Source organism: Bombella sp. ESL0385 (assembly GCF_009725755.1).
GTDB classification, from domain to species: domain Bacteria; phylum Pseudomonadota; class Alphaproteobacteria; order Acetobacterales; family Acetobacteraceae; genus Bombella; species Bombella pollinis.
The window spans coordinates 1-55730 of the sequence record NZ_WNIJ01000002.1 but is presented as its reverse complement, the minus strand read 5'-3'; the positions used below and the strand labels follow the sequence as shown (position 1 = coordinate 55730).

56 protein-coding genes, 1 other RNA gene and 1 pseudogene (1 of these 58 running past the window's edge) are annotated in these 55730 nt (G+C 53.8%); 24 read left to right on the top strand and 34 right to left on the bottom strand.

Going from position 1 to position 55730, the window contains the following annotated elements:
* The 6 genes in view from GM557_RS06555 to GM557_RS06530 are tightly spaced (at most 11 nt apart) and all read left to right on the top strand, a layout consistent with a single transcriptional unit that may run on beyond the window.
* A protein-coding gene (locus tag GM557_RS06555; protein WP_230880634.1) for a DNA polymerase III subunit chi crosses the window boundary here: on the top strand, positions 1 to 8 show its final stretch. The gene continues 484 nt to the left of window position 1, outside the view; only the last 8 of its 492 coding nucleotides appear in the window; its start codon lies off the left edge, out of view; its stop codon occupies positions 6 to 8.
* A gap of 8 nt (positions 9 to 16) precedes the next feature.
* Positions 17 to 1315, top strand: a complete 1299-nt coding sequence (locus GM557_RS06550; RefSeq protein ID WP_155573595.1) for a hypothetical protein — start codon at positions 17 to 19, stop codon at positions 1313 to 1315.
* An 11-nt stretch (positions 1316 to 1326) separates the two neighbouring features.
* Positions 1327 to 2190 (top strand): hypothetical protein, encoded by an 864-nt coding sequence (locus GM557_RS06545; RefSeq protein ID WP_155573594.1) that lies wholly within the window; start codon positions 1327 to 1329, stop codon positions 2188 to 2190.
* Positions 2187 to 2720 carry a hypothetical protein gene (locus tag GM557_RS06540; protein WP_155573593.1) on the top strand — a complete coding sequence of 178 codons (534 nt, stop codon included), beginning with the start codon at positions 2187 to 2189 and terminating at the stop codon, positions 2718 to 2720. The genes GM557_RS06545 and GM557_RS06540 overlap by 4 nt, the downstream gene beginning before the upstream one ends.
* Entirely contained in the window at positions 2720 to 3976 is a 1257-nt protein-coding gene (locus tag GM557_RS06535) for a hypothetical protein (RefSeq protein WP_155573592.1), read from the top strand. Before GM557_RS06540 ends, GM557_RS06535 begins: the two co-directional genes overlap by 1 nt.
* Positions 3973 to 5409, top strand: coding sequence for a hypothetical protein (locus GM557_RS06530; RefSeq protein WP_155573591.1), 1437 nt, complete (start codon positions 3973 to 3975; stop codon positions 5407 to 5409). Before GM557_RS06535 ends, GM557_RS06530 begins: the two co-directional genes overlap by 4 nt.
* Here the strand turns inward: GM557_RS06530 and GM557_RS06525 are convergent.
* Positions 5383 to 6345 carry a diacylglycerol kinase family protein gene (locus GM557_RS06525; protein WP_155573590.1) on the bottom strand — a complete coding sequence of 321 codons (963 nt, stop codon included), beginning with the start codon at positions 6343 to 6345 and terminating at the stop codon, positions 5383 to 5385. The genes GM557_RS06530 and GM557_RS06525 overlap by 27 nt on opposite strands.
* Positions 6346 to 6432: 87 nt before the next feature.
* On the opposite strand from GM557_RS06525, the gene GM557_RS06520 reads away from it, so the two are divergent.
* Positions 6433 to 6951, top strand: coding sequence for an NADH-quinone oxidoreductase subunit B family protein (locus tag GM557_RS06520; RefSeq protein WP_155573589.1), 519 nt, complete (start codon positions 6433 to 6435; stop codon positions 6949 to 6951).
* Here GM557_RS06520 and GM557_RS06515 read toward each other — a convergent pair.
* Both GM557_RS06515 and GM557_RS06510 read right to left on the bottom strand, forming a co-directional pair.
* Positions 6867 to 7733, bottom strand: a complete 867-nt coding sequence (locus GM557_RS06515) for a phosphatidylcholine/phosphatidylserine synthase (RefSeq protein ID WP_099026770.1) — start codon at positions 7731 to 7733, stop codon at positions 6867 to 6869. The genes GM557_RS06520 and GM557_RS06515 overlap by 85 nt on opposite strands.
* A 10-nt stretch (positions 7734 to 7743) precedes the next feature.
* Positions 7744 to 8421 (bottom strand): phosphatidylserine decarboxylase, encoded by a 678-nt coding sequence (locus tag GM557_RS06510; protein WP_155573588.1) that lies wholly within the window; start codon positions 8419 to 8421, stop codon positions 7744 to 7746.
* Positions 8422 to 8563: 142 nt separating this feature from the next.
* On the opposite strand from GM557_RS06510, the gene gloB reads away from it, so the two are divergent.
* A complete protein-coding gene (gloB, locus tag GM557_RS06505; RefSeq protein WP_155573587.1) occupies positions 8564 to 9274 on the top strand; it encodes a hydroxyacylglutathione hydrolase in 711 nt (236 codons plus the stop codon).
* A 9-nt stretch (positions 9275 to 9283) separates the two neighbouring features.
* Here gloB and nadC read toward each other — a convergent pair whose 3' ends face one another.
* From nadC to GM557_RS06455, 10 genes are all read right to left on the bottom strand, one after another.
* Entirely contained in the window at positions 9284 to 10153 is an 870-nt protein-coding gene (gene nadC, locus GM557_RS06500) for a carboxylating nicotinate-nucleotide diphosphorylase (RefSeq protein ID WP_155573586.1), read from the bottom strand.
* A gap of 13 nt (positions 10154 to 10166) precedes the next feature.
* The gene (locus GM557_RS06495) at positions 10167 to 11630 is read right to left on the bottom strand and encodes an L-aspartate oxidase (protein WP_155573585.1); all 1464 of its coding nucleotides are present in this window, start codon (positions 11628 to 11630) and stop codon (positions 10167 to 10169) included.
* Between the two features lie 11 nt (positions 11631 to 11641).
* Positions 11642 to 12628 carry a quinolinate synthase NadA gene (gene nadA, locus GM557_RS06490; protein WP_155573730.1) on the bottom strand — a complete coding sequence of 329 codons (987 nt, stop codon included), beginning with the start codon at positions 12626 to 12628 and terminating at the stop codon, positions 11642 to 11644.
* Positions 12629 to 12723: 95 nt separating this feature from the next.
* Entirely contained in the window at positions 12724 to 13581 is an 858-nt protein-coding gene (locus GM557_RS06485) for an NrtR DNA-binding winged helix domain-containing protein (protein WP_155573584.1), read from the bottom strand.
* Entirely contained in the window at positions 13581 to 14801 is a 1221-nt protein-coding gene (locus GM557_RS06480; RefSeq protein ID WP_155573583.1) for a hypothetical protein, read from the bottom strand. Before GM557_RS06480 ends, GM557_RS06485 begins: the two co-directional genes overlap by 1 nt.
* Positions 14802 to 14971: 170 nt before the next feature.
* Complete coding sequence (locus GM557_RS06475) at positions 14972 to 15727, bottom strand: 1-acyl-sn-glycerol-3-phosphate acyltransferase (RefSeq protein WP_155573729.1); 756 nt, start codon at positions 15725 to 15727, stop codon at positions 14972 to 14974.
* 76 nt (positions 15728 to 15803) lie between these two features.
* Entirely contained in the window at positions 15804 to 16451 is a 648-nt protein-coding gene (locus tag GM557_RS06470; protein ID WP_155573582.1) for a YdcF family protein, read from the bottom strand.
* On the bottom strand, positions 16448 to 17308 hold the full coding sequence (locus GM557_RS06465) for a hypothetical protein (RefSeq protein WP_155573581.1): 861 nt from the start codon (positions 17306 to 17308) through the stop codon (positions 16448 to 16450). The genes GM557_RS06470 and GM557_RS06465 overlap by 4 nt, the downstream gene beginning before the upstream one ends.
* On the bottom strand, positions 17305 to 18048 hold the full coding sequence (locus GM557_RS06460; RefSeq protein WP_155573580.1) for an ATP-binding cassette domain-containing protein: 744 nt from the start codon (positions 18046 to 18048) through the stop codon (positions 17305 to 17307). The genes GM557_RS06465 and GM557_RS06460 overlap by 4 nt, the downstream gene beginning before the upstream one ends.
* A 58-nt stretch (positions 18049 to 18106) precedes the next feature.
* On the bottom strand, positions 18107 to 18535 hold the full coding sequence (locus GM557_RS06455; RefSeq protein ID WP_155573579.1) for a hypothetical protein: 429 nt from the start codon (positions 18533 to 18535) through the stop codon (positions 18107 to 18109).
* 128 nt (positions 18536 to 18663) lie between these two features.
* Here GM557_RS06455 and GM557_RS06450 point away from each other — a divergent pair, with 128 nt between their 5' ends.
* From GM557_RS06450 to GM557_RS06440, 3 genes are all read left to right on the top strand, one after another.
* Positions 18664 to 20553, top strand: a complete 1890-nt coding sequence (locus tag GM557_RS06450) for a hybrid sensor histidine kinase/response regulator (RefSeq protein WP_155573578.1) — start codon at positions 18664 to 18666, stop codon at positions 20551 to 20553.
* Between the two features lie 9 nt (positions 20554 to 20562).
* Positions 20563 to 22062, top strand: a complete 1500-nt coding sequence (locus GM557_RS06445; RefSeq protein WP_155573577.1) for an ATP-binding protein — start codon at positions 20563 to 20565, stop codon at positions 22060 to 22062.
* Between the two features lie 66 nt (positions 22063 to 22128).
* Positions 22129 to 22572, top strand: coding sequence for a SufE family protein (locus GM557_RS06440; protein WP_155573576.1), 444 nt, complete (start codon positions 22129 to 22131; stop codon positions 22570 to 22572).
* A gap of 91 nt (positions 22573 to 22663) precedes the next feature.
* On the opposite strand, the gene GM557_RS06435 is transcribed toward GM557_RS06440, so the two are convergent.
* Entirely contained in the window at positions 22664 to 22972 is a 309-nt protein-coding gene (locus GM557_RS06435; RefSeq protein ID WP_155573575.1) for a hypothetical protein, read from the bottom strand.
* A gap of 220 nt (positions 22973 to 23192) precedes the next feature.
* Complete coding sequence (locus GM557_RS06430) at positions 23193 to 25643, bottom strand: membrane-bound PQQ-dependent dehydrogenase, glucose/quinate/shikimate family (protein ID WP_155573574.1); 2451 nt, start codon at positions 25641 to 25643, stop codon at positions 23193 to 23195.
* Positions 25644 to 26004: 361 nt separating this feature from the next.
* Between GM557_RS06430 and rpmI the strand changes: the two genes are divergently transcribed.
* The 5 genes from rpmI (at position 26005) to lpxB (ending at position 31556) form a co-directional block, all read left to right on the top strand.
* On the top strand, positions 26005 to 26208 hold the full coding sequence (gene rpmI, locus GM557_RS06425) for a 50S ribosomal protein L35 (protein ID WP_099026756.1): 204 nt from the start codon (positions 26005 to 26007) through the stop codon (positions 26206 to 26208).
* A gap of 14 nt (positions 26209 to 26222) precedes the next feature.
* Complete coding sequence (gene rplT, locus GM557_RS06420) at positions 26223 to 26576, top strand: 50S ribosomal protein L20 (RefSeq protein ID WP_099026755.1); 354 nt, start codon at positions 26223 to 26225, stop codon at positions 26574 to 26576.
* A gap of 179 nt (positions 26577 to 26755) precedes the next feature.
* Positions 26756 to 27826 carry a phenylalanine--tRNA ligase subunit alpha gene (gene pheS / locus GM557_RS06415; protein WP_155573573.1) on the top strand — a complete coding sequence of 357 codons (1071 nt, stop codon included), beginning with the start codon at positions 26756 to 26758 and terminating at the stop codon, positions 27824 to 27826.
* 1 nt (position 27827) lies between these two features.
* The gene (pheT, locus tag GM557_RS06410) at positions 27828 to 30296 is read left to right on the top strand and encodes a phenylalanine--tRNA ligase subunit beta (RefSeq protein WP_155573572.1); all 2469 of its coding nucleotides are present in this window, start codon (positions 27828 to 27830) and stop codon (positions 30294 to 30296) included.
* Positions 30297 to 30332: 36 nt separating this feature from the next.
* Entirely contained in the window at positions 30333 to 31556 is a 1224-nt protein-coding gene (lpxB, locus tag GM557_RS06405) for a lipid-A-disaccharide synthase (protein WP_155573571.1), read from the top strand.
* A gap of 9 nt (positions 31557 to 31565) precedes the next feature.
* Here lpxB and trpS read toward each other — a convergent pair whose 3' ends face one another.
* The 17 genes and pseudogenes from trpS to GM557_RS06320 all read right to left on the bottom strand — a co-directional run bounded on the left by trpS (position 31566) and on the right by GM557_RS06320 (position 50079).
* Positions 31566 to 32555 carry a tryptophan--tRNA ligase gene (gene trpS, locus GM557_RS06400; protein ID WP_099027028.1) on the bottom strand — a complete coding sequence of 330 codons (990 nt, stop codon included), beginning with the start codon at positions 32553 to 32555 and terminating at the stop codon, positions 31566 to 31568.
* A gap of 111 nt (positions 32556 to 32666) precedes the next feature.
* Entirely contained in the window at positions 32667 to 33158 is a 492-nt protein-coding gene (locus tag GM557_RS06395; protein WP_370513453.1) for an FKBP-type peptidyl-prolyl cis-trans isomerase, read from the bottom strand.
* A gap of 51 nt (positions 33159 to 33209) precedes the next feature.
* Positions 33210 to 34442: an argininosuccinate synthase gene (locus tag GM557_RS06390; RefSeq protein ID WP_155573570.1), complete on the bottom strand. Its 1233-nt coding sequence runs from the start codon at positions 34440 to 34442 to the stop codon at positions 33210 to 33212.
* A gap of 100 nt (positions 34443 to 34542) precedes the next feature.
* Complete coding sequence (rlmN, locus tag GM557_RS06385) at positions 34543 to 35754, bottom strand: 23S rRNA (adenine(2503)-C(2))-methyltransferase RlmN (RefSeq protein ID WP_155573569.1); 1212 nt, start codon at positions 35752 to 35754, stop codon at positions 34543 to 34545.
* 63 nt (positions 35755 to 35817) lie between these two features.
* The gene (locus tag GM557_RS06380; protein WP_155573568.1) at positions 35818 to 36570 is read right to left on the bottom strand and encodes a TlyA family RNA methyltransferase; all 753 of its coding nucleotides are present in this window, start codon (positions 36568 to 36570) and stop codon (positions 35818 to 35820) included.
* The gene (gene dxs, locus GM557_RS06375; protein ID WP_155573567.1) at positions 36570 to 38528 is read right to left on the bottom strand and encodes a 1-deoxy-D-xylulose-5-phosphate synthase; all 1959 of its coding nucleotides are present in this window, start codon (positions 38526 to 38528) and stop codon (positions 36570 to 36572) included. The genes GM557_RS06380 and dxs overlap by 1 nt, the downstream gene beginning before the upstream one ends.
* Before the next feature lie 6 nt (positions 38529 to 38534).
* The gene (locus GM557_RS06370) at positions 38535 to 39443 is read right to left on the bottom strand and encodes a polyprenyl synthetase family protein (RefSeq protein WP_155573566.1); all 909 of its coding nucleotides are present in this window, start codon (positions 39441 to 39443) and stop codon (positions 38535 to 38537) included.
* Positions 39444 to 39609: 166 nt separating this feature from the next.
* Positions 39610 to 39855, bottom strand: a pseudogene (locus GM557_RS08970) (exodeoxyribonuclease VII small subunit); the annotation flags it as partial.
* Between the two features lie 191 nt (positions 39856 to 40046).
* On the bottom strand, positions 40047 to 41384 hold the full coding sequence (locus tag GM557_RS06360) for an NCS2 family permease (protein WP_155573564.1): 1338 nt from the start codon (positions 41382 to 41384) through the stop codon (positions 40047 to 40049).
* A 23-nt stretch (positions 41385 to 41407) separates the two neighbouring features.
* Positions 41408 to 42793 carry a glycosyltransferase family 2 protein gene (locus GM557_RS06355; RefSeq protein ID WP_155573563.1) on the bottom strand — a complete coding sequence of 462 codons (1386 nt, stop codon included), beginning with the start codon at positions 42791 to 42793 and terminating at the stop codon, positions 41408 to 41410.
* A gap of 3 nt (positions 42794 to 42796) precedes the next feature.
* Positions 42797 to 44599, bottom strand: coding sequence for a translation elongation factor 4 (gene lepA, locus GM557_RS06350; RefSeq protein ID WP_099026745.1), 1803 nt, complete (start codon positions 44597 to 44599; stop codon positions 42797 to 42799).
* A 51-nt stretch (positions 44600 to 44650) separates the two neighbouring features.
* Entirely contained in the window at positions 44651 to 45619 is a 969-nt protein-coding gene (locus GM557_RS06345) for a peptidoglycan -binding protein (protein ID WP_155573562.1), read from the bottom strand.
* 3 nt (positions 45620 to 45622) lie between these two features.
* On the bottom strand, positions 45623 to 46693 hold the full coding sequence (locus tag GM557_RS06340) for a MotA/TolQ/ExbB proton channel family protein (RefSeq protein WP_155573561.1): 1071 nt from the start codon (positions 46691 to 46693) through the stop codon (positions 45623 to 45625).
* Positions 46690 to 47391 carry an OmpA family protein gene (locus tag GM557_RS06335; RefSeq protein WP_196424614.1) on the bottom strand — a complete coding sequence of 234 codons (702 nt, stop codon included), beginning with the start codon at positions 47389 to 47391 and terminating at the stop codon, positions 46690 to 46692. The genes GM557_RS06340 and GM557_RS06335 overlap by 4 nt, the downstream gene beginning before the upstream one ends.
* Positions 47392 to 47552: 161 nt before the next feature.
* Complete coding sequence (locus GM557_RS06330; RefSeq protein WP_155573559.1) at positions 47553 to 48380, bottom strand: inositol monophosphatase family protein; 828 nt, start codon at positions 48378 to 48380, stop codon at positions 47553 to 47555.
* A 2-nt stretch (positions 48381 to 48382) separates the two neighbouring features.
* Complete coding sequence (gene efp / locus GM557_RS06325) at positions 48383 to 48949, bottom strand: elongation factor P (RefSeq protein WP_099026740.1); 567 nt, start codon at positions 48947 to 48949, stop codon at positions 48383 to 48385.
* A gap of 80 nt (positions 48950 to 49029) precedes the next feature.
* Positions 49030 to 50079, bottom strand: coding sequence for a lysine-2,3-aminomutase-like protein (locus GM557_RS06320; RefSeq protein WP_155573558.1), 1050 nt, complete (start codon positions 50077 to 50079; stop codon positions 49030 to 49032).
* A 77-nt stretch (positions 50080 to 50156) separates the two neighbouring features.
* Here GM557_RS06320 and epmA point away from each other — a divergent pair, with 77 nt between their 5' ends.
* Genes epmA through GM557_RS06305 form a run of 3 tightly spaced genes read left to right on the top strand, consistent with a single transcriptional unit; the run spans position 50157 to position 52275 of the window.
* A complete protein-coding gene (gene epmA, locus GM557_RS06315; protein WP_099026738.1) occupies positions 50157 to 51146 on the top strand; it encodes an EF-P lysine aminoacylase EpmA in 990 nt (329 codons plus the stop codon).
* A gap of 47 nt (positions 51147 to 51193) precedes the next feature.
* A complete protein-coding gene (locus tag GM557_RS06310) occupies positions 51194 to 51577 on the top strand; it encodes a hypothetical protein (protein ID WP_099026737.1) in 384 nt (127 codons plus the stop codon).
* Between the two features lie 2 nt (positions 51578 to 51579).
* Entirely contained in the window at positions 51580 to 52275 is a 696-nt protein-coding gene (locus tag GM557_RS06305; protein ID WP_155573557.1) for a hypothetical protein, read from the top strand.
* Between the two features lie 19 nt (positions 52276 to 52294).
* On the opposite strand, the gene GM557_RS06300 is transcribed toward GM557_RS06305, so the two are convergent.
* On the bottom strand, positions 52295 to 52873 hold the full coding sequence (locus tag GM557_RS06300) for a thiamine phosphate synthase (protein ID WP_155573556.1): 579 nt from the start codon (positions 52871 to 52873) through the stop codon (positions 52295 to 52297).
* Positions 52874 to 52893: 20 nt separating this feature from the next.
* On the bottom strand, positions 52894 to 53259 hold the full coding sequence (locus tag GM557_RS06295; protein WP_155573555.1) for a hypothetical protein: 366 nt from the start codon (positions 53257 to 53259) through the stop codon (positions 52894 to 52896).
* Positions 53260 to 53322: 63 nt separating this feature from the next.
* On the opposite strand from GM557_RS06295, the gene GM557_RS06290 reads away from it, so the two are divergent.
* The 5 genes from GM557_RS06290 to GM557_RS06270 all read left to right on the top strand — a co-directional run bounded on the left by GM557_RS06290 (position 53323) and on the right by GM557_RS06270 (position 55577).
* Positions 53323 to 53568 (top strand): hypothetical protein, encoded by a 246-nt coding sequence (locus GM557_RS06290; protein ID WP_155573554.1) that lies wholly within the window; start codon positions 53323 to 53325, stop codon positions 53566 to 53568.
* Between the two features lie 4 nt (positions 53569 to 53572).
* Complete coding sequence (locus GM557_RS06285; RefSeq protein WP_155573553.1) at positions 53573 to 53974, top strand: cell division protein ZapA; 402 nt, start codon at positions 53573 to 53575, stop codon at positions 53972 to 53974.
* Between the two features lie 42 nt (positions 53975 to 54016).
* A non-coding RNA gene (ssrS, locus tag GM557_RS06280) (6S RNA) lies at positions 54017 to 54176 on the top strand.
* A gap of 10 nt (positions 54177 to 54186) precedes the next feature.
* On the top strand, positions 54187 to 54765 hold the full coding sequence (locus GM557_RS06275; protein WP_155573552.1) for a 5-formyltetrahydrofolate cyclo-ligase: 579 nt from the start codon (positions 54187 to 54189) through the stop codon (positions 54763 to 54765).
* Complete coding sequence (locus GM557_RS06270; RefSeq protein ID WP_155573551.1) at positions 54762 to 55577, top strand: TIGR00282 family metallophosphoesterase; 816 nt, start codon at positions 54762 to 54764, stop codon at positions 55575 to 55577. The genes GM557_RS06275 and GM557_RS06270 overlap by 4 nt, the downstream gene beginning before the upstream one ends.
* Positions 55578 to 55730: the final 153 nt, after the last annotated feature.

The following is a 55730-nucleotide window of genomic DNA, read 5'->3' as shown; positions in this document are numbered from 1 at the left end:
AGGGGTAGAATAGTCTATGCCGTTTCATGATCCCTTTTTGCTCTGCTTGCTGGCATTATTAGCCCTATTGCTTTGTGGTGATGGGGCTGTGCGCGTGTTTGTCCGTGGGTTATGGCGGTCTGTTCCTGTTGTTACATGGCGGCAAGGGGGCTGCCATATGGCGGGGTTCCTCATGGCCTTTGCCGCTTTGGGGGTGGTTGGGCATGCGGGGGCTGCGGCGTGTTTGGTGGCTCTAGCCCTGCTCTTTTTTGGCGGCGGGGCGGCTTTTCGCCCTATATGGGGGGTACCTGCGTTATTAGGGTATGGTCTCTCTCCAACCGGGCTAGGCGGACTGGGGTTGATGGCCTTGTGCCTTTGGGCGGCAGGCCAAGCGCAGATGAGCCGGGTAGGGCAGGTTGTAGCGATAGTGCTGCTTATAGGGTTGGGTCACGGGGGCGCATTAGCCCATCCATTATTATGGCTGGGTGGGAGCGTTGCCCTCGTAGCGATAGGCCTTTTAGTAGAATTAGGGCGCGATTGGGAGGTTTTGTTACGCTCTTGTCGTTTGCTGCGGCCGTTAATGCTTTTAGGTCTTATGGAAATCTCCCGCCAGCAAGGCCTATCAATAGGGGTAGAAACAGCATTTTGCGCCTTGCTGTTGGATGTAACTTGCCAAACTATCGCGGCTATTTGGCCATTTGCTGTGTGTTTGAGCATCCCCGCCCCACCCTTGCCGGGCTTTGTTGTTGGGTGGATGGGGTTGCATACCGCATTGGGTTTGAGCGGAGGAACCGAAGGCTGGGCAGTGATAGGGTGTATTCTAGCCATTATGGTGATGGGCTTATCATTAGGGGATGGTATGGTTAGCCTCCGTGAGGCTGCCTCTATTCAACCATGTAAGCGGGTGGAATGGGGGATAGGCCTTATCATAGCGGCTCTTTTACCATCCCTATGTGGGTTTGTGACGCAATGGATGCCCGGTGCAGCAGGTCATAGAGGGGCGTGGTTTTATCGCCTCCCCGGTGGAGATGGGAGCATGATAGCCCTCCCTCTTTTCTGGCTGGTAGTATTTGTGGTGTGGTGGGGCCTCTCACGCGGGCATGTTAAGACGTGGCAGTCGCGTATTAGGATGGACGTATTAGCGGTAGGTATGCAGGCTCCCCCGCTGCGTTTATGGCCTATAAAACGCTTGGTCGTGCGAGGGCAGCAGCATATAGGCGTGGTGCAATCATCTGGCCGCGCACTTTTATCATCTCTCCCGCTGCGGGATTCTAGTGCTGTCTTTTGGCTGGTCTTTTTGGGTGGCGTTTTGGTTATGTTGGGGCTTGCCCAGTGAAGAACGCTATTATGCCATACTTTATAGATGGCGTGCGCCTAGGGTTAGAGCTTGTGTGCCAAAGTGTGGCATTGCTTGCAGTAGTGCCACTTATGGTTTGGGTGATGGAGGATGTTCCAGCCTTTTTGGTAGGGCGCGCAGTAGCCCCATTGGGTAGTCGTTATCGGCGTTTCGGGCATTTTGGGCGGGAGATTTTACGGTACGGTATTGATGTAGAAAGCGGGTTGATGCTGACGCTTGCCCTGTTAGCCCTTCTTATTTTGGCGGGGATGTCTTTTATAATGCCCTCCTGCTTAGGGCTGGTAGGGGCATGGCTTGCAGACCCGCTTTTGGTGGGGAGCCTTATTTTAACGGGGGCTTTATGGGCTGCGCCTTCTTATTTTGGGCAAGTGGTGCGGTGTTGGTTTGTTCTGTGCTTGATGGAATCTTTCCTCGTCCTTGCTGCACCGGGCGTGACGGGTTTTTTGGGGGTGCATCATCTCCTTATTGCCGCCCCCGGCTCTAGTTTGGCAGGGACAGCTTTATGCTGTGCTGTGGCATTGGCGTTCCTCACCCCTGTGCCGCGCCGTGAGGTTCTGGCTGCTGAGATGATAGAGCAGGCTTGGCCGCCTAGCCGTGCAGAGCGTGACCAAAAACAGAGGATTTTAGAGCTTTATCGTCTAGGGTGGGTGCTGCTTGTGGGGGATAGTCTTTTACCGGTGCTATTCGGGCTAGAAGGGCTGGGAAGTGTGGCCGGTTTCATTGGGCGGTTTATGGGCGGGGCAGCCCTTATCATCATAGGGCGGGCTACGGGGCTGAGCCGATACCGTCATTTTGTTGCGTTATTACTTGGCCTAGCCGGCTTAATGGCTTTGGCGGGACGATTTGCCGTATGATGGCGGGATTTGCATGCGCTTTGGTCTTGTTATTGATGTCGCTAGGGCGGGATGGTCGCTGGTTGCCGCTTTATGGCGTTGTATGTGCGGCGATTGCTGGAACATCAGGGACGGGATGGATCGCTGGGTTAGCTGTTATAGTTTTACCTGTCGCGAACCTATTGCTATGGGGCGTGATATGGCATTTTACTGTTGGGCAGCGGCGTGTTTCTAACGGTGGGCGTGAGATTTTGCCTGTGGTGCTGACGCTATTATTGCAATTTGTATTGGCCTTTTTTGGAGCAGGATTGGGTTTGGTCCCCACATTTGGCATCGGGCTGGTCCTAGCGGGGTTATGTGCAGCGGTATGTGGAGAAGCTCTGTCCCAATTTTGCGGGCTTGCTATGGCGGTGGATGGGCTGTTGGTTATGGCGAGTCTTTTGTCGTCTTGGGGCGTATTTGTAACGGGGTTAGCCCTGTGGGGTGTATTGGTGTTTTTGGCTCTGGTCCTGCTGCCGCGTTTAGCGTGGTGGCGTGTGGGGGATGATTAATGGCCTTCGCCGCTGCGGCCTTTGCGCCGGGCTTATTCGCCTCACCTATTTTATTAGGGTTATTTTGTTGGCCTTTTCTGGTGGTGTGGGTGCTTTGGGCCGCAAAACGACCAGAGGAAGCTGGGGCCATGGCGTGGCTTGGCGCGGGGTTGAGTACGCTAGCTTTGCTAGGGTGCTCCTCCCATATAAGCTGGGGGCAAGCGGTTTGTTTGGGGCTGGAAGCCTGCATAGCTGTCATTATTTTGGCTGGGCGTAAGGGCGAGGCGCACTCTCTAAATGATCAACATAGCGCGTCTTTTCGTGCGGGGATGGAGCAGTATGTCCCCCTCTTGGTGACGGGTTGTATTTTTATGGCGTTATTATTGCGCCCGCCTTTAGCTGCGCTGTTTTTTGATGCTGCCGGGACGGTCTTACTTGCATGGTGGGATGGGCGTGCCACGCGGCGTGCTATGCCTGCATGGGAGGTGGTGCGCTTACGGCTAAGTGGTGTGGTGCTTGCCAGTGTGGGGCTGATGGTTATGCGCGGGGGGAGCGTTTTTGCCACGGCGGACACGGCTTTGCAGGTCGGGCAGGTGTTCGCTTTAACCGGGTTGTGCATGATGGCAGGCTTGGGCCATAGGGCTTCTAGCCGGGCAGAGTTAGCATTGTTGGATGTCGGGTTGCGATTTGTCCCGCTTTTTTTGCTGCCTTTGGTGATGGTGACCCCACTGGCACGGTCTTTGATGGTACTTGCTGGGCTTTTAGCCCTCGGGAGTGTGGTTTTAGGAAAGCAAGGGCGCGTACCGTCATTAACATGGGTGCTTGGCTTTGCTGTACTTGCGGCGGGGACGGGGCAAAGGCTGGTGCTTTTATGGCTCTATAGCGCAGTTTTACTCGCCGCATCGTTGCGTGTGGTGTGCGAGAGGGAGGCGGTTATAAGAGGCGAGGCGGGTTATATCAGACTACCCCCCGGAGGGTTAGCGGTTTTACCCATGCAGATGATGCTCCCTCTCCTTATGATGGTGTCTATTGTGCTAGCGGCATCATTAGGGAGGGCAGCTTGCGTGGGGCTGTTTATCTGCCTTTGTATGGGGCTGCGCGGGTTGGAGCTGGAGAGCTTGCCGCAAACATTCTTAGCGGTGTGGCGATGGCATGATACCCTTATAAGGCTGTTATTGGTGCTGTTAGGGGCCTTAACATTGTTGGGGATTGCTCTGCTCGCTATGGGGCTTATGCCAGAGCCAGCCATTCAAATGGTGAGAGGGGTTGGACGATGATGGAGGACCCTATTTTAGAGGGAGGGGAACGGGTAGGGCTGTTCCATTATCGTGTATCCTCGGCAGGTTGGCTGCATTTCCTCCAACAAAATGAGCGCAGAGTGGCTTTATTGGCCTTTTGGGCCGATGAGTCTTGGGCAACAGCTTTGTTCCTATGTGCGGGGGAGCAACCTTTGCTGGTGAGTACGGCTATAGAGCAGGGACATTATCAAGCTGTGTCGCCTTATTTTCCCGCAGCACAATGGGGCGAGCGCATGGCGCGGGATTTATGGGGGGTAGAAGCATGGTCCGCTCGGGATGATAGTCCTGCGCTTGATGATGGGAGTTGGTCTCTAATAACACCATTAGCGGCTCATCCGTTGCCTGTAGCTGATGGTATGGGGCAGCCGTTGCCTGCCTGCCGGATGGAGCCATCACAGACGCAAGTGCCGGGTTTGCTGGGGATTGATTATGCCCTCTCTGAAGGTGCGATGCAGCAAATAGAGGTGCAGATTGCCGCTGGGCATCGCGGTGTGCTTTCCCGTTTGATGGGGTTGTCCCCCCAAGAGGCATTGCCGCTGATAAGCCGCATCACAGCGAGCGGATTTGTAGCGCATCCTTTGGCATTTATACGGGCCATAGAGCAAGCTGAAGGCCGCCGCCCTAACCCATATGAGCGGGATAGGCGGCTCCTTCTATTGGAGGTAGAGCGCATCGGGGTGCATCTTTTTGACCTCAGCCAAACAGCGCAACACGTGGGTGCGGGTTTGCTTGGAAGCATATGTGAGCATGCGCGGGAAGCTCTAGCGGCTCTATGCGCAGATTATGGCCTCTCTCGGCGTTTGACCAATAGCATCACACTAGAAGGGCAGAGTGAGGGGGGAGAGATTTTGCCTTTCATGCAGGCTTTATCATCAATGTTGCGGCCACGTCTTATACAGATAAAACAGCTTATGGGACTGTTTAATAATAGGCTGAAAAATATTGCTATTATTCCGACAGCTTTGGCGTGGGATTACGCTTTAGGGGGTGCGGTTGGTCGAGCTAGCGGGCGATATGTGGATTTTCGCTTCATGGATGAAGGCATGCGTGTGCAGGCTTTAGGCGGTGCGGTACGGCATGAGGGTGATGCTTGGGCGCGCCATCGTCAACGCATGACAGAATGTGAGGAATCGTTGCGTATTATAGGGCAGATTATGGCGTCCTTTGGGCAGGAGCGGGACGGGAATGTCATCCCGCGGACGGATGAAGGGCTTGGGGTCGCAGAGGGCGCGCGCGGGGATGTTTGGTATCATCTTCAGCTTGAAGCGGGGCGTATTACAAAGATACAGATACGCGACCCGGCTTTGCCACTTTTGGCTATTTTGGGCCTCGTGTTGGAGGGGCAATCGCCAGAGCAGCTAGGGATGATGTTAGCATCCCTAGGTTTATCGCCTGCCGCTATTGCGCTTTGAGAGGGAAGGCTCCCGTGGTTGGGGGGGAGCGATAATCTTTAAAAGGGTTGGTGCGCTAGTAATTTGGAGTGGCGTGGTGCCGCGGAAGTCCCCATCACTTTGGGCGGGGATAGGGCTGGTATGGTCGCAGGTGATTTTCTCCCCTGTGAGGATGGTAAAAGCAGTGTTGGAATATGTTTTCCGTCTGAGGCGCATCATGATGAGCTGCCAGATGATGAGCAACGGGTTAAGCCGGTGGAGCAGTAGGACGGAAAAAGCAGGCTGCCGATGGAGCTTGTGAGGAAAAAGCGCAAAAGGCCCCCCATATAGCCGCCCTTTGGAGATAATGCTTAAAACGGTGCGGTAAGAGACGCCATCTACACGCGTTTTGAAGGGGGGAAGCCGTTTGGAGATAGCAAGCTGTAAGGCTGTAAGAACATAGGCTGTGCGCCCTATGCGTTTTTTAAGTACGGGTGAAAGATTCTGGACAATCCATCCATCAAGGCCGACCCCTGCCATTTGGAGGAACAGGGTCGGGGTTGTGTTGTCCGCTGTTGTTATTTGCCCCGGCCAGACGCTACAGCGCGTGCCACGGGCGAGGAGGGTTACATTCTCGGCATCATCAAAGGGGATATTAAGCTCGCGTGCTAGGACATTAGCCGAGCCGATAGGCCAAAGGGCAAGGGTGCAAGAGGCCTTCATCATCGCTTGAGCAATTTCAGCAATGGTGCCATCGCCGCCACCAGCGATGATGATATCTGGTACGTTTTGTTCATCTCGTTCTAAATAAGCTCGCACAATATCCGCCGCATGGCCTTGGGCACGGGTGAGTTCCACCTGTACATCACAGCCTGTTTGCTCCAACTGCTCGACAAAATGTGTGAGTCGCTCTTTTGTGTAATGGCCAGCAATAGGGTTGGCGATAAGCAAAATATGGCGGCGAGATGAGGGGTTCATAAGGCTAGAGAGTTCCTTTTGGGGAGAGATGGCCTTTCGGTGTATAGGATAATCTTATACGCTGTTTTGAAGGAGTACGACTAGATCATGCAACCAGCACCATTGACAATGCTCCTTGCTTTTCTGGATGTACAAAAATGGCGGCCCCACTCTAAGCGGCGTGGCGGACGAGATATTCGTCTTTTTACGTTAGAGACAGGCAGTTGTGAAGGCTGCGCGATGGAGCTGATCACTCTGGGGGGGAGTGCTTATCCGCTGGAGGGGAGTGGCTTTGAGCGCGTACAACATCCTCAAGATGCTGATTGGTTGCTCGTAACAGGGGCAGTGACGCGCTCTAGCGCGGGGGGATTAGCCAGCGCGTGGGAGGCTATGCCCCCCGGGCGCAGCCTGATTGCTATAGGGGATTGCGCTTATAATGGCGGGCTGTGGGGAAGCAACTACACAACGCTAGGTGGGATTGCTGCCCTTAGCCGTGTATATAGCACTATCCCCGGTTGCCCGCCTTCACCAGAGGCTATTCTTCACGCCTTGGTGGAATTAGCAGAGGGCGGGTCATCCTCTACAGTCTCCCAAGAATCCTCTGCCTCGCGGCGTAGCCGCCAATAAGAACGGCGTGAGAGAGGGATCATAATAAGGTAAATTATGCCCGCAGCGGCTAAGGCCCCCCAAGGCTCTGCAATCAGAATAGCCGCATAAGCACCCGTGCCGACCAGCATAGGTAGAATATAGCGGGAGGGGACCTTAAAGTTCTTAAACGACCAAATAGGCAAGGTCGAGACAAGGAGGAACGCCGTTACAATCAAGCAGGTAGCGGCCAACCACGGGGAGTGAGCAAAACGAGCAACCCCCTCTAAGTGATTGCGATGGGCTTCTAACCCTAAAAAGACGGGGAAAAGTGCAAGTCCCGCCCCGGCAGGAGCCGGCACACCGGAGAAGAAGTTAGCGGCATATTCCGGCGCGGTATCATCATCCAAAGCAGAATTAAACCGTGCAAGGCGTAAGGCCATGCACACGGTGAATAAAATGAAAGGGATGAAGGAGAGCCGCTCTGTCGCAGGTAAGGCCCATAGCATGAGGATAAAGGGCGGGACGACACCAAAACACACAAAGTCCGAAAGGCTATCAAACTCCGCCCCAAAACGGGATGTCCCTTTTAAGAGGCGGGCAATGCGGCCATCTAGCCCATCCATACAAGCGGCGATGAGCAAAGCCGCTGCTGCGTGGGTGAAGTGCCCCGTCATGGAGAATTTAATCGCGCTTAGCCCCGCGCAGAGGCCGAGCATGGTAAGGATGTTCGGCACTAGGCGATTGAAGGAACGGCCATGAACACGGCGGCGTTTGCGCCGGTAACGGCGGACCATGATTTTACCAGATGTAGGTTTTTGCATGGCGAACTCGTTAGAGCCGTGCGATGATGGTTTCACCACCAATCATCGTCTGCCCTTCTAAGACTTCAGGGGTGATGCCGGGGGGAAGGTAGATATCCGTGCGGGAGCCAAAGCGGATGAGACCGAAAAGCTCGCCCGCTTTTACACGTTCACCTTCTTGCACATCACAGAGGATACGCCGTGCGATGAGGCCAGCAATTTGGACAACGGCAAGCTGACGGCCATCATCAAGTGTAATACGCAGCTCGTTCCGCTCATTATGCTCGGAGGCTTTATCTAAGCTGGCATTGAGGAACCGGCCTGCATGATAGGCAATTTTAGAGACAGTCCCGCTAACGGGCATACGATTTACATGGACATCTAAGACAGAGAGGAAGGTAGAAACCCGCCATACGGGGGTATTGCCCATCTCCAAAGCAGCTGGAGGCGCAACAAGAGAAACGCCCGTTACGCGACCATCAGCACTAGAGAGGACGAGGTTATCCCCCTGTGGGGATGTTCGGCGTGGGTTGCGGAAGAAATAGAGGCAGAATCCCGTAAAGGCGAATCCGACCGTGCCTACCGCGCGGGTGAGACGCCACGGTGTCAGCCGCCCGAGAATGGCTGTCAGCAGGCCCGCTGTCAGGAATGGAGTAGCCGCACGGTGGGGCGGCGCAAGAACGAGTTTGAATGATTTGATAAGTGACATATCATTACTCATACGTCACCTATCGGGTGGGTCAAGTCTTTCTATGAGGTACGCTGCATAAAACAATGGTGGAGCGGGTGTTGTCACCTAGGGAGGCGACATCCATTTTAAGGGCTGATGGTTTTGGAGAGGTAAGGGCCTTATGACGGTAGAGATTAAGCCGCTTTGCGCGTTTAAAGATAATTATGTGTGGTGTGTGCGTCAGAGTGCGACCATGCCTTGGGTGGTGATTGACCCCGGCGAGGCAGCCCCTGTGATGACCTTGTTGGGAGAGCAGCCTCCCGCTGCCATTTTATTAACGCATCATCATAATGATCATATCGGTGGGGTGGCGGTATTGCGGGAGCGTTATCATGCGCCCATTTATGGCCCTGCTGATATTGCCGAGATTGATCATCCCTTAAAGGGTGGGGAGAAGCTCTCATTAGCGGGGCTGAGCTTCCATGTTTTTGCAACGCCGGGGCATACGCTGGATCATCTTTGTTATGAGCTAGAAGGGGAGCATCCTGCCCTTTTTAGTGGGGATACGCTCTTTAGCGGGGGGAGTGGTCGCCTCTTTGAGGGCACAGCCGAGCAGCTTTTTAAAAGCTTTCGGCAGTTTGATGCCCTTCCTGATGAGACCATGTTATGCCCCGGTCATGAATATACGCAGGGTAATTTAAAGTTCATCGCCTCTCTTGGGCAGGATAGCCCTGCCTTTCAGGCGCGTGTGGCGGAGGTTGCCCGTCTGCGCGAGGCTGGGCGGCCATCTGTCCCAGTAACGTTAGGGGTAGAGCGGCAGACAAACCCTTTCCTTACCGCTCCATCGGTAGAGGCCTTAGCGCAGTTACGACAGCAGAAGGACCAATTCTAACAAAAGGGGTTAGGCGGTGGTGATGTCGAGCCCAATATCAAGGGCGGTGACGCTATGGGTCAACCAGCCGAGGGAGAGACAATCCACCCCGCTTTCTGCCATGCTACGGGCTGTAGCTGGTGTAATCCCGCCGGAAGCCTCGGTAATAGCGCGGCCTTGGACCATACGCACAGCCTCGCGCAGCATGTCCGGTGTCATATTATCCAGCAAATACGCATCCGGCCCATAAGGGCATGCAAGGGCCTCGGCCAGTTGAGCGAGGGAGTCGACCTCTAATTCAATCTTCATGAGATGCCCAGCCCGTTGGCGTGCTGCTTTTAGGGCTGCGGGAATGGTGCTGCCAAAAAGGGCAAGGTGATTATCTTTGAGCATAATCGCATCATCAAGCCTATGGCGGTGATTGCTCCCCCCACCAGCGCGGACGGCATATTTTTGCAAAGCGCGTAAGCCGGGGAGTGTTTTGCGTGTGCAGCATACCCGCACGCCTGTACCCTCAACGGCTTCGACAATCTGCCCTGTCATGGTTGCAATGCCACTAAGGTGAGAGAGGAGGTTAAGGGCGACGCGCTCACCCCCTAGCACGGCGCTAGCAGGGCCTTCTACCTCGGCAAGGACATCGCCTTTTGCAATGTGGTCACCGTCTTGCTTGAGCGGGGTGAAGCGTGTGTCCTTATCTAGCAAGGAGAAGGCCAAGCGGGCACCGGGGAGACCGGCTAATCGTCCTGCTTGCCGAGCAACAAAGCTGGCCCGTAAGGATGGTTGTCCGGCAAGGAGTGATTGGGTCGTTACATCGCCCCCCGTGCCGAAATCCTCCCGTAGGGCGGTGGTAATGACAGGTTCCCAAAGGAGGTCGGGCAGAAAGAGAGTTTCAAGAGCCATGAGGAAATCCGTTTTATAAGGGGAGGTCGTGTAAGTGCCAGTCATAATGGCGGGCAGGTTGGAGGCCGGGGACATCATCACGCCAATGCGCGCCGCGTTGCTCTAGGCGGTGCAAAGCCCCCCACGCGATGAAAGAGGCTGTAAGGGCACATAGATTATGCCGTGCAAGAGGGAGGGTCCGCTCCAAGAGTTGCTCTATCCCCGCACGGGTGCGGAGGATACCAAGATGATGCTGCATCTCCACCCGCAAAGGCCAATCCGTTGAAGCGGTAGGGCAGGGTGGTGCGGCCATGATGGTAGGGGACGCATCTGCTACACACGCATTGACATCCTGCCCTGCCCATTGCCCGCATAAGAGAGCCTCGAGCAATGAATTGCTGGCGAGCCTATTGGCCCCATGTAGCCCCGTGCAGGCCACTTCCCCACAGGCCCAGAGGCCGGGAAGCGTGGTCCGGCCTTTATGATCCACCTTTAGCCCGCCCATGTGATAATGCATGGCCGGTTGAACAGGCAGCATTTGGTTATCAGGGTCGTATCCTGCGGCGTGACATGCCTGCGTAATAGCGGGGAAGTGCGCACTAAAGGCCCCGCCCGGTAGGGTGCGGCCATCCAAAAACACGCGGTGGCCTTGCTGGAGCTGTGCAGCGATAGCACGGCTAACAACATCGCGCGGGGCGAGTTCTTCTGTAAAGCGGGAACCATCTTCCAAACGCAGTACGGCTCCCGCCCCGCGTGCGGCTTCGCTAATGAGGGCGAGGCGGTGCGTGGGTTCTGCTGCGATAAGAGCGGTGGGGTGGAATTGCGTAAACTCCATATCCCGTAATGCGGCCCCTGCCTGTGCGGCAAGTGCGAGTGTAATGCCACGATTTGCTAATGGGCTGGTGGTATGTTGATACAACCCGCCGCAACCACCGCTGGCTAAAATACACCGGCCTGTTGGGATAAACCCGGCGGAACTCCATACCCCTTGGAGGCTGCCATCAGGTGCGTAAAACCCTTCTAGCGTGCCTTCAAGCCAATGGATGGTCTCTTTTTTGCGGGCGGCTTGGAGTGTGTGATGCAACATCACGTGCCCGCTACGGTCGCCCCCGGCAAAGACAATTCGCTTACGGCTATGGGCGGCCTCTAAATGCAGGGCGAGTTGACCTGCCTCATCACGTGCGAGGGGGACATCAAGGCGGAGCAGCGTTTCAACAGCGTGCGGCCCGGCCTCGGTGATGCGCTGGACCATGGCGGGGTCACATAAGCCTGCCCCGGCTTTGAGTGTATCTGCGGCATGGAGGGCGGGGCTATCCTCTGGGCCAATAGCGGCGGCCATGCCTCCTTGGGCAAGGGTGCTGGCTGTGCCTTCCCCTGTGAAGCTGGGGGCGAGGATGAGGCATGGCTCCTCAAGCTCCAACGCGGCCATAAGCCCCGCCAGACCGGCCCCGATGATGATGGGCCAGCCAGCATAGCGGGAGAGGCTATCTCCCTGCATGGGACGTGCCCTCACTTAATGGCCAACATGCGCTCGACTGAACGGCGCGCCGGGGCTTGGAGGTCGGCTGGGATGGTGACTTCTGTGCTCATGGTCTCTAGGGCCTGACGAATATTTTTGAGCGTGATGCGCTTCATATGCGGGCAGAGATTACAGGGGCGGATGAAGTTGGTTTGTGGGTGCATCGCAGCGAGATTATCGCTCATCGAACATTCGGTGATGAGCATGACCTTTTCGGGCTTATGTTGGGCGATATAGTCCATCATGCTGGCAGTGGAGCCTGCATGATCGGCCTCAGCCACAACATCGGGGGAACATTCTGGATGGGCGATGATATGGAGCGGGCCATGCATACGCCGATATTGGCGGATTTCCTGCGGGGTGAAACGCTCATGCACCTCACAACGGGCGGACCATGTATGCATCTTAATGCCCGTCTCCCGCTCGATGTTCCGTGCGAGGAACTCATCGGGAATCATGATGACTTCTGGCACGCCGAGGCTCTCCACAACACGCCGCGCATTGCCAGAGGTACAGCAAACATCCGTCTCAGCCTTTACTGCGGCGGAGCTATTTACATAGGTTACAACGGGCACACCGGGGTGACGCTCCCGCAAGGTGCGGACATTTTCTGCTGTGATGCCTTCAGCTAAGGAGCACCCCGCCAAAGCATCGGGGATGAGGACGGTTTTTGTAGGGTTCAACAGCTTGACCGTCTCAGCCATGAAGTGAACACCAGCCATGATGATGACATCTTGCTCCAGATTTTGGGCTTCACGAGCAAGGGCTAAGCTATCCCCACGAATATTGGACACGCAGTGAAAGATTTCCGGCGTTTGATAATTATGAGCGAGAATGACCGCATTATGTTTGCGTTTGAGCTCTAAGATCGCCTCAATATCCTCGGCAAAGAGCCGTTCCCAGTCCTGCCGCGCCATAAGAGAGGCCACAGGGCTGTATAACGCCGCACGAGAGGGAGACGTAGCAACGGCCTGCATCATGGAGAGGTCCTTATATGATTTATACTCACTATGAGCATAATAGGGGGCGCAATAGCTTCCTTGCAAGTGTTTTATAGGATTTTATGGTGTGATTAATGCGCTGCCTCTATGGGGAGGAAGGCCGACCCCAGGTAACAAGAGGCCATTGCCGCAGGGCGAAACTGGTAGAGCTTGGCAGGTCGTCCGGCAGTAAAACGCTCATAAGCTCCGGTTTCTTCCACGAGGTTTTGATGCAGCACAAGGCGGCGGAAGTTTGGCTTATGCATAAACCGGCCAGAGAGTGTTTCTATCGCTTGTTGGAGTTGTAAGAGTGTGAAGGCCTTAGGGAGGAGCTCAAACACTGCAGGGCTATAGCGGATGCGGGCGCGCAAGCGGGAAAGAGCCGTAGCGAGGAGGCGGCGGTCATCCCCGTGTGGTGTGGTGTGTGCTGTAGGGAGTGTGCGTGGCACAAGGCCGGATTCCCACAGCAGTTCGTAGCGTTCTAGGACGCGTGTATCATCCCAGGGCAGGTCATATAGCCCAAAGGCGGGGGCGATGCGGCTTTGGCGGTCTGGGTGGTGTGTGGCCCATTGCTCAATAGCGGTGATGAATTGCGCAAGTTGAGCATTGCCCGTTTCACTCCGGCGGTCCTCCCACGGGAAATGTTGATAGAGGGAGCCGTGGCAGGCGTGGGGATGGCTGGGGCTGAGGGCGAGATAAGTAATGTGAATATGCGGTATCGCCCCCTGCATGGGAAAGGAGCTGAAGGTATAAAGCTGCTCCATATAGCCAATCGGGCAGTGTGTTAAGGTTTCTGCCCAATGGCATAGGCTTTGTTGGAGGGAGTGATGGCTTTCTTCAAAAGTGGGGGTGTTTTGGTCATGCCGTAATAATGCGACATGAGGGGCTTCATGGCCGAGGGTCATTAAAACAGTGATGAGGTCAGTCGGGCAGAGGGTTTGGTATGTCATCAAGGGGTCGGGTCTAATTTGCGTAAATGCTCTGCGAGGGAATGTAGCCTCGTAGAGGAGGATGATAAACCAGGGGGTACGCCATGGTCGAGCGGGATACTCACAGTAAGCGGGCGGGTGGCTAAGGTTTCCATCCGTGGGTTTGTCATCAGCTCGTGGCATAGAGAGCGTAAGCTCATCGGCACATTTTGTTGGAACCATTGGCTTTGTATGAGCAGATGTAGCGGGCTTTGCCAATTTGTTAGGCTGACAGATATGACCCCAGAGAATGAAGGAACATAGAGTGTCCCCCCAAGGGAGAGATGCGGGGGTGGGGTGTTTTGTTCACTAGCAGCGAGGGGGCGGAATGTCGCGCTGAGTTCATGTAAGCGTAAGCGGAGGAGTAAATTGGGTTGGGCTGTTTGGGAGGGTGTGTGTGACGCAGCAGAATATAGGTTGGGTAAAAGGGCAAACTGAGTGCGTAAATGCGTGATGTCGAACTCTTTGAGCATAGTATCGGGGTAGGATAAATGCTCTGCTGTGATAGAGGCGGAGAGCAGGGCTCTATCTTGTAAAGCAGGGTCTGGCCTGACGAGGGATTGCGGGGCGAAGCGAATACTGCCTGTAGGGCGCGATAGGGTTACGGTATAAGGAAGATGCGAGGCGGCGATCTCTAATTGCGCTATATGAAAATAAGCGCGGTAGAGGGGCATTGTGTGGTTGTGGCAGCGCGCCGTTAAAGCAGGGCATGGCATCATGCTTTTACTGATGAGCAAGCGTGTTTTGTTAAGCCGTAACGTCAGGCTATTTCCATTACGCACGAGGCGTAGAATGGTGCTTTGTGGCATACGGAGGGGGAGTTTGGTTTGCGTGGTGATGGTTCGCGCCCAGTCTAGCCAATTGCCTCCGAGGATGAGGGTCGGGGTCGCCCCTACAACATCCGCCCCATTAAGATGAGTATGGAAGGAAACGCCAGAGAGCTCCCGCCACGCGCCAAAAGGCCAGCCCTTAGCACGGGAGAGGCGTATGTTTAGCGTAGGGTTTGGCCCGTCAGAGGGCAGGGATTGCACAGCAAGTTGGTCAAGCTGGCGGGAGAGGATGGTCTGTGTACGGTGATATAACCCCCAAGTGCATAGTAGAAGCGCGATGAGACCATAGCAGAGCAAACGCACCGCTTGCCAAGAAGGCCGTATCGGGTAGAGCTTCTTGAAATAGCGATGAAGATAAGGTGGGGTGTTCATTTGTCCCCAGCCTCTTTGTCAGGGGTTATACAGCAATCTATTGGTTGTGGATTGCTGTGGAAAAGGAGAAGGAGAGGCATGAATCTGACAAAAAAGTTTATATTTCATGATGTTATGTAAGGATGCCCCTTTTATTTTGGCAAGGGGCATTACTTCATCTATGACGCTGATTATGAAGGGGAGCTTTTCACATCCACAGAGTTTTCCACAGGGCTTAGGGGAAGGTTATGCTCTTGGGAAAGGTGCGTCCATGCGTCTGTTATAGCTGGTATTAAAGCGCGCCCTGCCATTGTGGGGGAAAGAGGCGGGCCGATGATGACCTTCAACGTGCCGGGATATTTCCGCCATGGGGAGCGAGGCCAAAATAGGCCCGAATTTGTAACAACAGGGATGATAGGAGCTGTTGCTTGGCGGGCAAGAGCGACCACACCATTTTGGAGGGGAGCTGTCTGGCCGGGTTGGGTGCGCGTACCCTGGGGGAAGATGATAATCTGCCGCCCTGCTGTTTGGGCTTTGGCAACAGTCTCCATCATCCCACGCAGAGCTTTGGAGCCACCTGCGCGATTAACGGGGATCATCCCGCTCAACACAAGCATAGGGCCAACAAGGGGGATGGAGGTGAGTTCTTTTTTGATGACATAAGCAGGTAAGGGGACGAGATTCATCCACACAAATCCATCAAAGAAGGATTGATGCTGGGAGGCAATTAAAGCCGGGCCATCAGGCAGATTCTCTTGCCCTGTAATGACAATGCGGATAGAGCAAAGCCGCTCTAACCCCCATAAGACGGCACGCGACCATAGTTTTGCATAAGCAAGGGCCGCATCGCGCCGGTTGAGCAGGCGGATAGGGAAGGCCACAACCCCCATAAGGAGGGTGAGGACCAACAAATAGAGATTAAACAAAAAGCCGCGTAAGAAACTCATCATGATTCTTGTTCATGACGTAGAATCTCCCTTTAGAGCAAGGGAAATATGCATCCCTCATCACGTAAGGAGCAGATTATGAAGGTGGGGGCGGGCGGAATCCTTCTTGGGCGTAGTCTGTTTGGCGTAAAATTATAACGCGGAGCAACGCCCCAATTAATTTGCTATATTGGTTCATCATGAGGAGAACCGTATGGAAATGCAATGGCGGACTCATCGCAGGGGGCTGCACCCAGTAAGGGGTTAAGCGTAATTGTGGGGCAATATCGTGGAACTCCAACAAAGAGCGACGCATATGATAGCCCGCTGTGACGATGATGAGATGATGGAGATGCTTTTGCGCAGCCCATTGCGCTGTCTCCCACGCATTGCCAATGGTGGTTACCGCTTGGTGGCCTAAGCTGATATGCTGGGCTAAAGTAGGTGGGAGTGGTCCTGTCCCTGTGGCAGAGAGGATATGGCCTAGCTCCGTATGCGGTGAGACGCCTGAGATAAGCAGTAAGCGTTGTGGTTGTTGTTTAAGCAGCGCAATCCCGGCTTCAATACGGTTCTTTCCTCCCGTAAGGGCGACAATCCCGTCACAATCTGCAGGGATGTTTTGGAGGTCCGGCGGGGGGCGGAGTGCATCGGCACAAAAATAGACAAACCCGCCAATCAACACCCAGCTTACGATAGTGGCCACGGCAAAACAGCCGCGCCCTATTATGGCGAGGGCTTGCTTCATGATGTTGTGCGGTCCTGCATGCGGCAAAGCAGGTAAACGAGGCCCCCGCTAAGGCACATTATAAGGACCGGCAAAAGGGCTAGACTTCCCCATAATATAGGGGGAAGCAGGGTTGTAAAATGGAGTGGGTCTGTAAGGGGGGGCAGACGCAGGAGAGGGCGTAATGCCCTAGTGAGGGCTATGAAGGTCGGCAGGAGCAGGGCTATGCCTATGAGGCTCCCAAGACCGGAGATGAGGGCAAGACGCCGCGCAAATATATGATGCAGCGTGGTGGGGTTACCGCCTAATGAGAGTAGCAAGAGGCGTTGTTGAGCATTAGCGAAGGCGGTCGTGCGTGCCATGAGGTACAATAAGGCTGGGGCGATAAGGGCAATAGCACCGTCCATAGCGAGCGAAATATGGCAAGCTGCTTGGCGGATATTCGCTAAAAATGGCGCGAGCTTCTCAAGCTGATGTGGTGGTGGGATGACCATCGCATCAGGCTCATAACGCTGCGCTAGTGTGGTGAGCATGGCGATGTCCCCCCGATAATGGAGAGTGATGAGGGTAGGGAGCGGGCCCGGCCATGGTGTGGACCAATGAGCAAGTGTTTGTGCAACCTCTTGGTCTGAAAGACGCGTTACCTCTGTGCCGGGGAATGTGGCAGACACGGCATGTTGTAGCGCATCAATTTTGTCATTTTGTTGCGGTAAGGCGATGACGACATAAGATGTAGCTTGCTCTTCCCACTGGTGCGTTGCACGGCTTGTCCCGTAAGGTAGAGCAAGGCTTAGGCCTAAAAGCCATGTAAGAAGGCATACACCAATCAGGAGTGACCAACTGCTTGGCCATGAGAGGGCACGGGCAAGACGTGTCATGAAAAGCGTCCTTCATAGGTAGGAGCCATGGGGGTAAGCGGGGCAAAGAGAGAGGGAGGTGTCTCCTCTTTTTCGTCTTCTGTGGGGGCAGGGGGATTATAAGGCAAGGTGAGGGTGGCCTCTGGGAAGGAGACTTCCGGCGGGCGTGTGCGCATTGCAAAAAGGGCCGTTGCCCCGTTTTGGACGAGGTCTTTTATGGTGGATAAAAGATGCTCTTGTAGCTCTGGGCATAGGGTGAGCGCTGGTTCATCGACTAAAATCAAGGAAGGATGGGTAATTAAGGCACGTGCGCATGCAGCGCGGAGGCGGGTTGTGTGGCTCAGTGTGGTTGGGAGGGCCTGTGCATGGTCTTGTAGGCCGAACCATTGCAGAATTGCCTCCGTCTCGCGTTGGATTTCAGCATGTCGAAAATGGGCCAACTCTAGGGGGAGGGCGATATTATCGGCAAGGCTGAGGCGGTCCATAAAGAGGGGATTCGCATCAATATAGCCAATGCGCTGGCGTAAGCGTTGGCGCGTGCGGGCGGGAAAGTGCGGGCTTAGTGGCTCATTTAAAATAGTTGCAGAACCAGCAACAGGGCGGCGTAGGGCTAAGGTATCAAGCAAGGCTGTCTTGCCGGATTCAGCTGGCCCAACGACCCATAAAGCCTCCCCTCGTTGGAGTTGAAGGGAGAGGGATTGCAGTCCCCCTTGTATGAGGGCCGGGCTTGTGGGGAGGGAGAGGTTATGGAGTGTAATCATACCTTATCCCACCCATGAAGTGAGGGCGATTGTATAACCCGCATGATAATGTAAAGCCTTAGAGACGCCGTGCTAACCATGCCGTTGCTGTGGAGGAGGCCGCTGCAAGGGCCATAAGCAATAAACCATCCATAATCAGGCTATGTGGTGTGAAGAGATGTCCAGCAATGATGAGTTGGTTGGGAAGTGTGTGAGAAATATGGCTGACGATATCGTGGGTCTGCGGGTCCTCGGTTAGGGAGCCGAGATTAGCACTGGCGAGAGCAATGAGATGCGGGATGAGCGACCAGCCCACACCAATGATGAGGAGGATAGGGGCAAAAAGTTCTGCCAATTGAATGAGGAAACTGAAGATGAAATGGAAGATTGCCCAGATCACGGTCAGTACAACACGCCCTAGGATAGGAAGGCCCCGCTGAGGGGTACGCGCATTAGCAGCAAGACGGTCATGGCGTGGGGGGTGTAGTGGTGAGGGTGATGTATTCATGAATATTTGGGACCTTCCTGTAGGACAATGAAGCAGAACATGAGATAAAAAGAGTAGAGGTGGGATAGGTGCGTGGCAACCGTCTCATATTATATCCTCTGTCTGCACCTAGCTTCTAGAGAGGCGTAATGCAAATCTTACCTACTATGGATGAGAAAGAGGCTCATATTTTATTGCTTGACCCCGCCGGGTCAGCTCATAGCCGTGTTTATAAATTGCTATGCGGGGAGGGGATGAAGGTAACCTGCCGACAAGAGGCAGAAGCCATGCTGGAGATTGTGGAGACGCAACAGCGTGAGCGGCAGGTGGATATGGTTATTTGCTGCACCCTGCAAGAGGGGATGAGTGCTGGACAGTTTGTGTACCGGGTGCGGGCGATTCCGGCTATGCAAGATATACCTGTTTTAATGTTGACCGATGATGTCTCTCCCCGGGTAGAGCTTGATGGTTTTGAGAGTGGGGCGGATGCCTATCTCTCCAGCACGGCTCATTCTGCTTTGCTGTTATTACGGGTGCGTACGCTCTTACATTTGGCGGAGGAAAAACGGCACCGTCATCCCCACTGGCAGATGCGGCGCGCGCGTGTGGTGATTGTGCGCCCCCCTGATGATGAATTGCTACAAGATTTTTGGAACGATCCCTCCTTCTCAGAGTTCAGTGGGGCGAGCGAAGGTGATGTGGAGGCTGATGCGCCCGGTTTGGGTGAGCTATTATGGCGTGATGGTCATACCGTTACAACGGTAGCGCGCTCTAGTGAGCTTTTAGAGGGAGGTTGGCTCACTGCCCCTGATGGGCCCGATTGTATCGTCTTAGAGGATATGCGCGATAGCGAGGCAGACCTTGCTTTTTGTCATTTGCTAGAGCAACGTCGCCAAACCCTACGGACGCAAGGGAGCGTTCCTTTTCGGATGTTAGGGGTTATTCAGGCAGAGCGGTTCCGTGGGGAATCATGTGTGGCATTTTTGGAGGCCGGGTTGGAAGACCTCGTGCCAAGCGATATGCCCCCTATGGTGTTGGCATTGCGTATTCGCGCTATGGTACGGCGGAGGCGGGAGAATGAGGCGTTTCGCCAACGGGAGATGGAACGCCAACAATCAGCCTTGGCGTTAAAAGCTGCGCAAGAGCAAGCCGCCCTAGCGGAAGCCCTCGCTCAAGCGAATAGCGAACTTGCTCAGATGAATAATGAGCTTGTTCAAACTCAAGCGCGGCTCGTACAGACAGCGAAAATGGCATCGCTGGGTGAGCTTGTGGCGGGGATTGCCCATGAAATTAACAATCCGCTGGCGTTTACTCTGGGCCATGCTGATACAATCCAACGTTGTTTAACGCGCTTAGAAGGCCATGTGCAGGGGGATGATTATAAGACTATAGAGCGGGCTTTGCTGCGGTTAGAGGCGATGAAGACCGGCCTTGGGCGGATACGCGACCTTGTGGTGCGCTTGCGCCGTTTTTCCCGTTTGGAGGAAGGGCATTGGAGCAAGGTCGATGTGGCAGAAGTAATAGAAACAGGCCTAGCCCTTGTGCGGCATAGGCTGGGGAAGGCCATTTATGTTGAATGTCAGCTCCAAGCTCCATTGACATTGATTTGTCAGGAGACGCTCTTTCATCAAGCTGTGATTAATTTGATTGCGAATGCCGCCGATGCTTTGCATGAGATAGAGCGTGAGGGGCGGTTAGAGGGGGAAGGGCTTATCCGGCTAGAAACGTATTTATATGATAATATTTATGAAATTATAGTGAGCGATAATGGACCTGGCATTGAGGAGAGCGTTCGACCGTGGATTTTTGATCCGTTCTTTACCACAAAGGCACAAGGAGAGGGGACGGGGCTAGGATTATCCATTGTACATGGCATTGTGCAAGCTCATGGGGGGAGCATTGATGTCCGGGATACTTATAAACCAAGCCAGAATGGTGGCAGGCGCGGGGCGTGTTTTGTCATACAGTTGCCCGTGGAGGAAACAGCAGAGGGTTGGGCTGTGCGGAACCCAAAGGAACGAGAATATGCAAAAGAGTAAAGAGGCTGTATGAGCAAGCCTTGGGATGATGTGGGTAAGCCTTGTGTTTTGCTGGTGGATGATGAGGAGGAGATTCTCATCGCCTTAGGCGATTTATTGGAGGATAGCTGCACGCTGCTCACTGTGACGGACCCATGCAAAGCGTTGGTATTGTTAAAAGATCATAAAGAGATTTCCGTTATCATTTCAGACCAACGCATGCCGGGGATGACGGGGGACCAATTTTTGCGTCAGGCCCGTGCCCTCTCGGATGCGCGGGCAATTTTACTCACCGGCTATGCGGATTTAGATGCCGTAGTCGCGGCGTTGAATCACGGGCATATTGTCGCTTATGTGCATAAGCCGTGGGAAGGGGACCATGTACGCAGCTTGGTCTATGAAGCCCATAGAACATGGCAGGCCCAACGAGCATTGAGGACGGAGCAAGCGTTATTACGCGGTTTGATGGAGAGTCTGCCCTTCGGTCTTGTTTTTTCCGATTCTGCTGGGCGATGTATCCGCAGTAACCGAGCTTGTAGCAGTTTGGAGGAAAGTGAGCATTACACGCCAGCCTTACGCCCTATTATTGCGCGTATGCGTGAGGCTGTACGTCGGGAAGGGCAGGCGGAAGAATTGTTGGAGGTTGGTACGGATGAGGGCCAAACAGTCTGGCATGAAGTAGCGCGTATTGCCCTAAACTGGCCAGATGGAGCTGAAAGAGCCGAGGCTTGGCAAGTCAGCATGGATCGAGATGTGACGAATCGTGTGTTGATGGAAGCACGGCTTAATCAGGGGGAGCGTTTAGAGGCGTTAGGCCGCTTAGCTGCCGGTGTCGCGCATGATTTTAACAATCTTCTGACAATTCTCTCTAGTTGTTTGGATATGATGGACGGAGAGGCATCTCCAGACGATACTGTAAAAGCCATTCAGCAGAAATGGTTAGGCCAAGCGCATGAGACTATAGGGCGCGGGCAAAGCCTTACACGGCGTTTGGTGCAATTTGCACGCGCAGGTAAGAGTGAGCGCGCTGTTAGGCCATTGGATATAACAGCGTTTTTAAAAGAGCGAGCAAGCTTGTTCCGCCAGAGTTTTCATGGGGCGACCCCAGCGATTCGCTTTGTGTTGGACCTCCCAGCTGAGCCACTCCCACCTGTCCTTACCTGTCCAGAGCAATGTGAGATGGCTTTGCTCAATCTATGCGTTAATGCGCGGGATGCGATGCCGCAAGGTGGTATTGTAACATTAAGTGCGCGCCGTATCGCTTATGCTTTGCCGGCTGTTTCGGCTGATTGTGAGACAGAGTATGCGCTCCTTTTAGCCGTGCGGGATGAGGGAAGCGGTATGAGTGAGGAAGTCCAACGCCATATTTTTGAGCCTTTCTTCACCACGAAGGAAGCCGGTAAAGGGACGGGGCTAGGGCTTGCAGGGATATATAGTTTCGTTCTCGCTCATCATGGTGATGTTCAGGTCGCAACAGCTCCCGGAGAGGGGACGGAGATGCAGCTCTTGCTTCCTCTTTTAAAAGCATAGAGGTTTTCATTTTAACAGAGCAGGTTATGATGATGCGGTCTATGGGCCTTAGAGGGGGGTAAAAGCATGGTTCATCACACATCCTGCTTTGTCCAAGCGCAGGGAGAGACCGCTGCGGATGCCATTGCAGCGATTGGGGATGAGTTAGCTCTCTTTGATGACTGGATGGAGCGTTACCAATATATCATCGAATTAGGGCGCAAAATCCCAGCCTTCCCGCAAGAGTGGCAAGATGATGCTCATCGGATACCGGGTTGCCAAAGCCAAGTATGGTTAGAGGCAGAGGAGCGCGATGGTCGTTTATTTTTTGCAGGGGCCTCCGATGCTGCGATTGTGCAAGGGCTAGTGGCTTTATTATTACACGTCTATTCTGGTCGTACACGGGAGGAGATTTTAGCCACTCCGTCCTCCTTTTTGCATGACCTTGGCTTGGTAAAGGCTCTATCGGCTAATCGTGGTAATGGGGTGGAGGCTATGGCGCACTCTATTCGCCAAAGAGCTTTAGCATAATATACGGTCATTGACGTTATAATGGAAAAGGGCCCTCTGGCAGATGTACCAGAGGGCCCTTTTTTAGGTCAGAGATTACAGGAGCTTCTGCTTATTGCGCGGCTGGGGCTGCAGGCTCAGCCGCATTTGGTGCAGGCATGTCAGATTTCATCGGATTTACGTTGTCTTTTGCAGCGTCGGTAACGGCAGGTTTTGCTGCTTTTTTACCGTTACATTTTGCAAATTGACCTTTCTCATTACGGCAAGGCTTTGCTTTTGGCTTCTCGCATTTTGCAAACTGCCCTTTTTCATTACGGCAAGGATGAGTCTTTCCATGGGGGGCAGGGGTAGCAGCAAGAGCCACTTGGCTTGTTAGGGCACCAGCGATAAGAGTAAAGGCGGCCATACGGCGAAAGGTCATGAGAGTGTTTCCTTTTAAAAGAGGATGGAACTGACTATCCGTACTTTATACAAAACTGTAAGAGGGTGATAGTGACCTCTATGTCATTTTTTAATAATTACCCAAGGATATTACTATCTGTTAGTATTCTTCTTTAAGAAGTGAATGATGTTTATAAAAAAGGGAAGCCCCCGCTAAGGAGCTTCCCTTCTTATATGTAATAATAGCCTATATCAGACCATTATTTTTTATTGTCGTCTTCTGGCAAAGCATAGGCGATAAGGTAATCACCCATTTTGCTCAGAAAAGAGCCATGACCACCAGCATAGGTGACAATATATTGCCGCCCATTAATGCGGTACGTCATAGGGGAGGATTGCGCCCCAGCAGGGAGACGGTCCTTCCAAATGACATGGCCAGTCGTCATGTCATAAGCGCGGATATAATAGTCCTGCGCGGAGGTAAGGAAGGCCAGATTCCCTGCCGTAGCAAGTGGCCCACCCAAGCTTGGCACGCCGATTTTGATAGGCGGTAGCGGTATGGGCAGAGCAGAGCCATGCAAGGAGTCCCGCAATGTCCCATTACGGTGCCGCCAAACAACCTTGTTTGTCCGCATATCAATCCCTGCAATTTCACCCCAAGGCGGCATGCGGCAAGGGACCGGCAAACCAATCTTCAGTAAGAGTGGGTCTAGGAAGGGATGGAGGTTAATGGCGTAGGGAATCCCATAATTAGGCTGAATCCCGGTCTCACCACCACTACCGGCTTTCTTTTGGTTCGGGTCTGGCCAACGGGGGTTACCCGGCCCACGCGGAACGAGCGTTGAGACAAACGGGATGGAGATGGGGTTTGTAAAGGCCACCTCACGCCGTGGGTCCACAGCAAGGCCACCCCACTCGAACATACCGAGGTCCCCGGGGAAGACCAATGTCCCTTGGGTAGATGGTGGCGTGTAGGGGCCCTCATAACGCAGACTATGGAAGTAAATGCTACATACCATTTGGTCTAGGATGGTAGCCCCCCACATATCACGGTCAGAGAGAGGATTCTTAGGCCGTAGGTTCAGCTCGGAATGAGGCTGAGTGGGGCTTGTATAATCGCCAGTCGCAGCACCACCGGGGGCGGGCTTTTCAGCCACAGGGACGATAGGCGTACCCGTACGGCGGTCCAGCACAAAAATATCGCCACTCTTAGTAGGAACATAGATGGCTGGCACAAGGCTTCCATCTTTCTGCGTGATGTCAACCAAATTAGGCTGGGCAGAAACATCCATATCCCAAAGGTCATGATGGACGGTCTGGTAGGACCAAACTAATTTCCCCGTATCAGCATTAAGGGCAATAATCCCCGGCGGATAACGCTCGGCATCTTTATCACGATATCCACCCCATTGGTCAGGCGTGCCAACACCCATGGGGATGTATACGATGTTCAACGCCTTGTCGTAAGAGGATACGGACCAAGAGTTGGGGGAGTTGGGATGGAAGTGCGGATGCTCCTCGCTAGGCATTTCGTTGGGGTCTGGGTTTGCGGCATCAAACACCCAAACAAGTTTGCCTGTATAGACATCATAAGCGCGTGTCGCGCCAGAAGGCTGCTGAACGGAACCATTATCCCGTACTGCACTATTAACGATAATCAGCTTATCGGTAACGACTGGCGGGGAGGTTGGCGCATATTCACCAATAGTTGTGTAAGGTTGGTGGGAGAAGCGAAGGTCTACTTGCCCATCTTTCCCAAAGCCGTGGCACACTTGCCCCGTTTGGGCATCAATCTCGACAATACGGCCATCATTAACCATGGCGATAATGCGTTTTGCACAATCGGTCGTTGCAACAGGCTGGCCATCACTATCAAGAGCATTAGCGGGTGTTGTATGCGCACTCACCCCACGGCATGTTAAATGCTGGAAGGTTGGGTTGACGTTAATTTTGGGGTCAAACACCCATTTCGTCTTCCCTGTTACAGCATCAACCGCGAAGACCTTTTGATGCAGCGAGCAGAAGTAGAGCGTGTTATCGAACTCAAGCGGCGTGGCCTCATTCGTGGCTTCACCGGGGTCGCGGGATTTATCCAGCACATCCCCTGTACGCATAATCCATGCGACTTTGAGCTTATTGACGTTCTGGGTATTGATTTGGTCTAGCGGAGACCAATGGTTACCATCCTGCGTACGCGCATAAGCAGGCCAGTCATTATCGGGAACATTCTCCGGGTTTGCTGGGCTGGCATTAACATGCTCGGTCGGTAAGGAGCCGTTGATGTTATGCGGGTCCATAAAGGCGGAGACAATCAACGCCAAAGCCGCCAATACAACGCCAAGGCCAAGCGGCCCCGTTGCGAGATGATTGGCCGCTAAAGGACGCCGAACAAAGGGCAGAAGCAGCACAACACCGATGATGAGTACGACATCAAGGCGGGGTACTAAGCTCCAGAAATCAAGCCCAACGACACAAAGAGCCCAAATGATAGTGCCAAATAGCACAATGGCATAAATGGCAAGGGCAATGGGGTGTCGCTTAAAGAGATAAAACGCGCTGAGTAAAATACCCAACCCGCTTAGGAGATAATAAAGGGGGCCGCCTACGCAGAGGGAATAAATCCCTCCTACAATGAGCAGCAGACCAACAAGTGCCATCGCAATGGCAACCAAACGGGTCCAGATTCCCCCCGTATGGGGTGTGGAGGACATGGACAAGCCTCAAAAAAAGGTTAAGGTTTAGGTGACCTATATAATATGGCCCTTGCGGTTTGTCTGCATGGGCCATCCTTCATTTGTCTTAAAGCACAGGGAAGGGGTTCGGGGTCAAGCATCTAAGTGCAATAAAATGAGCGGTTGTAGGCAGCTTTGTCATAATCTTCACATTTTTTGGAGGGTTTCGTGTGCAGGGGTGAGAAAAACATATTTTCCCCTTGAGGAGGGGCGCAGTTGCCCCTATAAGCGCGGGAGGTTGTACACGCGTCCGGGCCGATGATGAGGCATGCCTGGCCGTGTAAGTTCTCTTTGACCATGTAAATGACAGAGAGAGCGGCTGAATTGTAAGGAGATAAAAATGCCCAAAATGAAGACGAAGTCTTCGGTCAAAAAGCGGTTCAAGATCACCGCGACCGGTAAGGTAACGTGTGGTCCGGGTAACAAACGCCATGGCCTGATTAACCGTCCGCAGAAGATGAAACGTAGCAACCGTGGTCCGCAGGTTATGACGGATATGGATGCACGCACCATCAAACAGTGGGCACCCTACGGGCTGTCATAAGGAGATAAACGACCATGGCACGTGTTAAACGGGGTACGACCACCCACGCCCGTCATAAAAAGGTTCTTGACCTCGCTAAAGGCTATCGCGGGCGTTCTTCCACCAATTACCGCATCGCGTTGGAGCGGGTCGAGAAGGCCCTGCGTTACGCTTATCGTGACCGCCGCAATAAAAAGCGTGAGTTCCGTTCTTTGTGGATTCAGCGCATCAGCGCAGCCGTGCGTGAGCATGGGTTGACCTATAGCCGCTTCATCAATGGCCTTAATAAGGCTGGGATTGAGATTGACCGTAAGGTCCTTGCAGCAATCGCCTATGATGATGCAGCTGCTTTTGCTGAGATTGTGCGCAAAGCTCAGGCGGCTCTCTAATTAAGAGCCGTCCCGCTAGCCCCTTACATGCGAGGGAGGGGCGGGAACGTAATGATTAGCGGGCTGCTCTGATTAAGTCGGGGCAGCCCGTTTTTCTTACAAGCTGCTTCAGAGATTTTTTGCCCCAACAGGGACGGGAAAACTCTTTGAAACAGCTCGTAGAGGGTGAAGGACAGGCTATGGCCAACGACCTTGAAAATCTAAAGAATGACACAATCGCAGCCTTGCAGCGTGCCAGCACACATAGTGAGTGGGATGCTGTGCGGGTGGGTACATTGGGGCGGTCTGGGACGCTAACTGGTCTGTTGCGTCAGCTTGGTTCCTTCTCGCATGAGGAGCGTAAAGAGCGCGGGCAGGCTCTTAACCGTCTGCGGGATGAGTTGACACATCTTATTGAGCAACGCGGACGAGAGATTGAGGCTTTGGCTCTCCAGCAGCGTTTAGCTGAGGAGACGGTGGATATTACGCAACCTACCCCTACGGCCCCGGTAGGGTTGATTCATCCCATCAGCCGTACGATTGAGGAAATTACAACCATTTTTGGGGCTATGGGCTTTCATCTAGCAGAAGGGCCGGATGTTGAGAGCCAGTGGCATAATTTCTCAGCCCTGAATACGCCAAAGCACCACCCCGCGCGGACGGAGCAAGATACATTCTACCTTCCTGCCCTAGAGGGTGAGGAGGAGCTGCGTGTTTTAAGGACGCAGACCTCTGGCGTGCAGGTGCGTACCATGTTGCAGGAAAAACCACCTATCCGCATCATTGCCCCGGGGCGGACTTACCGTGCCGACCATGATGCCACCCATTCCCCGATGTTCCATCAATGTGAAGGTTTGGTGATTGAGAAGGGCATTACCCTTGGCCATTTAAAAGGATGCCTGACCGAGTTCTTGCGGGCCTTTTTTAATCAGCCTGATTTGCCAGTGCGCTTCCGGGCCTCGTATTTCCCCTTTACCGAGCCTTCTATGGAGATTGATATTGGGTGGTCGCGCGAGACTGGGGCTATTGGTGCAGGCGCGGATTGGCTGGAAGTCTTGGGGGCGGGGATGGTCCATGCCCGTGTGCTGAGCAATTGCGGGCTGGACCCGGCAGAATGGCAAGGCTTTGCCTTTGGTATGGGCATTGAGCGGCTCGCTATGTTGAAGAACGGCATTGCTGACCTACGCTCTTTTTATGAGAGCGATTTACGCTGGTTGCGTCATTATGGCTTCTCAGCTTTATCCCCAGCGACTTTGACGGAGGGCTTGTAACATGAAGTTTTCACTCTCATGGTTGCGGGAGCATCTCGATTTTACAGCCTCTTTGGAGGAGATTTGCGCAACATTAAACCGTATCGGCCTTGAGGTTGAATCGGTTGATGACCCGACAGAGCGTTTATCAGGCTTCCGCACGGCAAAGATTGTGGAGGCCACGCGCCATCCTGATGCCGACCGCCTCCAGCTATGCCGCGTGACAGCAGGCGAGGGGTATGAGGAGGTTCAGGTCGTTTGTGGTGCGCCAAATGCGCGTACGGGGCTGCATGTTATTTTTGCTCCACCGGGCACTTATATTCCCGGTAGTGATATCACGATTAAACCCGGCAAGATTCGGGGGCAGCTCAGCAATGGGATGCTCTGCTCCTTACGAGAGCTTGGCATTGGTGAGGACTCTGATGGCATTGCCGAATTGCCAGAGGGTACGCCTCTTGGGGTGGATTATGTCCGTCATGCCAAGCTGGACGACCCGGTAATAGAGATTGGCATTACTCCCAACCGGGGGGATGCGTTGAGTGTACGCGGTATCGCGCGGGACCTCGCAGCGGCGGGGCTAGGGCATTTTAAGCCATGGCTTGTCCCTACGGTGGAGAGCGAGGGGGCGAGCCCTATCCAGTGGGTGTTGGACCATCCCGCTTGCCCATATGTTACAGGGCGTTTGATTCGCGGTGTGAGGAATGGCCCAAGTCCGGCTTGGCTCAAGCAGCGGTTAGAGAGCGTCGGGCTACGCTCCCAATCAGCGTTAGTTGATATTACAAATTATTTGATGATGCATGTGGGCCGCCCGCTGCATGTCTTTGATGCGAACCGTTTAAAAGGGAACAGATTACTGCTCACCTCTGCCACGCGGGAGCAGTTTCGTGCGCTAGATGGGCAGGATTATGTCCTTGGTACGCATGACCTTGTGATTGCTGATGAAGCCGGGGTGCAGTCCCTTGCCGGTATTATTGGCGGTGAGACCAGCGCGGTTACGGATGACACAACGGATGTTTTTGTTGAATCCGCTTTGTTCGACCCCGTACGCATTGCCCTGACAGGCCGTCGCCTTGGGGTGCAGACTGATGCTCGCTATCGTTTTGAGCGTGGGGTGGACCCCGCTTTGGTACGCACAGGGCTAGAGGCTGCAACTTCGTTAATTGTCGAGCTATGCGGTGGCATACCGAGTGAGGTGACCGAAGCCGGAGCGGAGCCAGACTGGCAGCGTACAGCTACTCTGCGCTTTGCACGGCTTGCGACGCTTGGCGGGTTGGAGATTGATGCGGATAAGGCCGTGATGATTCTTGAGGCTTTAGGCTTTGAGGTGAAAGAGCGGGGGGAGGGCCAGGCTGTCTTTTCCGTTCCATCATGGCGCAATGATGTGGCCTCTGGTCGGGTCCTTGCACAGGCGCATAGTCTGGATAAAAGCGTTGCAGAACGTGCTGCTGCCCATGTTACGCAGATGGAAGCGGAAGCAGACCTTGTTGAGGAAGTCTTGCGCATCAGAGGGTTGGATGAGGTCCCCGCTCAGCCCCTGCCACAACCTCATATGGTCCCCCCCGCTGCGGTGACGGCAGAGCAAAGCCGCGCTGCACTCTTACGCCGCCTTTGTGCAGGCCGGGGCTTGATGGAGACTGTTGGCTTCTCCTTTGTGTCAGACCAAGATGCCGCTTTGTTTGAGGAGGGGCGGGAGCAAGACCGCTTGCTAAACCCGATTGCAACGGACCTCAACCAGCTTCGTCCCACGCCGGTTATTAATCTGCTGCGGGCGCTAGGGCGTAATATTGCTCATGGGCAGGGCTTTGCGGGCGATGCTGCCTTCTTCGAGCTTGGGCCGTGCTTCGGGCAGGAGGGGGACCGCCTTATCCTTGCTGGTGTGCGTGGTGGGGTGAGCGCACGCGCCCCCGGCCATGTGGCTGAGGAGCCCTCATGGATGGAGGCCAAGGCTGATTTATGGTCGGCTCTACTCACTCTTGGCATGGCAGAGGCGTCTTTAAGCTGCACAGCCGATGCACCAGACTATTATCATCCGGGACGCTCCGGTGTGGTGCGGCAGGGGCCGAAGCTTGTTCTTGGTCGTTTTGGGGAGCTGCATCCCCGTGTGGCACGTCATTTCGGCTTGAGTGGGACCGTGGCTCTGTTTGAGCTAAATGTCGCAGCGGTGCCCCTGCCGAAGATGAAGCGCAAAGCCGCGCCAGCCTTATCGGCTTTGCAGCCTGTACGGCGGGATTTTGCCTTCCTTGCTGATAAGGCGGTGCAGATTCAAGATGTGCTTAAAGCCGTACGTATGGCGGATCGTAAATTGATTACTGATGTTCGGCTTTTTGATATTTTTGAAGGTGGAACCGTGCCTAAAGGTCAACGCTCTTTGGGGGTGGAGGTTGTTCTTCAACCACAAAAAGAGAGCCTGACAGACGCACAGCTTGAGGGTGTTATGGCTGCGGTGGAGGCGGCCGTCCATAAAGCGACTGGCGCGACATTGCGCCGCTAAGCCACAGCGTCACACGAGACGAAGGGAGCGGAAATTATGGTAGATGCGGGCCCTCCTGTAGAAGGTGATGTCCCCCTTTACCAGCATGGCCGTGTCATCTGGATTCTCGCGGGGGAGCCGAGTGGCGATAGCATCGGGGCACGTTTGATGCAGGCTCTGCATCGGATAGACCCGATGTTGGTTTTCGCAGGCGTAGGGGGAGGGCGGATGGAGGCGCGTGGCCTCCGCAGCCTTTTCCCGATGGAAGACCTCACAGTGATGGGGTTTATGGAGGTCCTCCCGCGGTTGCGTTTGCTTTCGCAACGCTTGGTGGAGGCAGAGCAGGATATTGAACTCCGCCGCCCTGATATTGTCATTACGATTGATAGTCCCGGTTTTGCGTTCCGTCTCCTGCGCCGCGTGAGGCGGCTGAAGGTGCGGCGATTGCATTACGTTGCCCCTCAAGTCTGGGCATGGCAGGAAAAGCGGGTGAAGCATTATCGTGGGCTATGGGATAGTTTGCTTTGCCTCTTCCCCTTTGAGCCAACATGGTTTGCTGAGCGGGGCTTTCATGCTCATTTTGTAGGGCATCCCATTTTGCAATCGGGCGTGCCACATGGTCGGCCAGAGCGTTTTTATAAACGCCATGACCTTAGGCCAGAGAGCCCGGTTTTGCTGCTTATGCCGGGTAGTCGTGCCTCCGAGGTGCCGAAATTACTGCCTGTTTTTGAAAAGACGTTAGAGCTTTTATATAAGCAATTTCCAGACCTCCAGCCGGTTATCCCAGCGACATCAGGCATGGCCCCCCTCGTGCGGAAGATGGTGCGGCATTGGGCTGTTCATCCCTCTATTGTGACGGATACGGAGGATAAGCATGACGCCTTCCGCGCGGCAGATTGTGCTTTAACAAAATCTGGCACCTCGACTTTGGAGCTCGCCATTGGAGGCGTGCCGATGGCGGTGACGTATAAGGTCAATCCGCTCTCTGCTGTGTTGGGGCGGTTCTTGCTCAAAGTGCCATATATCTCGATTGTGAATATTCTTGCCGGGCGGGAGATCGTGCCGGAGTTAGTGCAACATAATTGCACACCGCAGAAATTAGCCGAGGAAGTAACGGCCCTGCTCACAGATGAGGCCAAGCGTAAGGCTCAGCAAGAGGCCTTTGGTACCGTGCTGGCTATGTTACAGGCCCCCGAAGGGGATCTCCCCGCTATGGCAGCGGCAAAGCAGGTTCTAGCTTTGATGGAGACCCCACTAGATGAGCTACGTGCTCATGAGTAAGCGGCGGTCTTAACGTAGGAAGCCTACGAGTTTTTCCGCCTCACTGACAATCGGTTCAGACACGGCGCGGGCCCGGTCTGCCCCTTGGCGCAATACATTGAGAAGATGGCCCTTATCATCCATCAGGCGGCGCGTTTCCTCCGCAACGGGGGCTAGTGTCTCTACCAACAGGTCCGCTAAGGCTTGCTTAAAGGTCCCAAAGCCTTGGCCTGCAAATTGGTTTAGGACATCCGCTAAGGATGTGTTGGACATAGCAGCATAGATGGTCAGCAAATTACGGGCTTCTGCGCGGCCCTCTAGCCCCGCTTCCTCGCTTGGTAAAGGCTCTGCATCGGTACGGGCTTTGCGGATTTTCTGCGCAATTTCGTCCGCTGTGTCATTCAGCACAATGCGGCTTTGGGCCGATGGGTCGGACTTGGACATCTTCTTACTGCCATCGCGTAAGCTCATCACACGGGCAGCATGGGGGGGGATGAGAGGCTCAATTTGTGGGAAGAACTCAACGCCCATGTCATGATTAAACTTTTGGCCAATATCGTTAGCTAATTCCAGATGTTGGCGTTGGTCGTCCCCTACAGGCACGCGCGTAGCATGGAAGGCGAGAATATCGGCCGCCATAAGGTTGGGATAGACATAAAGCCCTGCGGAGTGATTCTCGCGATTCTTTCCCGCTTTATCCTTAAATTGCGTCATGCGGTTTAGCCAACCAAGGCGGGAGACGCAGTTAAAAATCCAGCCTAGCCGTGCATGGGCACTAACGGCAGATTGATTGTAAAGGCGGGTTGGGTCGATGCCAGAGGCGAGTAAGCAGGCGGTGGAGGCTAAGGTCTGCTCCCGCAAAGCTTCTGGTGACCATGGCATGGTGAGGGAGTGCATATCCACGAGGCAAAAGAGGCAATCATGGTCCTTTTGCAAGGTAACCCAGTTACGAATGGCCCCAAGATAATTACCAAGATGGGGGATACCTGTCGGTTGAATCCCTGAGAAAACGCGCTGCATGAGCATGGTCCTGAATTAAAAAAGGGGGAGGAGACGATAAAAGCCGCCCCGCTTGGTATGGAAGGGGGCGGCAAAAGCTCTCATTATGGTGCTGATAAAGGATAGGCTTTATTATTGTAAGCCTGCATCATCCTCAACACCGAGAAGCTGGATTTTGAAGATGAGCGGGCTATTGGGGGGGATAACCCCCATGGAGCGTTTACCATAGCCTAATTTAGGCGGTACATAGAGCTCCCACACATCGCCAACACGCATAAGGGGGAGGCCCTCCATCCATCCCTCAATCACACCATCAAGGGGCATTTCCATATAAGCGGCCCCTGTGTGCATCTCTGAGGAATCAAAAATGCCACCGTCAGGTAAGCGGCCTTCATAGATGATCATCATCGTGCCCCCCTTTTGGGGGTGAGGGGAATCTTTAGGGCCAGATTTTAGGATTTTATAGGCCAGACCATCAGGCTGCTTATGCACACCGGGTTGTTTATAGACCTGATCCATAAACTGCTGAGGGCTTAATTCCTGTTTTGGTTTGCCTGCACAGCCCGCCAGCCCAATAAGGCCCGCGAGGATACATATTGGCAAATAACGGAAGAAAGAACGCAGGGAATGGGACATAAAATGCCTCTCTATGAAGACGACCAACAAGGACATGGCTTAGGGGGTGCCGCCGCGCCGCCCTTTATTCGCACCCAAGCGCAAGCGTAGCGCATTGAGGCGGATAAAGCCTTGTGCATCGACCTGATTATAGGCACCTTCATCATCCTCAAAGGTAACAACACGGGCATCATAAAGGCTATCGGGGCTTTCCCGACCCACGCAGATGACATTCCCTTTATAAAGCTTCAGCCGGACGCGCCCATTAACGGATTTCTGGCTGCTATCAATCAGGGCTTGGAGCATGTGACGCTCTGGGGAGAACCACAGGCCGTTATAAATCAGCTCTGCATAGCGCGGCATGATGCTATCTTTGAGATGCGCAGCTTCACGATCCAGCGTGATGGATTCTATAGAGCGATGAGCTTGGAGCAGAATCGTTCCACCGGGTGTCTCGTAAATCCCACGGGACTTCATGCCAACAAAGCGGTTTTCCACAATATCAAGGCGACCAATACCGTTAGCTTTGCCAAGCTCATTGAGGCGGGCCAGCAAGTTAGCCGGGGAGAGGGCCTCACCATTAATAGCGACTGGGTCACCATGTTTGAAGTCGATGGTGATTTCTGTTGCTTTATCCGGTGCAGCTTCTGGAGAGATTGTGCGTTGGAAGACAATCTCATCAGGCGGGAGGGAGGGGTCCTCCAGAATCTTCCCTTCAGAGGAGGAGTGCAGCAGGTTCGCATCGACAGAGAACGGAGCTTCACCGCGCTTATCTTTTGTGACGGGGATTTGATTCTTCTCGGCGAAGTCGAGCAGCTTCGTGCGGGAGGTTAGGTCCCATTCCCGCCAAGGAGCGATGACTTTTACATCAGGTTTAAGAGCGTAATAAGCTAGTTCGAAGCGGACTTGGTCATTCCCCTTGCCGGTGGCCCCATGGGCTACGGCATCAGCCCCCACAGCCTCGGCAATCTCAATCTGCCGTTTAGAGATGAGGGGACGGGCAATGGAGGTGCCGAGCAAATATTGCCCCTCATACACCGTATTAGCGCGGAACATGGGGAAGACGTAATCCTTAACGAAGGTCTCCCGCAAATCCTCAACAAAAATCTCTTTTACGCCGAGGGATTCAGCCTTACGGCGAGCTGGCTCTAGCTCCTCACCTTGGCCAAGGTCCGCTGTGAAGGTGACGACCTCGCAGCCATAATGCTCTTGCAGCCAGCGGAGGATAACTGATGTATCCAACCCGCCAGAATAAGCCAGAACAACTTTCTTAATGCCTGAGGCTTTGCCCATGATTGCTCTATATCCTCTGCTGAAAAAACAGAAACCAACTGTCGTTACGCGATAACGCTCTTGTAACAGGTGTCAGGCCGTTGGGCCAGAGGCTAGCCTTTTAAGGCGTGGCCCGGGCCTGTCTTTGCCGCTCACTTTGGGTTTTAAGCTGCCCACAAGCGGCGAGAATATCCTTCCCGCGCGGCATACGGATGGGGGCTGCATAGCCTGCATCCATTACAATTTGGGCAAAACTAGCCAAACGCTCCCTCGTAGAGGGGCGGAACTCCGACCCCGGCCAAGGGTTAAAGGGGATGAGATTCACCTTGGCGGGCAACCCACGGATGAGCCGTACTAACTCCCGCGCTTCGGCATCGCTATCATTGACATCGCGGATCATGATATATTCAAAGGTGATGCGGCGGGAGTTCGAGGCTGCAGGATAACGATGGCATGCCGCGATAAGCTCCTCAATCGGGTATCTTCGGTTCAACGGGACAAGTTGATCGCGAAGGTCATTGCGGACAGCATGAAGGGAGATGGCAAGGTTAATCCCCAGCTCATCCCCACAGCGATCCATCATCGGCACCACACCAGAGGTTGAGAGCGTAATGCGCCGGCGGGAGAGGGCGATGCCTTCCCCATCCATGATGATTTTCATCGCTTTGGCAACATTCTCATAATTATAAAGAGGCTCGCCCATACCCATCAGCACAATGGTGGAGAGCAGACGCGGCGTGTCACCTTTGGGGCTGGGCCATTCCCCATAACTATCCCGTGCGGCCATAAATTGCCCGACAATTTCCGCCGCTCCTAAATTACGGACGAGCTTTTGCGTCCCTGTATGGCAAAAGCTGCAAGAGAGCGTGCATCCCACTTGGGAGGAAATACACACCGCACCACGGTCCTCGCGCCGGTCGGGGATGTAAACCGTCTCGGCCTCTTGCCCATCACGGAAGCGAAAGAGAAACTTACGCGTATCGTCCTTGGAGGTCTGCTGAGTCGTCACGCTGGGGCGACCGACGATGAAATGCTGCTCCAACTTCGCTTGCAGGGGCTTGGCAATGGTGGACATGCGGGAGAAATCCGTCACACCTTGATGATATATCCAATGCCAAAGCTGTTTAGCGCGGAAGGGTTTCTCCCCAATCTCGACCAGCACGTCTGCCAGCTCCTCCCGTGAGAGGCCAACAAGCTCGCGGCGGCCATCTTCTGTGATGGGGGTAGGCGGGGCAAAGAGAGCGGATTTGGCCTCGATGCGTTTGCGCTCACTCTCATTGAGGGCAGCGACAGCATCAGAGGCAAGCGGGGAGGAGGGGGCCGGGTGAGTCATGGTGGTGGCTCATAACATGGAGGGGCCGGAAAGGGCCAGATAATTGACGGGGAGTCGGGCGGTTTAGCCTGCCTTTTTACGGGCAGCGATGAGGAACTCTTTATTCCCCTCCGGCCCAGTGATGGGGCTTGGGACAAGGCCTAGAATCGTCCAACCGGGGAGGGCAGCAAACCAAGTGTGAATCTCTTGGCACACGCGCTCATGCACCGCCGGGTCTCGCACAACCCCTTTAGGGCCAACATCCGCACGCCCGGCCTCAAATTGCGGTTTGATGAGCGCAACAGCCCATGCGCCGGGTTTGGCCATCTCTAAGGCTGGGGCAAGCACGGTTTTGAGGCTAATAAAGCTGGCATCGCAAACGATAATATCCGGGGCCTCTGGGATATGCTCTTTGCTGAGATGACGGGCATTGGTTTTCTCCAACACTACAACACGCTCATCAGAGCGGATTTTCCAAGCGAGTTGGCCATGGCCTACATCGACAGCATAAACACGCGCCGCCCCATTTTGGAGCAGAACATCAGTAAATCCACCCGTTGAGGCCCCTACATCAACGGCGATTTTCCCCTCTGTGGAGAGGGGGAAATGCTCCAAGGCGTGTGCTAATTTCAGCCCCCCGCGCGAGACCCATGGATGGTCCTGCCCTTTAAGGGTTAAAGCCATATCTTCGGGGAGTTGGTCTCCCGCTTTTTTGACAGGCTTATCCCCGTGTGGCCCTGCATAGACCAACCCGGCCATGATGAAGGCTTGCGCGCGGCTGCGTGTTTCAACCAATCCTCGCTCAACAAGGAGCTGGTCGGCACGGCGTTTGGCCATTAAGCTTTGGCCTTCCCAGCGAGAGCGTGGCGTGCCAGCTCAGCAATATGATGAGCTGTAAGACCAGCTTCTTCATATTGGGCCTCAGGCGTGTTGTGGTCGATCCATGTATCAGGCAACGCCATAGGGCGGAAGCGTACATGGTCTAGCAACCCCGTTGCGGCGAGATGTTCCACCACCTGCGTACTGAAGCCACCGGGCGCGCCCTCCTCTAATGTGAGGAATACTTTATGTTGGCGGGCGAGGGCCTCAATTAAGGCACCATCAACGGGCTTAGCAAAACGAGCATCCGCTACGGTAACCGCAATCCCTTCCGCAGCGAGTGTATCAGCGGCTTTAAGAGCCTCTTGCAAACGTGTGCCGAGGGAGAGAATGGCCACACCTTCCCCCTCAGAGGCACGAACAATGCGCCCCTTGCCGATGTCTAAAATCTGGCCTTCCTCTGGGAGGTCTAGCCCTAAGCCGGAGCCACGCGGGTAGCGTAGGGCAATCGGTCCGCTATCATGCGCCCATGCGGTGGCTGTCATATGCAAAAGCTCCACCTCATCAGAGGGGGCCATGACAGTCATATTAGGCAGGCAACAGAGGTAATTGAGGTCGAAAGACCCGGCATGGGTTGCCCCATCCGCACCGACTAGCCCAGCACGGTCCACCGCAAAACGGACTGGAAGATTCTGCAAGGCGACATCATGCATGACTTGGTCATAAGCACGTTGGAGGAAGGTGGAATAAATGGCACAGAAAGGCCGCATCCCCTCGCTAGCCATACCCGCAGCAAATGTGACAGCGTGTTGCTCTGCAATGCCGACATCAAAATAACGCTCTGGATAATGCTGGGCCATTTTGTCGAGCCCCGTGCCAGAGGGCATAGCCGCTGTAATGGCTACAACCTTCTCATCCTGCTTGGCACGGTGCAGCAACTCGCGGGAGAAGATATTGGTATAAGATGGCGGGCCAGCAGGGCCTTTTTTCTGCTCACCTGTCTCGACATTAAAGCGGGAAACCGCATGATATTTATCACCAGCGGACTCGGCAGGCTTATACCCACGCCCCTTTTCTGTGATGACATGAAGGAGGACCGGCCCTTTATTCTCGGCATCGCGAAGATTGCGTAAAATCGGGACAAGTTGGTTCATGTCATGGCCATCAACAGGGCCGACATAATAAAAACCAAGCTCCTCAAACAGCGTGCCGCCCGTAATCATACCACGGGCATATTCTTCCGCACGTTTCGCGGTCCGCTCAATGCTGGAGGGGAGGCGTTTGGCAAGCTTACCGGCTAAATCCCGCAAGGTGAGGAAGCGGCGGGAGGACATGAGCCGGGTCAGATAATTGGACATTGCCCCAACAGGAGGCGCAATGGACATCTCATTATCATTGAGGATGACAATGAGACGCTCTGCCCCTTTGCCCCCCATAGCCCCGGCATTATTCATGGCCTCATAAGCCATCCCGGCGGAGATAGAGCCATCCCCGATGATGGAAATAACATTCCGCTCCCGATAAGCGGGATGATCCTCTGCATAAAGATGATGAGCCACAGCCATCCCTAGCCCTGCGGAGATGGAGGTGGAGGAATGTGCTGCACCAAAGGGATCGTAAAGGCTTTCGGAGCGGCGGGTAAAGCCGGACAAACCACCCGGCTGGCGCAGAGTGCGGATTTGCGGCCGCCGCCCTGTGAGAATTTTATGCGGATAAGCTTGGTGGCCAACATCCCAGATAATGCGGTCATCGGGTGTGTTAAACACAGCATGGAGAGCCACAGTCAGCTCAACCACACCAAGGGAGGCCCCTAAATGCCCCCCTGTGGTGGAGACGGCGTTAATCGTCTCCGACCGTAACTCCTCAGCTAATGTGCGGAGCTGCTCGGTGGAGAGATTCTTCATGTCCGCCGGTGTGTTTACCCGGTCCAAAAGAGGATAACGGCCCATGGTCGGGATGGAGGAAGACATGCTCATGGACGATTAATTCCTGCGTTCGATAAAATAGGCGGCAAGGGCGCGGAGCGTATCAGCTTGCGGGCCAAAGGAGGAGAGAGCCTGGCGGGCCTGTTCGCTCAGGCGGTGGGCTTCTTTACGCGCCCCTTCAATGCCGAGCAAAGCCACATAGTTGGATTTGCAGGCATCTTCATCCTTGCCAGCGGTTTTGCCAAGTTCTTCCGTGCTGGCGGTGGTATCAAGAATATCATCAGCGACTTGGAAGGCTGTCCCTAAATCCGCCCCATAGCGGATGATGGCCTTACGCTGTGGGTCATTAGCAGCAAGACCGGCTAAAATCGCTCCCGCCTCAGCAGAATAGCGGATGAGTGCACCGGTCTTCATAGCATGGAGGCGTTGGACCTGCTCTAGCGGGAGGGCCTTGCCTTCCCCACGAATATCAATGACCTGGCCCCCAACCATCCCAGCACTGCCAGAGGCACGCGCAAGGGCGAGGGCAAGGTCAGCGCGGATGGCAGGGTCTGGGCTGGTAGCAGGCTCTAAAAGAACCTCAAACGCGCTAGTCTGCAAAGCATCGCCAGCGAGGATCGCGAACGCCTCATTAAACTTTTTATGTGTAGAAGGTTGGCCCCGGCGAAGGTCATCATCATCCATGGCGGGGAGGTCGTCATGGACGAGGGAATAAGCATGGAGGAACTCTACAGAGGCCGCAACGCGCAAGGCTGCCTCACGCGATGCCCCAAAAAGGGCGGCTGTTTCTAATACTAAGAAGCCCCTCAGGCGTTTCCCCCCATTAAGGGCCGCATAGCGCATGGCCTCAATGAGCAAGGATTCATCACCCGGCACAGGAGGGAGGAGCGCATCAATGCTGGCCTCAATATCCCGACAGGCCAAGCGTAAAGCATCCTTGAGAGGGAGGGCGTGGCTATCGGTCATTGGGGGGTCTCCTTGATGTGGGGCATGGTGGTATAGATAGGCTGCATCATTAGAAGGGAATCTCATCATCTGGGCCAGCCTTAGAGTCCCAATGGTCATCCCGTGATGTAGGAGAGGGGGCGGCAGCCTTTTTCTTACGAGGGGCGGCGGCTGGTTTTTCTGTAGGGTCAAAACTGTCCTCAGAGAGGGAACCATCCGCTTTCTGGACGATGGCCTTAACGCGCATTTCTGCCTCGGCAAGCCGTTCTTCACAATGGCGGCGTAGGGCGGCACCGCGTTCATAAGCAGAGATGGCATCTTCCAACTTCATCTGCCCTGTTTCTAACCCACGTACAATCTGCTCAAGCTCGGCAAGGGCCGCCTCAAAGGAGAGTTGACGGAGCGGTGTAGTGTTTTGTTTAGCAGATGTCATAAAGCGGGGCACGACTATCCAAGTAGGGTTCAGAGCATGAAACTTACAGGCCATTACAGGGATATGGAGATTTTTTCCACCCCTGTTCCTCGTTGTTTAGCAAGATCACAGACTGTTTGATATATGCGGGCATGATAATGCGTGATGGGGGGGCTTTGGCAAGACTTAAGAGCGTTTTATTTTACGATAGGTTAAAAACGACTTTGCAAAACCATATAGCACAAGAACGCGCCATCCAGCCCCCAGATGATAGGTGGTAACGTACGAGCCTTCCCTTTTATAAGGGCCGTTGCGGTGTAAAGCAGCATCCCACAGGCTAAAGAGAGCATAAAATTACCCGTTACAACGGTGATAAGCAGCATACAAAGTGGTGGAAATGCGTCCTCCATGGCGGAGGGAAGGTCTCTTAAATGGCTCAACATCATGATGCCGACAAAAACAAGTACAGGGGCTGTGGCTATGGCAGGGATAGCGGTTAGGAGTGGCCAGAATACGCAAGAAGCAGCAAATAGAATAGCCACAATGAGCGCACTTAGACCTGTGCGTCCGCCAGCCTCAGCCCCTGTTAAGCTTTCCAAATAAGCAGAGACGGTGCAGGTCCCTAACAAGGCCCCTATAACGCTTGCCGCTCCATCAGCAGTAAAGGCGCGTGGGTCAAGATCTGGATGTTCTTTTGTGCCGGATAACCCGGCATGACGGGTGACAGTGAGCATTGTGCCTGTAGCATCAAAGAAATCACTCAGGAGGACATATAGTGTAATGGGTAGAACCAACCCTAAATGCTGGAAAAAATCTTTAAAATCAAAAGGAAAGAGAAGATGACGTGGGTAATGGGGCCAGTCTAATATATGGGGCGGTAAGTGGGTCAATGTGCGCCCATCCATACCGGGGACGACCATCCCTATTAGGGTAAGGCCCGCCATAGTGAGGAGTAACCCCGCCGGAATGCGTAATAATTGGAGGAGGAGGCAGAGTAAAATCCCCATTAAAGCGAGGATGACGGAAGGATGAGCAAGTGAGGCAAAGCTAAGCCCGCTGGGGGAAGGAATGGCTATACCGGCCTCAATTAAGCCAATTCGTGCAATAAAAGCTCCAATAGCGACTTGAATCCCCAATATAATACTGGTTGGAAAACTATGTATAATCGTCAGGCGTAATTTTGTGATGGATAAGAGCGTAAAGCACAGCCCACTAAAGAGAACAATGGTAAAGGCTGTAGCAGGATTAACATGCGCTTGTTGAACAATAACTTGCGCAAAGAGGACATTACTGCTCATAGCCGGAGCGAGGGCTAAGGGAAGTCGTGCCCATAGAGCCATGATGAGCGTCCCTGCCACAGCCCCCGCAATGGTTGTCATGACCATATCATGGCGGGCGAGCCCCGCCGCGGCGAGAACAGCCGGATTGACGGCCATAATATACGCCATAGAGCCAAAAATAGTTAGCCCGGCTATAACCTCCCGCGAGATGGTAGAGTGTCGCTGCGTGATGTGGAAAAAGCGATCAAGATGGGATCGTAACACAGGCATCACTCCAGCGCAGTAGGGTCAGGTTACGAGCGTGTCCCGTTATGGAAAAGCCGATACATTAATGGCGAGAACAGGCTGCGTGCCTCTTGCGCGGGAAGTTGAGCATAAATCGCCCCAATGACAGAAGGCGAGAGCCAGCGGCTATGATAAATGGCCGCTTTTAGCCCAGCGGCACTCATCCCATAAGCAAGGAAATGTTGGAAGGCGGAGTCTACCTTATCTGGCATGGGCGGTTGAGGCAGTGGTTTTAAGGTAAAGTGCTGAGAGGAATCCCCCAATAATGCCTGCCCGGTAGAGCGGAGTCGCAGCCTCATATTTTCGCCTTGTGGTGTTAGCTCTAAGGCTATGCACGCCAGCAATGAGGAGGGATGAAGGGCATGCGGTGCAGCAACAGGTATGTAAGGCAGAGGTGAGAGCGCATCTGCATAAAGCCATGCGATATTTGGGGTATCTAGATTTTGAAGCAGTTGTAGCGGTATGAGGTCAGTCTCGGTAAGGAGTTCTTCTTTGTTATAGAGCCGAATAACATGCTGCTTTGTATGGAGGGCTAGCACAGCCTCTCCACAGCATAGTTGAAAGCGGGCCAACATAGGTGGCGTTTTAGTTTTAGACGAAGGGTTGTGAGAGGCTTTTAGCCCGTCTTGGTTTTGGAGGGCGTAACACTCTCCCGCAATAAGACCCTGTATAAGGCGCGCTGCGATTGTCAGACTTTGTGAGAGATGTTGTTGCCCTTGAGGGAAACTATGTTCGTTGCGGTCAAAATAACGGCGGGTCTGAGGGGTGTGGCTATTGGCTGCGGCATCATGGAGGATGCGCGCTTTGGACCAATTCGGTGGGGTTTGTAACCGTGCAAAAGGATTAGGGAGCGTTTGATTAGCCGTGGGGCGGAAAAAATCCCGTGTAACACGATGGTCAGTAAAATTCTCCGCCGCATGGGTAGTAAAGAGCGCACGAGGATGTGGAATAGGGCCTGTTAAGGATTGGTTATGCCATTTCCCAAGTCCCATAATGCACCAATTTATAGGGATGGATGCGGTTTGGAGAAACGCCTCCGCCCCCATATGCTGTTCTATATCAGCAAAAAAGGCGGAGAGGGTGCTTTGAGTTGGTAGGAAATATTCATCAATCGCGAGGGGGAGCATCCAATCAAAATGTTCATGCTCGCGTTGAATAAGGCTGTTGAGCCCTGCCTCACGGCGGTGTAGCGCGTCAGTATCCTGCGCGTCTGTCTCTATAATGCGGATATCATAATGGCGTGCGGCTTGTGTGAGCAGTTCTCGGCTACCGTCGGTGGAATGGTCATCACACACTAAAAGGGCAGAAAAGCCTAATGCGAGGTGATGTGCCATCCACCAAGGAAGTCTATGCGCTTCATTATGGATGCAAAGGAGAGCGGCTGTGCGGGGCATGGGCTAATCCATCTTCAAAGCAGCGAGGAAGGCACTTTGTGGGATTTCGACCTTCCCGAATTGCCGCATACGTTTTTTCCCTTCCTTTTGCTTCTCTAATAATTTGCGCTTACGGGAAATATCACCGCCATAACATTTAGCCGTTACGTCTTTAGACAATGCCCCCAAAGTCTCACGCGCAATAACCTTAGAGCCAATAGAGGCTTGGATGGCGATTTTAAAGAGTTGGCGGGGGATGAGGTCCTTCAATTTCGCACAAATAGCGCGGCCACGGGATTCCGCCACTGTGCGATGGGCGATGAAGGAGAGCGCATCAACGGGCTCATGATTAACAAGGATGGAAATGCGGACGAGGTCGCTCTCCTCATACCCATCCATTTGATATTCAAAAGAGGCATAACCGCGTGTGAGGGACTTCAACCGGTCATAAAAATCAAACACTACCTCATTGAGCGGTAGACGATACACCGCCATTGCTCGGTCCCCCACATAGGTGAGGTCTATTTGCACACCGCGCCGCTCGGTACAGAGGGTGAGGACAGAGCCTAAATATTCATCACGAACGAGAATAGAGGCCTTAATCCACGGTTCCTCAATATAATCAATCTTGCTGATTTCCGGCATATCAGCGGGGTTATGCAGCTCTTCGACAGAGCCATCATTCATGTGCATTTTATAAACAACAGAGGGGGCTGTTGCGATGAGGTCGAGATTAAACTCACGCGAGAGACGTTCTTGGATAATCTCCAAATGCAGCAAACCGAGGAACCCGCAACGGAAGCCAAACCCCAAAGCGGCCGAAGTCTCTGCCTCAAAATGGAAGGACGCATCATTAAGGCGCAACTTACCCAAGCTTGTGCGTAGCTTATCAAAATCATCCGCATCGACAGGGAAGAGTCCACACCATACAACGGGGATGGAGGGCTTAAAGCCGGGGAGGGCTTTTTCTGCTGGGCGGTTATCGAGCGTGATGGTATCGCCGACATTACAATCTGCCACAGTCTTAATCGCGGCATTGATGTAGCCCATCTCCCCCGGCCCTAAGGAGTCCACAGGCTTCATTTTGGGGAGGAACACACCAACCTGGTCCACATGATAGGTGGCCCCCGTTTGCATCATGCGGATTTTATCGCCGCGTTTCAGCCGCCCTTCCTTAATCCGCACGAGGATAATCACACCGAGATAGCTATCATACCAACTATCCACCAATAGCCCTTGTAAAGGGGCTTCTGCATCGCCTTTAGGGGCAGGCAGACGTTGGACGAGGGCCTCCAAAACGCCCTCAATATTCAAGCCTGTTTTGGCACTAATCTCCACAGCATCATCAGCGGGGATGCCGACAACTTCTTCAATCTGGGCGCGCACACGCTCTGGCTCCGCCGCGGGGAGGTCAATCTTATTGAGGACGGGGACAATCTCATGGTTAGCATCAATGGCTTGATACACATTGGCGAGTGTTTGTGCCTCCACCCCTTGGGAGGCATCAACCACCAAAAGCGAGCCTTCACATGCCGCTAAAGAGCGGCTGACCTCATAAGCAAAATCCACATGGCCGGGTGTGTCCATGAGGTTGAGGACGTAAACATTGCCATCCTTTGCCGGGTATGTCAGCCGGACGGTCTGGGCCTTGATGGTAATGCCACGCTCTTGCTCTAGCTCCATAGAATCAAGAACTTGGCCCTTCATCTCGCGTGCGGTAAGAGCCCCACATGCCTCAATAAGCCGGTCCGCCAAGGTAGATTTACCGTGGTCGATATGCGCGATGATGGAAAAATTACGAATGAGAGAAAGCGGTGTGTCGGTCATGACGCCCTAATTAGGTGATTTGGAGGCTTCTGTCAGCATTAAAGGGAGGGGTTAGCGGTCTGTGAGGCGGAACTCAATCCGGCGATTACGGGCTAGAGCTTCAGCACTGTTCCCATGGTCCAACGGTTGATAGTTAGAGAAAGCCGTTGCTGCGATATGGTGTGCGTCCACTCCGTTGAGGATTAAGGTTTTCACCACCGTAATAGCCCGTGCGGCAGAAAGCTCCCAATTACTGGTAGAGGTAGAATGAATTGGCTGGCGGTCAGCATGGCCATCCACGCGCAGAATCCACGGTATATCAGCAGGAATGGTTGCGGCGACCTCGCGGAATGTATGGGCAAGGGTCAGAATCTCCCGCCGCCCTGCTGGTGTCAGCTCAGCACTGCCACTAGGAAAGAGGACTTCAGAGCGAAAGACAAAACGGTCCCCCACAATCTCAATGCCCGGTTGGTTTTTAAGAAGATCACGCAACCGCCCAAAAAAGACTGACCGATAGCGTTGTAATTGGTTGACCTTATTCGCCAACGCAATATTGAGCTTCTGTCCTAAAGCGGCAAGTTGGGCATCTTTATCCGCCTCGTTCTTTTTCTCTATTTCCAACGCTGCCGCAATCGCTTGGAGTTGATGTGTCAACTCTGCCACTTGGGAGGAAAGAGCGGCAATACTGCCAAGCTGTGCTCCTTCTACAACATGAGAATGTTCCTCCATCGCAGTCAGCGCACGTTGTTTTTCATCCAATGTGGTATTGAGTGTTGCGATGAGCTGCTTTTGCTCTTGGCTCGTTTTATTGAGGGTTTGGACTTTCCCTTCACTAAGAGAGAGCATCTGGCTCAATTTAGTAAGGTCTTGGCGGAGGCTATCCAAACTACGCTCTTTTTGAGCAATCGTGGCGGAGAGGAACTCTTGCCCCAAAATAAAGACGAGCAAAACAAATGTGACGACCATCAATAACGAGGACAGAGCATCCACATAGCCCGGCCATGCGTTGATGGCACCAAGGTGACGTCTGCGGCGGGCCATGGCTTAATCTTCCCTACGCTGGGTGGAGCGCGTTTTATGATCCCGCTGGAATAAATGAGCAATATCGCTGCGCAGGCTGGTTAGTTTCTGCCCCATCTCTTGGACAAGATGTGTCATAGAGGGGTCTTCTGCATGATGTTGTTTGATGTTGTTGTTTAAGTTTTGCAATATGTGCAAAGTCGCCTGATTATTCTCATCAAGCTCGTAGAGCATCTCCTCTAAGGGGGCGAGAGGCTGGCGTGTTGGCTCGCGCAGATGGCGTAGCGTGGCGTTTAGCTCATCCAGCTTACGGAGGATAGCCACATTACCAGCACGGATAGCGTCCTCCGTTTGTGGGTCTTTCTGCGTGGCATTGGGTGTATTTTCGGCTGGTGTGTCCAGAAATGTCAGGTCAGCCAACCATTCCTCAATCTCATTAGCAAAACGGTTTTGCGCTTGGCCGGAGGTAAGATCCAAAAAGCCGAGAATTAACGATCCCGCTAATCCGAACATCGATGCTGAAAAGGCGGTGGACATCCCCATGAGAGGCTTGGTTAGGCCCATCTTGATATGATCGAACATACCTGCAAGGTCTGCCCCGCCAGAGGGCATAGCACTAATCACATCCGCTACAGAACGCACCGTGAGGATTAAGCCATAGAACGTCCCTAAAAGCCCCAGAAATACAAGAAGCTGCGTAATATAGCGGGAGATATCGCGCCCTTCATCCATGCGGGCCTCAAGGCTCTCCAACATAGCGCGGGTTGTGTGGGTAGAGAGGGTCAGCTTGGGGTTTTCCTCCCGCCGTGCGCGGAGCAAGCGTGCCATAGGGGCTAGAAGCAGTGGTGGTTCTGGCACACGCAGCCCCTCACGAGGCTGTTGGAGAATTGTAACCCAGCGAACCTCCGGGATAAGGCGCAAGGTGAGATGGAGGTTCCAAGCGATGCCTAAAAGGAGAATGGCGATAATGACCCCGTTTAGCCCCGGATTCACCATAAAAGCATGAATCAATATATCGCGCAGGGCGAAGACCACAGCGATAATGACGAGGAGAAAGACACAAATGCGAACAAGATAGCGGGTAGGATGCGTCATGGTTTTGGAGTTTTCTCATTAGAGGGCTGGTCGGCTGATAGAGGGGTCTCTACCGGAGGAGGGTTGCTCTCAGGGCGTATATCAAGCCGCTCGGTTGGGGCTGTATCATCTGCCGTAGGGCGACCTTGAGCAATAGGGTAGATTCGCGTTGTTGCGATGCCATTCTGCACAAGCAATCCACGAATCGCTAAAGCGCGGGAGAGAGCCAACCGGCGTGGCATGGAAATATCGTTGCCCGGCACATTGGCATAGCTATGCAGGATAAACCGTACCTCAGTTTTGGGAGCCATGCTCTGGGCATAATGACGGACAGCTTCAATCGTTTCCTCATTTAAATCTGCGCTATTAGGGTCGAATAACACGCGCAAGGCCCCACCCTGCAAAGGCTCTGTATGGCTATGGCTTGTGGCAGCAGGCACGACCGTTGCCGCAGGAACAGGCGGATGGAGTGCAACTGGGAAGGGGGGTGGCGTGATAACTGTAGGTGTTGGAGCTTTAGCGGGGATGTCTAATTTACGAGAATAGCCCGCTGGTGTAGGGGCTGGCGTTGCTTTTGCTTTTGCAGGCGGCTGGGAACTGGTTGTGTTTTGAGCATGCGCCACTTTGCGTTGTTTATGGCCAACCGGTGCATGATGAGATGAGGACACCGCTGCTGAGGGCAAAGCGTCCATATTGGTCGAAACTTGCGCCCACGCCATAGGGAAGCCCCTTCCTAAAAGGAGGAGTGCGCATAAGAGAATGGGAAGGAAAGCCAGCCTATTTATCATATCAACGCCATCTTATGCGGGGGAGCGGCATCCTGCAATCTTTATAGAGATGCAGAAGCAGAATACGCGCTCCTATATACAGCACGAGCGGGTTAGGATTGTGTAATAGCGTTATGGACCAATTCCCGCAGGGGTGCGTGGAAGTGTTGGTTCCCTGCCACAACATTCACATCATCATCAAGTGCACCGAGGTCACGCCCTTGGTCATCAGTTGCGTGGCCACCCGCTTCACGGACGAGTAAAAGCCCCGCCGCGCAGTCCCATGGCTTTAGTCCCAACTCCCAATAGCCCTCATAGCGGCCTGCGGCGAGCCAAGCGAGGTCCAACGCCGCGGCTCCACAACGGCGGATGCCCGCTACCTTTGGCATAAGGCTGCTCAGAACACGGCCAAAAGGCAACCGATGATGAGCAGGGACTTTGGCAAAGGGAATCCCCGTAGCGAACACAGCCTCAGCCAGTTTGCGCCGCGCAGAGACACGGATGCGCCGCTCATTGAGATACGCCCCAATGCCTTTTTCCGCCCAGAACATCTCATGAGAGGCCGGGTTATAGACCACAGCAGCCACAAGCTCGACCTCCCCATTGGGATGGCGGCGTTGCAGTGCGATGGAAATCGCCCAATGCGGAATCCCGTGGAGGAAGTTTGTTGTCCCATCTAACGGGTCAACAATCCAACGCCATGTCCAGTTCTCACCACCTGAGGCCCCGCTTTCTTCCATGAGGAAGGCATAGCCGGGGCGAGCGCGGGCCAGCTCTTCACGGATGGTCTTTTCAGCGCGCATATCGGCTTGGGAGACAAAGTCCCCCGGCCCTTTAATGCTAACCTGAAGTTGTTCAACCTCGGTGAAGTCACGCAGGAGAGAACGCGCAGCCTTTTGTGCAGCATTCTGCATGACGGCCATATGGGGAGAGAGGCGCATGATTAGTCCTTGGCACGCTCAACGTAAGTGGCATCTTCTGTACGCACAACAATGCGCTCACCCGCTTCGATGAAAGGCGGAACCATGACCTTCACACCGTTGGAGAGCATAGCCGGCTTGTAGGAGGAGCTTGCCGTCTGGCCTTTTACAACAGGGTCAGCCTCGGCAATTTCCAACGTGACTTGCGGCGGAAGTGTTACAGCCACCGGGTCGCCTTCTACCAGCTTGACGCTGATGGTCATGTTATCTTGCAAGAAGGGAAGCTGGTCACCCAAAATATCCTTTGGCAGCATGGTTTGCTCAAAGGTCTCTGGGTCCATCAGGACGATGTTATCGCCATCCATGTAGGAATAGATGTAGTCGTTATCTTCTGTAATCAGACGCTCGACTGTATCAGCGGTGCGCCAACGCTCGTTGCTCTTATTGCCACTGGCAAGGTCGCGCATCTCAACCTGAATAAAGGCACCACCTTTACCCGGTGTTAGAATCTGCTGTTTAAGGACGGTCCAACGGCGGCCATTATGTTCAATGACCTGCCCGGCCCGGATGAGGTTGGCTTGCTGTTTCATGTCAGCTCCTGATGTGCATGCAAAAGATCAAGTCGTGTCGTGATGACTTCTAGCCGTGCCGATGGGGCGGGGCAAGGGTTTTAGGTGAAGGGATATTGTTTTCCATCCACCCCACGTGCATGAGGGTGATGGTCTGGGGCAGTGGGGATGAGGTAATCCGGCCCTAAGGGAACCTTCCCTTTTCCTCCGGGAATATCCACCACATAAGTCGGCCATACTAACCCAGAGACGCGGCCCCTGAGTCGTTCAAGCAAAGCGCGTCCTTCCTCAACAGGGACATGGAAATGGGCCGTACCGGGGGCAGAATCGAGATGATGCAGATAATAAGGCTTTACACGCGCAGCAATTAAGGCCCGGAGCAATCCTTCTAAAGCCTCTTCAGTATCATTCACCCCACGCAGCAAAACCGATTGGGATAGTACAGGGATGGCCCGCCCTAATATGTGCCGAATAGCGTGGCGAGCCTGCTTTGTTATCTCACGTTCATGATTAGCATGGATGACTACCCATAAGGCGCGGTCTGTCTCTAACGCATCCAACAAAGCGGGGGTAATACGCTCCGGCGCGGCCACGGGAACACGGCTATGGAGCCGTATAATCTCTATATGCTTGATGTTAGAAAGCCGCTGAATAATATGCGTCATCCGGCGCGGGGAGAGCATGAGCGGGTCCCCCCCGGTGAGGATGATTTCACGAATGGCAGGATGTTCCTCAATCCAGCGGAACGCCGCTTCTAACTCGGAATCGCTTAACAACCCACCATCGGGGCCAACATGCTCTCGCCGGAAGCAGAAGCGACAATAAAGAGGGCAAATGAGCAAAGGCTTGAGCAACGCTCGGTCCTCATAACGGTGCACAATACCCGGCACGGGGGAGAGGGCATCATCCCCAATCGGGTCAGCTTGCTCATGAGGCTGGGTTTGCAATTCCCGCTTATCGGGGATGACTTGCCGAGCAATCGGGTCATCAGGGCCTTGGATGAGCTGTTGGAATGCAGGAGGAATCGCTGTTGCATAATGATGCGCCACAGCTTCCAGCCCCTCTTTTTGGGCAGCTGTAATTAAGCCTGCTTCTAGCAAAGCATGTGGGCTGCGGAGTGTTTTATCTGAGGGGGTGGTAGGGTCAGGCATAATGTTGCTCTAGCGAAGGCGGATGGATTCCGGCAAGATGGGAGCAAGGCAATCATCTCATAATAAGAGGGGGTATCATGGGGCAAAGCACTGCCCAGATTAGAGAGCGTCTGCCCTTTTTACAGCGGCGGTCCCAGATGGTTCGTGCTGTTCGTGCCTTTTTTGAGGGACGTGGCTATTGGGAGGTGGAAACCCCTTACCTTGTCCCAACGCCGGGGGAGGAGGTGCATCTACGCTGTTTCCGCAGCTTGTTGGAGCATCCAGATAGCACAGCGGAGCCACGCTACCTTCACACGAGTCCCGAATTCGCGATGAAACGCCTTGTCGCTGCCACGGGGCAGCCTTTGTTTCAGCTTGCGCGTGTGTGGCGCAATGGGGAGCGCAGTGCCACGCATATGCCGGAATTTACCATGCTAGAATGGTATCATCCCGGGGCGGGCTTATCGGCTTTGATGGATGAAACGGAGCAGCTCTTACGTGCAGTTTTGCCGCCCCATCTTCCCTATAAAGATGGGGTGTTAGACCTCACCCAGCCTTTTGAGCGTCTCACCATGCAGGAGGCTTTTGCCCGTTATGTGGGGGTGGATGTGTTAGCCACGGCTGATGATGCTGCCCATTTAGCGCATGATGCTGGCGTGACGTTACGAGAGGGTGAAACGTGGGAGGATCTTTTCTTCCGCCTTTTGTTAGAAAGAATCGAGCCTGTTATTGGGCGGGAGCGGCCTACCTTCCTAACCCATTGGCCTATCGCACAAGCCGCCCTTGCTAAGCGGGACGTGGCAGACCCACGCGTGGCTTTGCGCTTTGAGCTTTATGCTGGTGGGATGGAATTAGCCAATGCGTTTGAGGAATTAACCGACCCTCACGAACAACGAGCGCGTTTTGAAGCCGACCGCACGCGGCGTTTAGCCCTTACGCCAGAGCAAGATTGGCCGTTAGATGAGGCTTTCCTTGCGGCCCTTGCTGATATGCCGCCGACATCAGGCATCGCCTTAGGGTTTGACCGGCTCGTGATGTTGGCAACCGGGGCCCCTCGTCTTGAGGCGATTCTTTGGCTAAGCTGTTAAGTAATGCATGTTATGTGATGATGATTATGTGATGGGTAGGGGGCATTATGAAGCTTTATAGGGGGATGTTGGTTGTTTTAGGGGCAGGGCTTTTATTGGCCGCCTGTAGTACCCCTGAGATTCAGCGGCCAAAAGTGTTGAATGCTATGATTGGGCAAAGCTCGGTTGATGTGATTCGCCGTTTTGGCGTGCCAAGCCGTGGCTACCAAACACAGGGCCATAATTTCTTATCTTATATCGAGACAACAACCCAATATTCCCCCGGTACAGGCGGTTGGGATTGGGGCTGGGGTGGCGGCTATGGGTACGGCTATGGCGGCTGGGGTGGTGTGGAAATCCCCCCCAGCTATTATAGCAGCAGTTGCCAGACCACCTTCGAGCTTGTGTCTGATCAGGTTGTGGGGTGGAAAATGCATGGGGGTGGATGTTGAGCATGCGCCGGATTCTACGGTGTAAAACACCGTTATTGATTGGCTCTTTTGTAGCATTATGCGCTGTAGCAGGCTGTAGCGATAAGCCCGACCGCCAAGACCCGTTGGATGTCTCAGCCTCTACACATGGGACCTTCCTGCCAGAGGCGGAGAGCATCCATGAGCGATATAAACCTGCTGGCCCTGATGAGCCACCTAACCCAGTTAGTGCGTATCATGTCCCGCCAGTCATGTCGTATGAGGATCGCCCATTGAGCGATAATATAGCCAGCGCGATTGAGCTTGCCGATTATGCAGTTGTAACACAGCGGGCAGGTTATTGGCAGTATTTGGAGGGAGAGGATAATTATACGGTTCTTGCTATCCCTAATAAGCCGTTTGAGGCCTATTACCGCGTTCAAGTCGCTCCTCTTGCAGAGGGTCCACGCCATACTTATGTCCGCGAGCTGATTGGCCAGACAATCATTAAAGGGTCGTGGGATGTCAAGAAAATCCGCCGCCGGGCTGCTCGATCACAGGATGGAACAGTGCGCGTTAAAACCCTCTCGGGCCCGGATTATGACCTGCTCTTTAAGCCCTTGCCTGATGGGCGTATTCAAGTCATCGGGCGTAATGGTTCTGCGATGTTGAAGGGGAGCGAATATAAGCAAGCGAACGGCATGTTGCTTGTGATTGATTCAGTATTGCCGCATCGGTGAGGGAGGTGGGAGGCTCTTTTTAAGAGAGAGCCTCTTTTATCTCGACAAAACGGGTGGTGATGTCCTCTGCATTATGCAGTGGAATTGCTAGAAAATCCGCTCCTGCTTTGGCCGCTGCTGCCCCGTCCTCCACGGCTGTAATATGCTCTGCTACAATGGGGAGTTCCGCAAAGAGGCTCCATTGCGTAATGGCTGTTAGGGCCGTAGCGGGGAGGCTGATATAATCTGCACCTTGCTCCCCAGCACTCATTGCATCATCTAATGTGAGGCATGAACATCCTAATTGCAAGTTTTTGGGTTTATCCTTGCGATTAATAAGGGTCTTTACCTCTGCAGGACGGGAGAGATGCAGCCCATCAATCTCTGTAAGGGGAATATCGCAAAGTAATCCAAGGTCAGATGGTGCAAGGATGAGAGCTACATTATAGCTCCACACCATTTGACGAAGGGAGTCTAACAGGCTGTGTTTTAAGGTTCTATCAAAACATAAACGCAAAGCCGTTACGCTCTCCATTTCTAAAATAGGAGGCAGCCGGTCTTGAAGCTCCGTCAATAGTTGGAGCGAGGGCAATATGGGGTAGAGGTCAGGTGCGGTCATAATAGATTAGATGTGACAGATTATAGCGTATTTTGCCAGTGCTGCATTACAGATGGCCGGATAGAGGCAAGCCGTCCTTCCATTGCTTTGGGGATAGTGGCGCGAAAGTCCCGGCAGATAACGCCATCTATGCCGCGATGTAAGGCCTCTAAGGCCAAGGCGGCGTTGGCTCCACAATCTAAGATGGAGGGGTGTTCTATGTCGGTGATAAGCTGCAACCACCAAGGCAATCCCAAACTCGCCCCGGCATAGGCTGGGGAGAGGATGGTAAAAGGGCGCGAACCACGTTGATGGCATATCTCTAGCAAGAGAGGACGCGTGCCGATTGTGAGAAAGGGACGTGGAAAAGCAGCAAAGATGCTTGACGTGCTGTGAGGATCAGTCATGTTATTCTTACATGGAAGGCGATTATATCTTTAAAAGCCGTACTTACAAGGGGGAGCGTATCAGTGTCAGAGGAGACTTTACCAGCCATTATGCAGAAAAATCCTGACCTTGAACAGCTGGAGATGGCGTTAGTTCAGCTTGGCTTCGCCTTGGAACAGCAGGAAATCCAAGCCGAGGCAGAACGCACACGGCAGGAGGAGAAATGCGGCATGCTATTAAAGCGGATTGAGCGTCTGGAAGCCCAACTGCGTGCAGTCCTCGCAGCTGATAACCTCCCTCATCCTATGGGTGCGCAAGAGAAGGAGTAACATTATGGCCCAAGTAACACTTTCAGTAGGGGGTGTAAGCTATATCGTTGGCTGTCAGGATGGGGAGGAGGGCCATCTTAAAACCCTCGCCGCATCAATCAGCCAACGGTTGGAGGATGTGCGTAAGACCTTGGCACCGCGTGGGGATAAGGAAGCCCTTTTTCTCGTTTCTTTATTACTGGCAGATGAGCTTTATGAGGCACAAGGTAAGCGCATGACCGCGGAGGAAAAAGCTGCTCTTGCGCGCAGCCAGCAGTTAGAAGCAGCTCATCGGCATATGTCAGACCGATTGGCCGATGCTGCCGCTACAGCAAGTAATTTGCTCCAACGGGTAGAGGGGCATCTTAAAACATCCTCACAAGAGAGCATAACTGCTGCTACAACAACGGCTAATCCTCACAGCTAAGGTGCGCCCTTGTTATCTCGGCTCAGGAGTGCAATATGGGGGACGAAGCTGCCTAGCGCGTCAGGCACGATCAACCTCTGGGCCGATAAGCACTTCCAAGGGAACTGGCTCTGTCGTGGCTGTGGTCACGTTATTACCGGTGCCCACCTGCCCTAGCAGGTCCGGGAGGGCTGATGAGACCAACGGCTAAGGTGGCTTCACGGAACAAGCTTATGCCCGATAGCATTACATCTTCCGCACAAAAACAGCGTATTCGGCAGGCCTGTCTTGCCGATAGACCATTTGTCACACCACGGCAAAATCGTCAGCTTATCGCGCGTCTTGCAGTGCTTTTGCAGTCTATAAAACCAAACATAGTGGCTACCGTATGGCCCTTACCCGGGGAGGTGGATTTGCGCCCCCTTTGTAAACAGCTTGCGCGCGCGGGGTATCAGGTCGCCCTCCCACACACCCCTCCTAAAGGGCAGCCTCTTATATTCCGCTGTTGGACAGAAACAACGCGCATGAGGCGAGGCCGTTTTGGCACGTCCTTTCCCACAGGGCGGCGATGTAAGCCGGATGTCATACTCGTTCCGCTTGTCGCTTTTGATAGAGCAGGGGGGCGGCTTGGTTATGGCGGCGGTTATTATGACCGCACCCTACCGCTCTACCCGCAAGCGCGCTTGATAGGGTACGGTCTTTCTCAACAAGAGCAAGCGCACATTCCGATGGATGAGCATGATCAGCCCCTTCCCATGATCGTAACAGACTCTGAAATCATCCAGACAGCCAGCATGAAGGACATGTTTTGAGACTTTTATTTTTAGGCGATATTGTTGGTCGTAGTGGGCGTGATGCTGTCCTAGCTGGTTTGAAGGATTGGCGAGAGCAGCTATCTCTTGATGCCGTGATTGCGAATGCTGAAAATGCCTCCCACGGCTTTGGGCTATCCCCCCAAATTGCGCGTGACCTTCTGGATGGCGGCGTTGATGTCATCACATTAGGCAATCATGCGTGGGACCGTAAGGATTTAATCGGTCAATTAGACCAGCTTCCCACAGTTGTGCGCCCTGCAAATTATCCAGAGGGTACACCGGGGCAGGGTGGTTGCGTGTTAACTCTGCCATGTGGACGGAAGGTTTTGGTCATTAACGTAATGGGGCGCATTTTTATGGATGCGCTGGATGATCCCTTCCGCGCTGTAGATGCGATTCTCGCACGTCATCGCCTTGGCGGAACCGTTCATGCTGCCATTTTGGATGTTCATGCCGAAACAACAAGCGAGAAGATGGTCTTTGGTCACCATTATGATGGCCGATTCTCCTTGATAGTAGGAACGCACACACATATTCCCACCGCCGATCATCGTATTTTAAAAGGTGGCACGGCCTATCAAACTGATGCAGGCATGTGCGGGGATTATGACAGCGTCATCGGGATGGAAAAAGAAAATGCCATCCGTAAAATGTTGAAGAAAGTCCCAACAGACCGCTTTCAACCAGCCACTGGCAAAGCCACAGTTGCCGGATTAATGGTTGAAACGGACGACCAAACCGGCCTTGCTATCAGGGTTTGTCCCTTCCGTCATGGCGGTGAACTGCTCCCTTCCACACCTGATTTTTAATTTTTTTGTAGTTTTCCTATTTTTTGGGGTTGCGTGGGTTTTGTGGTGTGGGTATAAGGCGCTCTACCGGCGGCGCTGGGGCGGGAGTTCTGGGGTTGTTTGGGTGGTCATTGAGAATTGAATATTGGTTAATAAGTAGAGACTGGAAGGGAT

Excerpts from the sequence above, each read along its gene's own strand:
- GM557_RS06550 (WP_155573595.1), top strand. The coding sequence starts at position 17 with ATGCCGTTTCATGATCCCTTTTTGCTCTGCTTGCTGGCATTATTAGCC.
- GM557_RS06545 (WP_155573594.1), top strand. The coding sequence starts at position 1,327 with ATGCCATACTTTATAGATGGCGTGCGCCTAGGGTTAGAGCTTGTGTGC.
- GM557_RS06540 (WP_155573593.1), top strand. The coding sequence starts at position 2,187 with ATGATGGCGGGATTTGCATGCGCTTTGGTCTTGTTATTGATGTCGCTA.
- GM557_RS06535 (WP_155573592.1), top strand. The coding sequence starts at position 2,720 with ATGGCCTTCGCCGCTGCGGCCTTTGCGCCGGGCTTATTCGCCTCACCT.
- GM557_RS06530 (WP_155573591.1), top strand. The coding sequence starts at position 3,973 with ATGATGGAGGACCCTATTTTAGAGGGAGGGGAACGGGTAGGGCTGTTC.
- GM557_RS06525 (WP_155573590.1), bottom strand. The coding sequence starts at position 6,345 with ATGAACCCCTCATCTCGCCGCCATATTTTGCTTATCGCCAACCCTATT.
- GM557_RS06520 (WP_155573589.1), top strand. The coding sequence starts at position 6,433 with ATGCAACCAGCACCATTGACAATGCTCCTTGCTTTTCTGGATGTACAA.
- GM557_RS06515 (WP_099026770.1), bottom strand. The coding sequence starts at position 7,733 with ATGCAAAAACCTACATCTGGTAAAATCATGGTCCGCCGTTACCGGCGC.
- GM557_RS06510 (WP_155573588.1), bottom strand. The coding sequence starts at position 8,421 with ATGTCACTTATCAAATCATTCAAACTCGTTCTTGCGCCGCCCCACCGT.
- gloB (WP_155573587.1), top strand. The coding sequence starts at position 8,564 with ATGACGGTAGAGATTAAGCCGCTTTGCGCGTTTAAAGATAATTATGTG.
- nadC (WP_155573586.1), bottom strand. The coding sequence starts at position 10,153 with ATGGCTCTTGAAACTCTCTTTCTGCCCGACCTCCTTTGGGAACCTGTC.
- GM557_RS06495 (WP_155573585.1), bottom strand. The coding sequence starts at position 11,630 with ATGCAGGGAGATAGCCTCTCCCGCTATGCTGGCTGGCCCATCATCATC.
- nadA (WP_155573730.1), bottom strand. The coding sequence starts at position 12,628 with ATGCAGGCCGTTGCTACGTCTCCCTCTCGTGCGGCGTTATACAGCCCT.
- GM557_RS06485 (WP_155573584.1), bottom strand. The coding sequence starts at position 13,581 with ATGACATACCAAACCCTCTGCCCGACTGACCTCATCACTGTTTTAATG.
- GM557_RS06480 (WP_155573583.1), bottom strand. The coding sequence starts at position 14,801 with ATGAACACCCCACCTTATCTTCATCGCTATTTCAAGAAGCTCTACCCG.
- GM557_RS06475 (WP_155573729.1), bottom strand. The coding sequence starts at position 15,727 with ATGAGTTTCTTACGCGGCTTTTTGTTTAATCTCTATTTGTTGGTCCTC.
- GM557_RS06470 (WP_155573582.1), bottom strand. The coding sequence starts at position 16,451 with ATGAAGCAAGCCCTCGCCATAATAGGGCGCGGCTGTTTTGCCGTGGCC.
- GM557_RS06465 (WP_155573581.1), bottom strand. The coding sequence starts at position 17,308 with ATGACACGTCTTGCCCGTGCCCTCTCATGGCCAAGCAGTTGGTCACTC.
- GM557_RS06460 (WP_155573580.1), bottom strand. The coding sequence starts at position 18,048 with ATGATTACACTCCATAACCTCTCCCTCCCCACAAGCCCGGCCCTCATA.
- GM557_RS06455 (WP_155573579.1), bottom strand. The coding sequence starts at position 18,535 with ATGAATACATCACCCTCACCACTACACCCCCCACGCCATGACCGTCTT.
- GM557_RS06450 (WP_155573578.1), top strand. The coding sequence starts at position 18,664 with ATGCAAATCTTACCTACTATGGATGAGAAAGAGGCTCATATTTTATTG.
- GM557_RS06445 (WP_155573577.1), top strand. The coding sequence starts at position 20,563 with ATGAGCAAGCCTTGGGATGATGTGGGTAAGCCTTGTGTTTTGCTGGTG.
- GM557_RS06440 (WP_155573576.1), top strand. The coding sequence starts at position 22,129 with ATGGTTCATCACACATCCTGCTTTGTCCAAGCGCAGGGAGAGACCGCT.
- GM557_RS06435 (WP_155573575.1), bottom strand. The coding sequence starts at position 22,972 with ATGACCTTTCGCCGTATGGCCGCCTTTACTCTTATCGCTGGTGCCCTA.
- GM557_RS06430 (WP_155573574.1), bottom strand. The coding sequence starts at position 25,643 with ATGTCCTCCACACCCCATACGGGGGGAATCTGGACCCGTTTGGTTGCC.
- rpmI (WP_099026756.1), top strand. The coding sequence starts at position 26,005 with ATGCCCAAAATGAAGACGAAGTCTTCGGTCAAAAAGCGGTTCAAGATC.
- rplT (WP_099026755.1), top strand. The coding sequence starts at position 26,223 with ATGGCACGTGTTAAACGGGGTACGACCACCCACGCCCGTCATAAAAAG.
- pheS (WP_155573573.1), top strand. The coding sequence starts at position 26,756 with ATGGCCAACGACCTTGAAAATCTAAAGAATGACACAATCGCAGCCTTG.
- pheT (WP_155573572.1), top strand. The coding sequence starts at position 27,828 with ATGAAGTTTTCACTCTCATGGTTGCGGGAGCATCTCGATTTTACAGCC.
- lpxB (WP_155573571.1), top strand. The coding sequence starts at position 30,333 with ATGGTAGATGCGGGCCCTCCTGTAGAAGGTGATGTCCCCCTTTACCAG.
- trpS (WP_099027028.1), bottom strand. The coding sequence starts at position 32,555 with ATGCAGCGCGTTTTCTCAGGGATTCAACCGACAGGTATCCCCCATCTT.
- GM557_RS06390 (WP_155573570.1), bottom strand. The coding sequence starts at position 34,442 with ATGGGCAAAGCCTCAGGCATTAAGAAAGTTGTTCTGGCTTATTCTGGC.
- rlmN (WP_155573569.1), bottom strand. The coding sequence starts at position 35,754 with ATGACTCACCCGGCCCCCTCCTCCCCGCTTGCCTCTGATGCTGTCGCT.
- GM557_RS06380 (WP_155573568.1), bottom strand. The coding sequence starts at position 36,570 with ATGGCCAAACGCCGTGCCGACCAGCTCCTTGTTGAGCGAGGATTGGTT.
- dxs (WP_155573567.1), bottom strand. The coding sequence starts at position 38,528 with ATGAGCATGTCTTCCTCCATCCCGACCATGGGCCGTTATCCTCTTTTG.
- GM557_RS06370 (WP_155573566.1), bottom strand. The coding sequence starts at position 39,443 with ATGACCGATAGCCACGCCCTCCCTCTCAAGGATGCTTTACGCTTGGCC.
- GM557_RS06360 (WP_155573564.1), bottom strand. The coding sequence starts at position 41,384 with ATGCCTGTGTTACGATCCCATCTTGATCGCTTTTTCCACATCACGCAG.
- GM557_RS06355 (WP_155573563.1), bottom strand. The coding sequence starts at position 42,793 with ATGCCCCGCACAGCCGCTCTCCTTTGCATCCATAATGAAGCGCATAGA.
- lepA (WP_099026745.1), bottom strand. The coding sequence starts at position 44,599 with ATGACCGACACACCGCTTTCTCTCATTCGTAATTTTTCCATCATCGCG.
- GM557_RS06345 (WP_155573562.1), bottom strand. The coding sequence starts at position 45,619 with ATGGCCCGCCGCAGACGTCACCTTGGTGCCATCAACGCATGGCCGGGC.
- GM557_RS06340 (WP_155573561.1), bottom strand. The coding sequence starts at position 46,693 with ATGACGCATCCTACCCGCTATCTTGTTCGCATTTGTGTCTTTCTCCTC.
- GM557_RS06335 (WP_196424614.1), bottom strand. The coding sequence starts at position 47,391 with ATGGCGTGGGCGCAAGTTTCGACCAATATGGACGCTTTGCCCTCAGCA.
- GM557_RS06330 (WP_155573559.1), bottom strand. The coding sequence starts at position 48,380 with ATGCGCCTCTCTCCCCATATGGCCGTCATGCAGAATGCTGCACAAAAG.
- efp (WP_099026740.1), bottom strand. The coding sequence starts at position 48,949 with ATGAAACAGCAAGCCAACCTCATCCGGGCCGGGCAGGTCATTGAACAT.
- GM557_RS06320 (WP_155573558.1), bottom strand. The coding sequence starts at position 50,079 with ATGCCTGACCCTACCACCCCCTCAGATAAAACACTCCGCAGCCCACAT.
- epmA (WP_099026738.1), top strand. The coding sequence starts at position 50,157 with ATGGGGCAAAGCACTGCCCAGATTAGAGAGCGTCTGCCCTTTTTACAG.
- GM557_RS06310 (WP_099026737.1), top strand. The coding sequence starts at position 51,194 with ATGAAGCTTTATAGGGGGATGTTGGTTGTTTTAGGGGCAGGGCTTTTA.
- GM557_RS06305 (WP_155573557.1), top strand. The coding sequence starts at position 51,580 with ATGCGCCGGATTCTACGGTGTAAAACACCGTTATTGATTGGCTCTTTT.
- GM557_RS06300 (WP_155573556.1), bottom strand. The coding sequence starts at position 52,873 with ATGACCGCACCTGACCTCTACCCCATATTGCCCTCGCTCCAACTATTG.
- GM557_RS06295 (WP_155573555.1), bottom strand. The coding sequence starts at position 53,259 with ATGACTGATCCTCACAGCACGTCAAGCATCTTTGCTGCTTTTCCACGT.
- GM557_RS06285 (WP_155573553.1), top strand. The coding sequence starts at position 53,573 with ATGGCCCAAGTAACACTTTCAGTAGGGGGTGTAAGCTATATCGTTGGC.
- GM557_RS06275 (WP_155573552.1), top strand. The coding sequence starts at position 54,187 with ATGCCCGATAGCATTACATCTTCCGCACAAAAACAGCGTATTCGGCAG.